The 42,466-nt window shown below is 70.8% G+C and carries 34 protein-coding genes, 3 rRNA genes and 1 pseudogene (1 of these 38 cut by a window edge); 18 read left to right on the plus strand and 20 right to left on the minus strand.

All coding sequences use genetic code 11. The features are described 5' to 3' along the window. Together BQ6202_RS07995 and BQ6202_RS08000 are read right to left on the minus strand one after the other, a co-directional pair. Nucleotides 1-355 carry the beginning of a UPF0182 family membrane protein gene (locus BQ6202_RS07995; protein WP_072313872.1) on the minus strand. The gene continues 2,621 nt to the left of window position 1, outside the view, so 355 of the gene's 2,976 nt are visible here — the first part of the coding sequence; it begins with the start codon at nt 353-355; its stop codon lies off the left edge, out of view. 53 nt (nt 356-408) lie between these two features. Next, nucleotides 409-1,545 carry a YlbL family protein gene (locus BQ6202_RS08000; protein ID WP_072313873.1) on the minus strand — a complete coding sequence of 379 codons (1,137 nt, stop codon included), beginning with the start codon at nt 1,543-1,545 and terminating at the stop codon, nt 409-411. 20 nt (nt 1,546-1,565) lie between these two features. On the opposite strand from BQ6202_RS08000, the gene BQ6202_RS08005 reads away from it, so the two are divergent. Together BQ6202_RS08005 and BQ6202_RS08010 are read left to right on the plus strand one after the other, a co-directional pair. Then, on the plus strand, nt 1,566-2,954 hold the full coding sequence (locus BQ6202_RS08005) for a zinc-dependent metalloprotease (RefSeq protein ID WP_072313874.1): 1,389 nt from the start codon (nt 1,566-1,568) through the stop codon (nt 2,952-2,954). A 73-nt stretch (nt 2,955-3,027) separates the two neighbouring features. Continuing rightward, on the plus strand, nt 3,028-3,759 hold the full coding sequence (locus tag BQ6202_RS08010; protein WP_072313875.1) for a hypothetical protein: 732 nt from the start codon (nt 3,028-3,030) through the stop codon (nt 3,757-3,759). Here the strand turns inward: BQ6202_RS08010 and BQ6202_RS08015 are convergent. Next, nucleotides 3,662-5,449 (minus strand): ATP-dependent helicase, encoded by a 1,788-nt coding sequence (locus BQ6202_RS08015; RefSeq protein ID WP_234946156.1) that lies wholly within the window; start codon nt 5,447-5,449, stop codon nt 3,662-3,664. The genes BQ6202_RS08010 and BQ6202_RS08015 overlap by 98 nt on opposite strands. Continuing rightward, complete coding sequence (gene nudC, locus BQ6202_RS08020; RefSeq protein WP_234946157.1) at nt 5,434-6,408, minus strand: NAD(+) diphosphatase; 975 nt, start codon at nt 6,406-6,408, stop codon at nt 5,434-5,436. Before nudC ends, BQ6202_RS08015 begins: the two co-directional genes overlap by 16 nt. Nucleotides 6,409-6,466: 58 nt before the next feature. Between nudC and BQ6202_RS08025 the strand changes: the two genes are divergently transcribed. Next, complete coding sequence (locus BQ6202_RS08025) at nt 6,467-7,582, plus strand: phosphotransferase (protein WP_072313876.1); 1,116 nt, start codon at nt 6,467-6,469, stop codon at nt 7,580-7,582. Nucleotides 7,583-7,586: 4 nt separating this feature from the next. Here the strand turns inward: BQ6202_RS08025 and BQ6202_RS08030 are convergent, their stop codons facing one another. Further along, nucleotides 7,587-10,730 (minus strand): ATP-dependent DNA helicase, encoded by a 3,144-nt coding sequence (locus tag BQ6202_RS08030; RefSeq protein WP_083587088.1) that lies wholly within the window; start codon nt 10,728-10,730, stop codon nt 7,587-7,589. Continuing rightward, on the minus strand, nt 10,727-13,783 hold the full coding sequence (locus tag BQ6202_RS08035; protein WP_072313877.1) for a UrvD/REP family ATP-dependent DNA helicase: 3,057 nt from the start codon (nt 13,781-13,783) through the stop codon (nt 10,727-10,729). Before BQ6202_RS08035 ends, BQ6202_RS08030 begins: the two co-directional genes overlap by 4 nt. A gap of 90 nt (nt 13,784-13,873) precedes the next feature. Between BQ6202_RS08035 and BQ6202_RS08040 the strand changes: the two genes are divergently transcribed. Next, nucleotides 13,874-14,092, plus strand: coding sequence for a DUF3107 domain-containing protein (locus BQ6202_RS08040; protein WP_072313878.1), 219 nt, complete (start codon nt 13,874-13,876; stop codon nt 14,090-14,092). Then, entirely contained in the window at nt 14,092-14,397 is a 306-nt protein-coding gene (locus tag BQ6202_RS08045) for a hypothetical protein (RefSeq protein ID WP_072313879.1), read from the plus strand. Before BQ6202_RS08040 ends, BQ6202_RS08045 begins: the two co-directional genes overlap by 1 nt. A 60-nt stretch (nt 14,398-14,457) precedes the next feature. Here BQ6202_RS08045 and BQ6202_RS08050 read toward each other — a convergent pair whose 3' ends face one another. Further along, nucleotides 14,458-15,183: a ferritin-like fold-containing protein gene (locus BQ6202_RS08050; RefSeq protein ID WP_072313880.1), complete on the minus strand. Its 726-nt coding sequence runs from the start codon at nt 15,181-15,183 to the stop codon at nt 14,458-14,460. A 119-nt stretch (nt 15,184-15,302) separates the two neighbouring features. Here BQ6202_RS08050 and BQ6202_RS08055 point away from each other — a divergent pair, with 119 nt between their 5' ends. Both BQ6202_RS08055 and BQ6202_RS15120 read left to right on the plus strand, forming a co-directional pair. Beyond that, nucleotides 15,303-16,799 carry a DEAD/DEAH box helicase gene (locus tag BQ6202_RS08055; RefSeq protein ID WP_234946158.1) on the plus strand — a complete coding sequence of 499 codons (1,497 nt, stop codon included), beginning with the start codon at nt 15,303-15,305 and terminating at the stop codon, nt 16,797-16,799. A 525-nt stretch (nt 16,800-17,324) separates the two neighbouring features. Beyond that, nucleotides 17,325-18,032 (plus strand): hypothetical protein, encoded by a 708-nt coding sequence (locus BQ6202_RS15120; protein ID WP_234946159.1) that lies wholly within the window; start codon nt 17,325-17,327, stop codon nt 18,030-18,032. Here BQ6202_RS15120 and BQ6202_RS15125 read toward each other — a convergent pair. Then, nucleotides 17,925-18,155, minus strand: a pseudogene (locus tag BQ6202_RS15125) (PHP domain-containing protein); the annotation flags it as partial. The gene BQ6202_RS15120 and the pseudogene BQ6202_RS15125 sit on opposite strands and share 108 nt — an antisense overlap. An 85-nt stretch (nt 18,156-18,240) precedes the next feature. On the opposite strand from BQ6202_RS15125, the gene BQ6202_RS08065 reads away from it, so the two are divergent. Beyond that, nucleotides 18,241-19,263, plus strand: coding sequence for an endonuclease/exonuclease/phosphatase family protein (locus BQ6202_RS08065; protein ID WP_072314019.1), 1,023 nt, complete (start codon nt 18,241-18,243; stop codon nt 19,261-19,263). A gap of 28 nt (nt 19,264-19,291) precedes the next feature. Here BQ6202_RS08065 and BQ6202_RS08070 read toward each other — a convergent pair whose 3' ends face one another. The 3 genes from BQ6202_RS08070 to BQ6202_RS08080 are packed head-to-tail and all read right to left on the minus strand — an operon-like array spanning nt 19,292 to nt 22,217. Next, the gene (locus BQ6202_RS08070; protein ID WP_072313882.1) at nt 19,292-20,038 is read right to left on the minus strand and encodes an esterase/lipase family protein; all 747 of its coding nucleotides are present in this window, start codon (nt 20,036-20,038) and stop codon (nt 19,292-19,294) included. Further along, nucleotides 20,035-20,829, minus strand: coding sequence for an alpha/beta fold hydrolase (locus tag BQ6202_RS08075; protein ID WP_083587091.1), 795 nt, complete (start codon nt 20,827-20,829; stop codon nt 20,035-20,037). Before BQ6202_RS08075 ends, BQ6202_RS08070 begins: the two co-directional genes overlap by 4 nt. A gap of 59 nt (nt 20,830-20,888) precedes the next feature. Continuing rightward, entirely contained in the window at nt 20,889-22,217 is a 1,329-nt protein-coding gene (locus BQ6202_RS08080) for an MFS transporter (RefSeq protein WP_072313883.1), read from the minus strand. Between the two features lie 52 nt (nt 22,218-22,269). Here BQ6202_RS08080 and BQ6202_RS08085 point away from each other — a divergent pair, with 52 nt between their 5' ends. Together BQ6202_RS08085 and BQ6202_RS08090 are read left to right on the plus strand one after the other, a co-directional pair. Then, complete coding sequence (locus tag BQ6202_RS08085; protein WP_072313884.1) at nt 22,270-22,818, plus strand: ArsR/SmtB family transcription factor; 549 nt, start codon at nt 22,270-22,272, stop codon at nt 22,816-22,818. Between the two features lie 34 nt (nt 22,819-22,852). Beyond that, nucleotides 22,853-24,319, plus strand: a complete 1,467-nt coding sequence (locus BQ6202_RS08090) for an aminopeptidase P family protein (protein ID WP_072313885.1) — start codon at nt 22,853-22,855, stop codon at nt 24,317-24,319. 31 nt (nt 24,320-24,350) lie between these two features. Here the strand turns inward: BQ6202_RS08090 and BQ6202_RS08095 are convergent, their stop codons facing one another. Further along, nucleotides 24,351-25,031: a LysE/ArgO family amino acid transporter gene (locus tag BQ6202_RS08095; protein WP_072313886.1), complete on the minus strand. Its 681-nt coding sequence runs from the start codon at nt 25,029-25,031 to the stop codon at nt 24,351-24,353. An 85-nt stretch (nt 25,032-25,116) separates the two neighbouring features. Between BQ6202_RS08095 and BQ6202_RS08100 the strand changes: the two genes are divergently transcribed. After that, complete coding sequence (locus BQ6202_RS08100) at nt 25,117-25,998, plus strand: LysR family transcriptional regulator ArgP (protein ID WP_072313887.1); 882 nt, start codon at nt 25,117-25,119, stop codon at nt 25,996-25,998. Here the strand turns inward: BQ6202_RS08100 and BQ6202_RS08105 are convergent. Further along, nucleotides 25,981-26,589, minus strand: coding sequence for a YflT domain-containing protein (locus BQ6202_RS08105; protein ID WP_072313888.1), 609 nt, complete (start codon nt 26,587-26,589; stop codon nt 25,981-25,983). The two genes, BQ6202_RS08100 and BQ6202_RS08105, sit on opposite strands and share 18 nt — an antisense overlap. Before the next feature lie 124 nt (nt 26,590-26,713). On the opposite strand from BQ6202_RS08105, the gene BQ6202_RS08110 reads away from it, so the two are divergent. The 3 genes from BQ6202_RS08110 to BQ6202_RS08120 are packed head-to-tail and all read left to right on the plus strand — an operon-like array spanning nt 26,714 to nt 29,541. Beyond that, nucleotides 26,714-27,943 (plus strand): magnesium transporter MgtE N-terminal domain-containing protein, encoded by a 1,230-nt coding sequence (locus BQ6202_RS08110; protein WP_072313889.1) that lies wholly within the window; start codon nt 26,714-26,716, stop codon nt 27,941-27,943. Beyond that, nucleotides 27,936-28,442 carry a DUF1003 domain-containing protein gene (locus tag BQ6202_RS08115; protein ID WP_072313890.1) on the plus strand — a complete coding sequence of 169 codons (507 nt, stop codon included), beginning with the start codon at nt 27,936-27,938 and terminating at the stop codon, nt 28,440-28,442. The genes BQ6202_RS08110 and BQ6202_RS08115 overlap by 8 nt, the downstream gene beginning before the upstream one ends. Before the next feature lie 7 nt (nt 28,443-28,449). Beyond that, nucleotides 28,450-29,541, plus strand: coding sequence for an Mrp/NBP35 family ATP-binding protein (locus BQ6202_RS08120; RefSeq protein WP_072313891.1), 1,092 nt, complete (start codon nt 28,450-28,452; stop codon nt 29,539-29,541). Between the two features lie 22 nt (nt 29,542-29,563). Here BQ6202_RS08120 and BQ6202_RS08125 read toward each other — a convergent pair whose 3' ends face one another. Then, nucleotides 29,564-29,941, minus strand: a complete 378-nt coding sequence (locus BQ6202_RS08125; RefSeq protein ID WP_442855764.1) for a twin-arginine translocase TatA/TatE family subunit — start codon at nt 29,939-29,941, stop codon at nt 29,564-29,566. Between the two features lie 80 nt (nt 29,942-30,021). Between BQ6202_RS08125 and BQ6202_RS08130 the strand changes: the two genes are divergently transcribed. Beyond that, the gene (locus BQ6202_RS08130) at nt 30,022-30,660 is read left to right on the plus strand and encodes an O-methyltransferase (RefSeq protein WP_072313892.1); all 639 of its coding nucleotides are present in this window, start codon (nt 30,022-30,024) and stop codon (nt 30,658-30,660) included. Between the two features lie 79 nt (nt 30,661-30,739). On the opposite strand, the gene BQ6202_RS08135 is transcribed toward BQ6202_RS08130, so the two are convergent. The 3 genes from BQ6202_RS08135 to dapE all read right to left on the minus strand — a co-directional run bounded on the left by BQ6202_RS08135 (nt 30,740) and on the right by dapE (nt 33,245). Continuing rightward, the gene (locus tag BQ6202_RS08135; protein WP_072313893.1) at nt 30,740-30,913 is read right to left on the minus strand and encodes a DUF3117 domain-containing protein; all 174 of its coding nucleotides are present in this window, start codon (nt 30,911-30,913) and stop codon (nt 30,740-30,742) included. An 83-nt stretch (nt 30,914-30,996) separates the two neighbouring features. Further along, on the minus strand, nt 30,997-32,181 hold the full coding sequence (locus tag BQ6202_RS08140) for a hypothetical protein (protein WP_072313894.1): 1,185 nt from the start codon (nt 32,179-32,181) through the stop codon (nt 30,997-30,999). After that, nucleotides 32,163-33,245, minus strand: coding sequence for a succinyl-diaminopimelate desuccinylase (dapE, locus tag BQ6202_RS08145; protein WP_072313895.1), 1,083 nt, complete (start codon nt 33,243-33,245; stop codon nt 32,163-32,165). Before dapE ends, BQ6202_RS08140 begins: the two co-directional genes overlap by 19 nt. A 23-nt stretch (nt 33,246-33,268) precedes the next feature. Between dapE and BQ6202_RS08150 the strand changes: the two genes are divergently transcribed. The 3 genes from BQ6202_RS08150 (at nt 33,269) to BQ6202_RS08160 (ending at nt 36,719) form a co-directional block, all read left to right on the plus strand. Next, nucleotides 33,269-34,189, plus strand: coding sequence for a tetrahydrodipicolinate N-succinyltransferase N-terminal domain-containing protein (locus BQ6202_RS08150; RefSeq protein ID WP_072313896.1), 921 nt, complete (start codon nt 33,269-33,271; stop codon nt 34,187-34,189). A 77-nt stretch (nt 34,190-34,266) separates the two neighbouring features. Further along, nucleotides 34,267-35,100: an ABC transporter ATP-binding protein gene (locus BQ6202_RS08155; protein ID WP_083587092.1), complete on the plus strand. Its 834-nt coding sequence runs from the start codon at nt 34,267-34,269 to the stop codon at nt 35,098-35,100. Then, nucleotides 35,082-36,719 (plus strand): hypothetical protein, encoded by a 1,638-nt coding sequence (locus BQ6202_RS08160; protein ID WP_072313897.1) that lies wholly within the window; start codon nt 35,082-35,084, stop codon nt 36,717-36,719. The genes BQ6202_RS08155 and BQ6202_RS08160 overlap by 19 nt, the downstream gene beginning before the upstream one ends. Before the next feature lie 212 nt (nt 36,720-36,931). On the opposite strand, the gene rrf is transcribed toward BQ6202_RS08160, so the two are convergent. The 3 genes from rrf to BQ6202_RS08175 form a co-directional block, all read right to left on the minus strand. Beyond that, nucleotides 36,932-37,048: ribosomal RNA gene (gene rrf / locus BQ6202_RS08165) — 5S ribosomal RNA — on the minus strand. Nucleotides 37,049-37,159: 111 nt separating this feature from the next. Further along, nucleotides 37,160-40,272: ribosomal RNA gene (locus BQ6202_RS08170) — 23S ribosomal RNA — on the minus strand. A 404-nt stretch (nt 40,273-40,676) separates the two neighbouring features. Beyond that, nucleotides 40,677-42,199 (minus strand): 16S ribosomal RNA (locus tag BQ6202_RS08175). The 16S, 23S and 5S rRNA genes sit together here, the layout of an rRNA operon. Between the last annotated feature and the right edge of the window lie 267 nt (nt 42,200-42,466).

Here is a 42,466-nt window from a genome sequence, read left to right on the forward strand (position 1 = left end):
GCGCAGCCCACATGACGAGCTTGCGCAGCGGCTCGACGAGCTCCTGGTAGCGGTCGAGCTGCGAGTTGAGCTGGGCGTAGACCGGGCGCGAGCGGAAGGCGATCTGCACCGCGAGCGCGAGCGGCACGGCCATCGCGACGAAGCCGATCGCGAACATCGTGGCGATCGACAGCCAGCGCGTCTGGAGCACCTGCACGAAGCCCAGCTGGTCGAACCAGAGGACATCGGCATAGAAGCCCGAGAACAGCACGAAGGCGCCGATGATGGCGGCCACGATCAGGACGGTGATCAGCAGCGGCGACGGCCGCTGCCTCCCGGTGGTCGCTGCGGTGGGTCGTTCGGCGTTGGCAGACACGTCGTAGGGCTCCAGAGCTCAGTGTGGCGGTCGGCCCATCGTATCTGCCGAGGCTATGAGTCTTCGCCGCTGCCGCAGGTGGGCAGACCGGAGGTGTCCTCGTTCATCGCCACCGTCTCGATCGCCGTGATCGCGTCGTCGAGCGTGTCGACCGCGAACACCGTCAGCCCCGCAGGGATGCGGCCGCTGACCTCGCCGCAGTTCTCCACCGGCGCGAGGAAGTGCGTCGCGCCGGCCTCGACCGCCCCGTGCAGCTTCTGCACGATGCCGCCGATGGGGCCGACGTCACCGAGCGCCGAGATCGTGCCGGTTCCGGCCCAGCTCGTGCCGGCGGTCATGGCTCCAGGGGTCAGCTCGTCGACGATGCCGAGCGCGAACATCATGCCGGCGCTGGGGCCGCCGACGTTCGGCAGCTGGATGTCGACCTCGAAGGGGAAGGTGAACTCGTTCGAGGGGTAGATGCCGACGAGGCGCTGGTCGCCCTCGACGAGCGGCGTCACCTCGACCGTCATCGGCTCGCCGTCGCGCTCGATGTCGAAGGTCGACGGCCCGTCGACCGAGGCGATGGCCTCCCGGATCGAGAAGACGTCGTAGGCGGCCTGCCCGTTGACGCGCAGGATGCGGTCGTCCTCCTCCAGGATGCCGACGGCGGGCGCATCGGGGATCACCCCGGCGACGCGCACGTCGCTCACGACCTCGTGGCCCTCGTGCAGCAGCGCTGCCGCGACGGCTGCCTGCTGCGAGTTCTGCATCTCGATGCGGCCCGCCTCGTTCGAGTCCTCGACAGAGACGTCGTCGGGGAACGCCGAGTCCATCGGGATGATCGCGTCGGCCGGGTCGAGGTAGGCCTGCGCGACGTCGATCCAGCGCAGCGGGCGCTGCGGGTTGCCGTACCAGGCGATCGTGAGCAGGTGGAGCTCGCCCTCCGTGGGGAAGGTCTCCGCGCCCTCGATCGAGATCAGCGGTCCCGCATCGGTCGTGCCGAGCGTGTCGTAGGTCGGCCCCGGCACCTCGACGACGTAGGGCGAGGGCACGAACGCGAGCGCGAGCGAGGCGAGCGCCGTGGCCGTGAGCGCGCCCCAGCCGGCACGGCGGAGTCGCCGCGGCCGGACATCCGGGAAGCGCCGGTGTGGCGGGTGTTCGCGGACGGCGGAGGGCGGGATGGACGGATTCCCGGCTGGTGAAGACATGCTGCGGATAGCGTAGTCGCATGCCTGAGGACTCCGAAGATCGGCGCCCCGAGGACGAGCTGCGCGAGATGCTGCAGCAGTTCCTCTCCGGTGATGGCCCCATCGACCCATCCCGCCTCGCGGGAGCCGCCGGGATGCCCTCCGACCCGGCCCAGCTGCAGGCCCTGATGGCGCAGCTGCAGGCCGCGCTCGCGCGCAGCGAGGACGGCATCGACTGGTCGGCCGCAGCGCGGCAGGCGGGTGCTGTCGTGCAGCGCGACCCCGGTTCGGTGACGACGGCCGAGCGCGATGCCGTCCAGCAGGCGGCTGACCTCGCCGCCATGTGGCTCAGCGAGACGACCGAGATCGGCGCGGCGACACCCATCACCATGATGTCGCGGCAGCAGTGGGTCGACGCGACCCTGCCCGTCTGGCAGGAGATGAGCGAGCCGGTCGCCAGCAGCATCGCGGACGCGCTCACCCGGGCCATGCAGGAGCACGCTCCTGAGGAGGCGCAGGCCATGCTCGCCGGCGCCGAGAAGATCCTCCGGAACGTCGGCGGCACGATGTTCGCGATGCAGCTCGGCAACGTCGTCGGTCAGCTGGCGGGCGAGACGGTCGCCGGCGGCGACTTCGGCTTCCCGCTGCTCGAGAGCACCGCGGCGCTGCTGCCGGTGAACCTGCGCTCTGTGGCGGAGGGGCTCGAGATCCCCGACGACCAGGTGCGCATCTGGATGGCTGCGCGCGAACTCGCCCACGCCCGGCTCTTCCACCACGCGCGCTGGCTGCGCCTGCACGTGCTCTCCGCGGTGCGCGAGTACGCCGAGGGCATCAGCATCGACGTCGAGCGCCTCGAGGAGCTCGCGGAGTCCTTCGACCCGACGAACCCCGACGAGCTGCGCGAGGCGCTCTCGAGCGGTGCGCTCATCCCGCCGAAGACGCAGGAGCAGCTCGAGGCGTTGGCCCGGCTCGAGACGACGATCGCCCTCATCGACGGGTGGGTCGACGCCGTCACGGAGGCGGCGACCGCCCGCCTGCCGAAGCGCGATGCGATCGCCGAGTCGGTGCGCCGCAAGCGCGCCACCGGCGGTCCGGCGGAGAAGGCCTTCGGCACGCTCGTCGGTCTCGAGATCCGGCCTCGACGCCTGCGCGAGGCGGCGGCGTTCTGGCGCACGGTCACGGATGCGGTGGGCGCCGAGGTGCGCGACTCTCTGTGGGACCAGCCCGACCTGATGCCGGGCTCGGACGACATCGACGACCCGTCGCGCGTCATCGCGCGGCTGCAGGGTGCGGGAGAGCTGGACGAGATGGACCTCGCCCTGCAGGAGCTGCTCGACGACGCCGAGCGCGAGTCGGGCGAGGGCGGCACCGCCGCGGGCGACGCAGAGGACCAAGGCTCCTCCGACGACGACGACCCGAAGCCCGTCTAGCGCCGACCCGAGGAAGGCCGCAGGCTGTGGAGAGCCGGCGACGCGCTCGGCGGGGATGGCGCACCATGCGCCCATGCTCCGACTCGATCCGCACCTCGCCGTCTTCCGCTCCTCCCCCGACCGCATCGCGATCGGCGCGCAGGAGCGCATCGCCGACCTCGACGCCGACGCTCCGAACCTGCGCGCGATCGCCGCGCTGACGCGCGGCGTGCTGCCGCGCGAGCTGGCGCAGCTGATCGGCGAGGAGCAGGCGCAGGCGCTGCTCGCGACGATCGACGCGGCCGTGGTCGACGAGCAGCCGCGCCTCCCCGTCGTGGTGCGCGGGCGCATCCGACTCGCCGAGCAGCTGCACCGCAGCGTGCGCGACGCCGGCCACCGCGCCGGCGAGGACGTCGTGCTGCCGGTGGCGCCCTGGCGACTGCCGGTCGGCGAGGTCGAGCGGCTGCTCGTGTCCGGGGCCGCGCACCTGCCGGTCGTCGTCGGCGACGCGTGGCTGCAGATCGGCCCCTACGTGCCTGCGGGCGGCGGATGCGCGCGCTGCGCGATCACGGGGGACGACACGCTGCTGCCTGCCCACCTCACCCCGGAGGCGAGCCCGGTCGCCGCTGCGCAGGCGGTGGCGACGGTGCTGGGCGCGCTGCGCCGCGCGAGCGAGGGTGCGCTGCCCGCGGGCTGGGGCGCGCGCATCCGGCAGCGCGACGGCGCGGTCAGCGCCCTCCGGCGGCGCCGGCCGTGCTCGCACCTCGGCGACCCCCGCCTGCCCGAGGCGGAGCGATCTCGGCCAGGAACCGCGATGGCTGCCTGAGCTGGTGGCCGGAGCCCTTGGCCCAGGAGAACGACAGCGTGCGCTGCGCTCGCGTGATCGCGACGTAGAGCAGTCGGCGCTCCTCGTCGATCTCGGCGAGCGTCGTGGCGTGCGAGATGGGCAGCAGCCCCTCGGCGAGCCCGCACACGTGCACGTGCCGCCACTCGAGGCCCTTCGCCGCGTGGATGGTGGCGATCGTCACTGCCGAGACGGAGGGCTCGTGCTCGGTCTGCGCGCGGCGCTGCAGGTCACGGGCGAACGCCGGCAGGTCGGTGCCGCCCACCTCCTCGGCGAGCGTGACGAGCGCGTGCAGCGCATCCCACTGCGCGCGCTCCTCGCCGTGTGTCTCTGGCGGCTGGGCGCGGTAGCCGAGCCCCATCACGATGTCGGTGACGGCCTGGAACACGGGGCGATCGTCTGCGGGCGCGCTGCGCAGCATCATCACTGCCCGCTTGACCACCGGGATCTCGAAGAACCGCTGCGAGCCTCGCACCGTCGACGACAGGCCGACGCTCGCGAGCGCCTGCTCGATGAGTCCCGACTGCGCGTGGAAGCGGATGAGCACGGCGATCTCGCCCGCGTCCGCACCGGCATCCACCTGGGCCCGGCACGCGGCGGCGATCGCGGCCGCCTCTGCGGAGTCGTTGGCATGCACACCGAGGCTCGGCTCGCGGCCCGCCTCGCCGGAGGCTGCGGAGAGCGTGAGGGCGTCGCGACCGCGCATGAGCCGGTTCGCGCAGCCGACCACCGCGGCGGTCGACCGGTAGGAGCGCTCGAGGCGCACGACCTCGGCATCGGGGTGGTCGTGGACGAAGCGGCTCAGGCTCGCCGCGTCGGCGCCCGCGAAGGAGTAGATCGTCTGGCTCGGGTCACCGACGACGCAGATGTCGCGGCGGTCGCCCAGCCAGGCGGCGAGCACGCGCTGCTGCATCGGCGAGACGTCCTGATACTCGTCGACCGTGAAGTGGCGATAGCGCGAGCGCACCTCGTCGGCGACCACGGGCTCGCGCTCGATCATGCCCGCCGTGGCGAGCAGCACGTCCTCGAAGTCGATCTGGCGACGCTCGTCCTTCACCCGCTCGTAGGCCATGTGCAGGTCGATCATGGCCTCCGGCGCGATGCCGGTGGGCAGTGGGCGGATGCGCGCCTGCACCGCGTAGTCCTCGATGGTCATCGCCTGCGACTTGCGCCACTCGACCTCGCCCGCGGCGTCGCGCAGCTGCGCGGTGGGCAGCCGCAGCCGCAGCTGCGCGGCGGCATCGGCCAGCGTCGAGGCCTTCTGCGGCAGCAGGGCCGGCATGCGCGAACCCGTGATGCGCGGCCAGAAGTGCGAGAGCTGCGCGAGCGCTGCAGCGTGGAAGGTGCGGGCCTGGACCCCGCCGGCGCCGAGGCGCGCGAGCCGCGTGCGCATCTCCCCCGCCGCCCGGGCGGTGAAGGTGAGCGCGAGCGAGGCGTGCTCCGCCTGCTCGCCGGTGGCGACCGCGTAGGCGATCCGGTGCGTGATCGCTCGCGTCTTTCCCGTTCCCGCGCCAGCGAGGATCGCCACCGGGCCGCCGAGCGTCGTCGCGGCCAGTCGCTGCTGCTCGTCCAAACCCGCGAGGATGCGGTCGGCGTCGGTGACCTCGCCGGCCGGGAGCTCCGCTGCCGGCGCGGCATCGGACGGCACGGCCTCGCTCACCGGTCGAGCCACGCCTCGATGATCCACGAGGCGATCGAGGTGCGACCCGGCAGCTGCACGGCACCGGAGCGCAGCTCGTCGCGCGTGAACCACCGCACGTCGAGGATCTCGACGCCGTCCGGCACGAACGTCTCGGGGTCGGGCGCAGTGCACTCGAAGCCGATCATGAGGCTGCGCGGGAAGGGCCACGGCTGCGAGCCGAGGTAGCGCGGCGCGACGACGCGCAGCCCCGTCTCCTCGTGCACCTCGCGAACGACGGCTGCCTCGAGCGACTCCCCCGGGTCGACGAAGCCCGCGATGAGCGAGTAGCGGCCCTCGGGCCACGCGGCGTTGTGCCCGAGCAGGATCCGCTCGTCGGCGGCATCGTGGATCGCGACGATGACCGCCGGGTCGGTGCGCGGGAAGTGCGGCGACCCGCTCGCCGAGCGGCGCACCCAGCCCGACTCCTCGAACGCCGTCGGCAGGCCGTCGACCGGGCTGTGCGCGCTCTCGCGCTGCCAGACGCCGAGCGCCACCGCCTGCACGAGCACGCCCGCGTCCGCATCATCGAGGTCGGCGCCGACCTCGCGCAGCGAGCGCCACTCGGCGCCCTCGACCTCGAAGGGCTCGGCGACGAGCTGGCTGAGGATCACCGCCCCTGGCTCCCCCTCGCCCGCGGGAGCGAGGCGGCCCAGCCAGCTCGGCGGGACGGGCGGCTGCACCGGCGCGGCATCCGGCGGCAGCTCACCGGGAGCGAAGCGCACGAGGCGGCCGTCGCGCACGGGCGCGCGATCGCCGGCGATGACGATGATGCGCGTCGACGCCGTGGCGAGCGCGCGGTCGACGGCGTCGGGCAGGATGCGCGAGACGTGGTCTCGGTCGAGCCCCGACCGTGCGAGCGGGGGCACGATGCCGGGCGCCCATGCGCCGACCGCCTCCGACTGCGTCGATCGAGCTGCGGGGCCCTCGGGGCCGCCTGTAGTGCTGGGCACGTCACCTCCGTCGCGTGGCGCGGCCCCACTGCGGCGAGTGCGGCCTAGCCTGGCATCCATGAGCTCGAACCCCTTCACTCTAGCCGCGCTCGCCACCACCGCCGTGCCCGGCCTCGACGTCGTCGGCGCGACGGAGGATGGCTCCGACGAGCACCGCTCTGTCGTCGCGGCACGGCTCGCGGACGGCTCGACCGTGCAGGTCATCCTGCCGCGATCGGTCACGGCGCTGCGCAGCGAGCAGGCCCACGAGCGCGCGCTCGCGGCACTCACCCTCGCCACCCGCTCGCGCCTGCCGTTCGAGGTGCCGACCGTGCTCGGCACGACGGATGCGGGGAAGTCGTCGCTCTCGGTCCTCACGCGCCTCGGCGGCACCGTCATGCGGCTCACTGACGTCTCCCCAGCGAAGCCCGGGCTCGCCGAGAGCGTCGGCCGTGCGATCGCCGCGCTCCACGAGCTGCCCACCTCCGTCGCCTCCGATGCCGGGCTCCCCCACGAGAGCGCGCAGGCACTGCGTGCGCGCCTGCTCGACACCTTCGACCGCGCGGCGGCGACCGGCTCGGTGCCGACCCCGCTGCTCGAGCGCTGGGAGGCGGCGCTGGGCGACGATCAGCTCTGGCAGTTCAAGCCCGCGCTCGTGCACGGCGACCTGCAGGCTCCCGCGTTCCGCATCGAGGACGCCGAGGTGGTCGGCATCGACGGCTGGCACGCGCTCGCCGTGGGCGACCCGGCGCGCGACCTCGCGTTCCTGCTCGGCTCGAGCGAGTTCGGCAGCGTCGACGCCGCCTTCGACGCGCACGCGGCCGCACGCGGCATCGGCGATCGCCAGGTGCGCCAGCGCGCGATGCTGCACGCGGAGCTGGACATCGCGCGCTGGCTGCTGCACGGCGCTGACCGCGGTGACGCCGCCATCGTCGAGGATGCGAAGGGGATGCTCGCGGGGCTGGTCGCACGCGTCGACAGCGACCCGGGTGCCGCGATCGCGCCGCAGCGACTCGAGACGATGGATCTGACCGGCGTGCAGGCCTACCTCGGGGACACCGCGGAGGCTCCTCGGTCGCAGCGGAGCACCGACGTCGTCGAGCACCACGACGTGGCGCCCGAGCGCGACACGGCAGACGCCGCCGCCGAGCAGCTGCAGGACCGGGACAGCGACGGGGCCGCACCGCAGCGCTGACGGCTCAGCGCATCGCCGAGGCCTCGGCCACCGCCTGCTGCGCTCGCAACCACCGCGCCTCGAGCTCGGCGAGCGACTCGATGCGCGTCGGCCTGATGATGCGATCGTGCTCGACGAAGTAGAGCTCTGCGTCGACCAGCTCGGGATCGAGCCCCGCGTGCGCGGCGTAGGCGGCGCGATACAGCGCGAGCTGCAGCTGGCGCGCCTCGAGGTCTGCGTCCCCGCTCGGCAACCGGCCGGTCTTCCAGTCGACCACGGTGGCTCGGTCCCCGTCACGGTAGACGGCATCGATCTTGCAGACCACGGTCGTGCCGGCGAGCGGCAGGTGGATCTCGATCTCCGTCTCCGCGGGCTCCCTGTCGCCGTACGGGGAGGCGAGGAACGTGCGCTTCAGCCGCTCGAGGCGCTCCGCGTCGATGCCGACGAGCTCCTCGTCCAGCGCTTCGTCGTCGACCGCGTCGCCGAGCCCGATGCCGCCGTCGCGGCGCTCGACCCAGCCGTGGAACAGCGTGCCCAGCCGCGTCGCAGCGAAGGGCTGCTGCGGCATCGGCCGCGCGATCTGCTGCGCCACGGCCACCGGATCCGCCGCCCAGTCCTTGAACCCGGATGCGGCGATGCGGCTCGGCAGCGCGAGGCCCGTGCCGATGCGGTCGGCCAGCAGCAGGTCGATCGCGTCGTCCCAGGGCGAAGCCGCCTCCGAGTCGGCTCCGGCCACGAGTGCCGCGGCGAGCTCGACGCGGTCGCGGCGAGCGCCGAGCGGATCGACGGGCCAGGTGACGGTCGCGGTGCGCGCGCCGAGCGGGTTCTCGGTGCCCTTCTCCGGCGGAGCGAGCAGCTCGACCTCGCGAGCGCGCGCCGCCTGCTCGAGCAGGCGCTTGGGCTTCGCCGCGCCCTTGGCGCTGCCGTACCACTGCGCCGCAGACAGCCACAGCGCCTCCTTGGCGCGCGTGACCGCCACGTAGGAGAGGCGGTCGCCCTCGGCCTCCTGGTGTGCCAGCAGCTCGCCGATGTACTGCTCGCGCGCCCTCGCGTACGAGGTCTTGGTGCGGTGGCCCTGCCACTCGAGCGAGGCGAGCAGCCCGGCGTCGCCGCGCAGCGGGTAGGGCAGTCGAGCCCAGTCGAGCCAGCCCAGCGGTGTGCTCTCCGCCTTGCCCTCCGCGAGCCGCGGCAACGCGACGAGATCCCACTCCAGGCCCTTCGCGGCGTGCATGGTCATGACCACCACCACGCCCGGCGCCTGCTGCGGCTGCGGGGCCTCGGGCCCGCGGCCGTCGTCGAGCACCTCGAGGTAGCTGAGGAAGGCCTCGAGCGTGCCGCGCTCATCTGCCGCGGCGAAGGCCTGCACCTCGCGCGCGAAGGCGTCGAGCGCATCGTGCGTGCCAGTCTGCTTCGCCGCGAGCTCGATGTCGAGGCGCAGCGCCTGCTCGACCGTGCGCACGAGCTCCGGCAGCGGCATGCCCGCCCGCCCGCGCAGCGCGCGCAGCATTGAGCCGGCCTCCTGCAGCCGCGCCAGCCCTGCCTCCGTGGCGCCGTCCAGTCGACGCTCATCGACGACCGCGTCGAGCGCATCGACGATCGACGCGCTCGCCTCGGCCGCGACCGCGCCGCGATCCGCCCTGCGCTGCTCGTCGCTCAGCCCGCGCCGCACGATGGCCTGCGCATGCCGCTGGAGCGCCGCGAGATCGGCGACGCCGACGCGCCAGCGGCTGCCCGCCAGCAGGCGCACGAGGCTCGAACCCTCCTCCGGCCTGCCGAGCACGCGCAGCGCCGCGATCAGGTCGACCACCTCCGGCTCGTCGAGCAGCCCGCCACCCCCTGAGCGCGTCACCGCGATGCCCTCGGCCTGCAGCGCCTGCGCGATCTCGACGCCCGCGGCGTGGGAGCGCACCAGCACCGCAGCGCTCTTCGTGCCGCGCCCCTCGCCGGTGCCGTGCGCTCGGAACCACGCGGCGAGCCCGCGGGCCTCGTCCTCGACGGTCTCGACGTGGCGCACCTCGACCTCGCCCGGCCCGGCGCCCTCGCGCGGCTGCAGCGGGTCGACCGGCACGCCCGGCTGCAGCGGGAGGCCGCGCGCGATCGCGTGCGCGACGTCGAGCACGGCGACGTCGTTGCGCCAGCTGGTCGACAGGGAGAGCGTCTGCCGCACCTCGAGGCCGTCGGCGAAGAGCTTCAGGGTGCCGGCGCTCGCGCCGCGGAAGCCGTAGATCGCCTGGTTCGGGTCGCCCACCGCCATGACGGGCGTGCCGTGGAAGAGCCGCTGCAGCAGCTGGAGCTGGAGCACCGAGGTGTCCTGGAACTCGTCGAGCAGCACGTGGCGGTGCCGCGCCCGCAGCTCGTCGACCGCGGCCGGGTGCGCCTCGATCGCGTCGAGCGCGAGCCGCACCTGGTCGCTGAACTGCACGGTGCCGAGCCGGCGCTTCTCGCGGTCGAAGGCGTCCACGAGGTCGAGCAGCGGGTCGAGCGCGCCGACGCGCTCCACGTCGCTGAGCAGCGCCTTGCGGAGCTCGGCGGAGAGCTTCTCCCCCTCGTCGGCGTTGCGGAGCGCCCCGAGCGCGCCGAAGCCGTCGGCGTACTGCCTCCGACGCACGTCGTCGGTCGACACGTGGTGGTCGCCGAGCTCGCCGGCGAGCTGCATCACGCGTCGCGCGATCGTGTCGGCCGCCCCCAGCCTCGCGAGCCTGAGGTCGTCGGATGCGCGCGCCATGCGCATGGCGAGCAGGAACGCTGCAGCATCGGTGAGCACCTCGGACTCGGGATCGCGCCCGATCAGCAGCGCCCACTCGCGGAACAGCGCGCTGGCGAAGGAGTTGTAGGTCTGCACGAGCGGCAGCCGATGCTCGGCGCCCTCGGGCACGAGCCCGGCCCGGTGCAGGTGCTCGAGCTGCTTCCGGAGCCGGTCGCTCAGCTCGCGCGCCGCCTTGCGGGTGAAGGTCAGCCCGAGGATCTCGTCGGGCAGGGCCTTGCCGTTGGCGACGAGCCACAGCACGCGCTGCGCCATCGTGTGCGTCTTGCCGCTGCCGGCTCCGGCGACGACGAGCACCGGCTCGTCGGCCGCCTCGATCACCGCGATCTGCTCGGGCGTCGGCGGCAGGGGAACACCGCCGCGCGCCTCGGCGAGGGCCGTCTCGATCTCGATCGCGGTGGTCACTCGGTCACCTCCGGGATGACGTGGATGCGGCAGCTGCCGTAGGAGAAGCGGTTGGTGCAGTGCACGGCGGGCTGCGCGGAGAAGCTCGCGCCACCCATCGTGTCGACGGCCGTGCGCAGGTGCTCGCGGAACGCATCCGCGACCTCGTCGTAGGGGTCGGAGTCGACCCGCTTGTCCTTCCGCGAGAGCTTCGGCATGAGCAGCCGCGCCTGCGTTGGCGCGCCCTCGGCGATGCCCTCGATCGCGCCCAGCGCCACCGCGAGCTGATAGGCGCGCAGCTGCAGGTTGCCGAGCTCGGGGACGACCTTCGGCATCGACTTGCCGGTCTTGAGGTCGACGATGCGCACCCGGCCGTCGGGGTGGCGCTCGAGCCAGTCGATCGAGCCCGAGAGGGTCGCGCCGTCGAGGTCGACCGAGAAGCGCGCCTCGCGGTCACCCTGCTCGATCACCCACCCCTCGCCGCGCAGCACCTGGAAGTAGTCGGCCAGTGCCGCGGTCATCGGCGCCACCTCCTCCCGCTGCCGCGCAGCCTCCCAGCTCGACTCGTGCGCGAGCTCGGGGAAGCGAGCGTCGATGGCGGACTCGAGCGCGGCAGGATCGGTCGAATCGGCGCGCTCGACGGCGTCGTGCACGATCGTGCCGAACGCCGCCGCCCTGCTGCCCGTGCCGCCGGCGAGGCGGCCGATGATCCACGACACCTCGCAGTCCGAGAGGGTCTGCAGCGCTGACGGGCTGACGCGCACCGGTTCGTGCGCGTCGAGCCGCTCGACGCTCGTCAGTGGGGCGAGGCCCGCCCACTCCTCCGGCGCCGCCCCCGGCACGCCCCGCTCGGCGAGCCGGCGCAGCGCGGCCGCGGCGGCTGCTGCCGCCGTGGGCTCCTGCGCGGTCACGACGCGACGGCGCAGGTGGCCCACGAGCGACCGCAGCGAGTGCCAGCCATCGGTGAAGGGGGGCACCGGCTCGAGCCCGGCGACGAACGGGGAGCGCTGCTCGTCCTCGTTCTCGACGGCCGTCAGCACCACCGAGCGCCGCGCGGTCGCGACCGCCTTGACGAACATCCGCAGCTCGTCGTGCAGCACGGCGGTGCGAGCGTCGTCGGTCTCGTCGCCCGTCAAGCGGTTCGCGCCCAGCAGGGAGCCGCGCAGGCGCAGGTTCGGCCACACGCCGTCCTGCAGCCCGGCGACGATGACGGTGTCGAGCTCGCGCCCGACGAACTGCCCCGGGGTGCCGATCGCGACCCGCGCGCCCTCGGCCCTCGCGGCGAGCGAGTCGTCGTCGACGCTCGAGGCGAGCCAGGCGTCGACGAAGCCGCCCGTGTCGACGTCGGGGCGGCGCTCGATGAGCCGCGCCACCTGGTCGAACAGCGCCACGACGGCATCGAGCCTGCGGTTCGCCAGCGCGCGCTCCGCCCCCGCGCCGCCGAGCGCGGCCGATCGCCAGGACTCGGCGACACCGGCGGCATCCCACACTGCCCACAGCACCTGGTCGACGGATGCCGGGGTCTCGCCGCCCGCGAGCTGCCTCGCGCGCTCGATCATGCGCGCGAGGCGCCGCGCGGCGGCCACGGCGGCGCGCGCACCGGCGAGCCCCTCGAACCGCTGCGGCTGCTCGAGCGCCTCGCGCACCAGCTCGGCACCGGGCACGTGGACCTCGCCGCCTCCCGCGATGACGCTGTGCCGCAGCGCGCGCTTCAGTCGGCGCACCGCGAGCGCGTCCTGCCCCAGCAGATCGCTGCGCAGCAGCTGCTCGGCGAGGGCAGCGGTGAGCGGCACCCGATCGGCCGCCACGGCGAGCACCTGCACGAGCGCGTCGACCACGCCGACCTCGCGCAGCCGGGTAGGACCGCCAGCCGCGACGGGCACGTCGAGCGACGCCAGCAGCGACGCGAGCTCGGAGGCGGCGCGACCGGTGCGGGCGATGATCGCCATCTCGTCGTGGCGCACGCCGCGCGCGCGGCGCTCGTGGATCACCCGGGCGATCTGGCGCGCCTGCTCGTCGACGGAAGGGGCGATCCGCAGCTCGACGGCGTCGCCCGCGGGGCCCGCCGGCGCCGCCCCGCGCTGGTCGCCGGCACGCGCGGTGCCGATGCGCTCGGCGGAGGACTCGGCGAGCGCGCGGATCGCCGTGCCGTGCCGGTGGTCGCGCGTGAGGCGGAGGCGATGCCCGGGCTGCGCGGCGAAGCCCAGTCGTTGCGGCAGCGCCCCGAGCAGCGCCGGATCGGCCCCGCGGAACCCGCCGGTGGTCGTGTCGGGATCGCCGAACGCCACGACGCTCGCGCCCCGCGCGCGCAGCGCCTCGAGGACCACGACCGCGCCCTCCGTGAGCTCCTGCGCGTCGTCGACGAGCACGAGCGTCGGCAGCTGCACGGTCGTCACCGCGATCTCGGCGGCCGCGCGGCGCAGCAGCGAGGCCGCCGTCACCGCCTCTGCACCGCGCCGCTCGAGCCGCTGCAGCCGGTCGAACTCGGCTATGAAGGTGCCGGCTGCGACCCACTCCTGCACGCCGCGGCTCTCGCCCTCTCGCGCCAGCGCCTCCGCCCCCATGCCGCGCTCGGCGGCAGCGGCCATCAGCTCGCGCAGCTCTGCCCGGAAGCCGGCCTGCTCGCGCACCTCGAGCCCCAGGTGCTCGGGCCAGGCCGGGCCGCTCGACTCCCCCGCCTCGGCGTCGTCGGCGTGCCCGGCGAGCATCGCGGCGATGATGCGATCCTGCTCGGCGCCCGAGAGCAGCTGCGGCGCCGACCGGCCCTCGGCGAGCGCTGCGGCGGTGAGGACCGCGTGCGCGAAGGACGGCATCGAGCGGGCGAGCGGACCGGGGGTGACGATCGCCGTGCGGTGCGCCAGGCGGTCGCGCAGCGCTGTCGCCGCCTGGCGCGAGCCCGCCACGACGAGCAGCGCTGCCGGTGGCAGCCCAGCGCCGAGGCGCGCCGCCGCGAGCTCGACGAGCGTCGCCGTCTTGCCGGTGCCCGCCGCCCCGATGACGATGGCGGAGGCGGTCTCCGGCAGGGCGAGCACGGCGCGCTGCGAGGCGTCGAGGGTCACGGTCTGATCGGTCACAGCGCCACGGTATCGACGGCCGCCGACATCCGCGTTCGCCGGGCGCGCAACGGCGCGTCAGCCCGCATCCGTGTCGCTATCCTCAGGAGCATGGACATCCGCATCGGCATCAAGGACTCTGCGCGCGAGATCGCGTTCGACTCGGCACAGGCTGCCAAGGAGATCGAGGACACCGTGATCGCTGCCCTCGATTCCGGGCACCTCGTGCTCGACGACGCCAAGGGCCGTCGCTACATCGTGCCGAGCACGGGCATCGCCTACGTCGAGATCGGCAGCGAGTCGACGCGCAAGATCGGCTTCGTGGCCTGATGCTCCCCATCCTCGTGCTGGTGCCCATGGTGATGGGCGCGGCGATCGGGCTGCTGGCCCGCTACCTGCTGCCGGGGCGCCAGTGGGTGGGTCTCTTCCTCAACCCGCTCGCAGCCGCTGCGGCCGCGGGCGTGGTGTGGACGATCGGCGCCGCCATGGGCGCAGGTGCGGACAACGGCTGGCTGTGGCTCGCCAGCCTCGTCGCGGCGCTCGCCGTGAGCGTCGTGCTGCCGCGGGTGCTGCCTGCACGCCGGGAGCGGGCAGACGCCGAGTACCTCGCGCAGCTGCGCGCCACCAAGGCCTGAGTCCTCGCCGGACCGAGGTCCGCGCAGCGGCCCGCCGGCCGACGCTCAGGCGGCGGTCGCTCAGGCGGTCAGCCCCAGCTCGTCCATGCGGCGCGTGTGCGAGGCGACGATGTCGTTGAACGCCGGTTCCAGCCGCTTCTGGCTCGGCACCGCGCGACCGGTCTCGTCGAGCCCGTTGACCGCGAGGTACATCTGCAAGAGGGTGTCGCCGACCAGCCGGCGCCCCCACACGGCCATGCGGTCGGAGAGCCGCGGCGTCGCATCGATGGCCTCGCGCAGCAGGCGCACGAGGTGCGGATGCGCGCTCTCCCCGCGCAGCGCCCGCAGCATCGCGTCCTGATCCTGCTCCGGCAGACCCGGCACGATCGCGACGAAGAAGTCCTCGAGCAGGCCGGAGGCGACGTGGATCGCCAGCAGCTGCTCGTACCAGTCGGCGCCCTCGATCGCGCTGGAGAACTGGTGGATCGACTCGACGAAGGGGCGGATCGCCTCCTCGGGGTCGACGCCCTCTCCCTCGAGGATGCGCGCGAAGGCGCTCGCGCGGCTCGCGTGCATCCGCACGACCTCGGCGAGCTCGGTGCGCGCGGCGAGCGTCGGCGCCTGGTCGAGCACGCGGCCCGACTTCACGACCAGCTCGAGCTCGAGCCCGAGGGCCTGGCCGACGAAGGGCACGAGCGCAGGGCGCACGTCCGAGAGCAGCACGCGGTCGCCGACGACCGGCACCCGGTGCTGCCGGAGGAGCTGGCGCGTCACGTCGCGCGGCGTCCGATCGAACCACTTCACCACGGGAAGGAGTCTAGGGGCGGTTCGGAACCCGCCGACGCATGCCGCCGCTAGGATTGCCGGAGCATACGAACAGGTGGAACACTCCCTTGACTTTCCAAGATCTCAGCATCGACGCCGACATGGTCCAGGCACTCGCCGACCGCGGCATCCTCGAGCCCTTCCCCATCCAGCAGCAGACGATCCCGCTCGCGCTGTCCGGACAGGACATCATCGGCCAGGCGAAGACCGGCACCGGCAAGACCTTCGCCTTCGGCCTCCCCCTCTCGCAGCGGCTGGGCGAGACGCCCGCGCCGGGCGTGCAGGCGCTCATCGTCGTGCCGACGCGCGAGCTCGCCGTGCAGGTGACCGAGGACATGGAGATCATCACCTCCAACCGTCCGACCACGGTCGTCTCCATCTACGGCGGCAAGGCCTACGAGGGCCAGATCGACCAGCTGAAGGCTGGCGCCCAGATCGTGGTCGGCACGCCCGGCCGCCTCCTGGACCTCGTGCAGCAGCGCATCCTCGACCTCTCGAACGTCAAGGAGATGGTGCTCGACGAGGCAGACCGCATGCTCGACCTGGGCTTCCTGCCCGACGTCGAGAAGCTGTTCTCGAAGGTGCCGGCCGTGCGCCACACGATGCTGTTCTCGGCCACGATGCCCGACGCCATCGTCGGCCTCGCCCGCCGCTTCATGTCGCGCCCGCTCCACATCCGTGCCGCCGGCGTCGACGAGACGATCGCGCAGGCCAACATCGAGCACATCGTCTACCGGGCCCACGCACTCGACAAGGACGAGGTCGTCTCGCGCATCCTGCAGGCGGAGGGCCGCGGCAAGACCGTCGTCTTCACGCGCACGAAGCGCGCCGCCTCACGCCTCACCGAGGAGCTCATCGACCGCGGCTTCCAGGCCGCTGCCGTGCACGGCGACATGAGCCAGGAGGCTCGCGAGCGCGCCATGGCGCAGTTCAAGGCCGGCAAGAAGGATGTGCTCGTCGCCACGGACGTCGCCGCGCGCGGCATCGACGTCGACGACGTGTCGCACGTCATCAACCACACGATCCCAGAGGACGAGAAGGCCTACCTGCACCGCGTCGGCCGCACCGGCCGCGCCGGCCGCACGGGCATCGCCGTGACCTTCGTCGACTGGGACGACCTGCACAAGTGGGCGCTCATCGATCGCGCGCTGGAGTTCAACAAGCCCGAGCCGGTCGAGACCTACTCGTCGAGCCCGCACCTCTACTCCGACCTCAACATCCCGCAGGGGGTGAAGGGCCGGCTCACGACGACGCCGCCCCACAAGGAGGCCAAGCGCGAGGGCGTCGCACCTCGCTCCCGGGGTGGCGAGCGCGGCGGTCGCGGCAGCGAGCGCGCCGGTGAGCGCGCCGGTGAGCGCGGCAGCGAGCGCACTGATGAGCGCAGCACCGAGGGCGCCGAGGGCCAGCGGCGTCGGCGCCGCGGTGGCCGCGGGCGCTCCGGCGGCGACAGCGGGGCGGATGCTTCGCAGCAGCCCGAGGGCCGCGGCACGCACGACGGTGGTGGGGTCGAGCACCACGACGGCAACGCAGCTCCGCAGCGGCGGCGTCGGCGTCGTCGCACCGGTGGCGGCGGGGCCGCGCAGGCCCCCCAGAACTGACGCGCTCCGTCCCCGGCAGTGCTCGGTGAACGGCCGCTCCGCATGCGCGGGGCGGCCGTTCGCCTTGGCGGCCTCGCGGAGCGCGCGACGCGCTCCGCGCCCGAGCGGCGCCCCGCGTTCGCGTGGCGCCTCCCGTGCTCGAGCGGCGCCTCCCGCGCTCGAGCGGCGCCTTGCGTGCTCGAGTGGCGCCTTGCGTGCTTGAGTGGCGCCTCCCGCATGTGAGTGGCGCATTGCATCGCTGAGTGGCGCCTCGCGCATGTGAGTGGCGCCTTGCGTGCTTGAGTGGCGCCTCCCGCATGTGAGTGGCGCCTTGCGTGCTTGAGTGGCGCCTCCCGCATGTGAGTGGCGCCTCCTACCCTGGACGCCGGAGGGGGAGCGCGCGGCGCCCGGCGCGCCCGTCGGGCGGCCGCACACCGCGGACGCGCTGGTCTCGCCCGGCATGGCCGCCGACCGACGGGCCGCGAGGCCGGGCACCGCGACACCGTCGGTGGTGTGCTCCCCCAGCACGTTCGGCTTGCCGAGCCCGTGGTAGTCGCTCGAGCCGGTGACGAGGAGTCCCAGCCGCTCGGCGTCGCGGAGCAGCTGCGCCCGGTCAGCGTCGTCGTTGTCGCGGTGCCAGACCTCGACCCCGCCGAGGCCGGCGGCCGCGAGGTCGCCGAGCGCGGCCAGGTGCATGACGGGCCGCCCGCGCGCACCCGGGTGCGCGAGCACCGAGACGCCGCCGGCGTCGTGGATGATCCTGATCGCCTCCTCGGGCGCCGGCGCCCGGTGCGGCTGGTAGTAGCCGCCCTGCCAGTGCAGGATGCCGTCGAACGCGGCCGATCGGTCGGCGACGATGCCGAGCGAGACGAGCGCGTCTGCGATGTGCGGCCGCCCGATGGTCGCGCCGGGCGCCGAGTGCTCCTCGACGTGCTGCCAGGTGAGCGGGTAGTCGCGACCGATGGCGTGCACCATGCGCTCGGCCCGCGTCACCCGCTCGGTGCGGATGCGCTCGCGCTCACCCATGAACGCCGCCGACTCTGGGTCGAGCAGGTAGCCCAGCACGTGCACGCTGGCCGGCCCGATCTGCGAGGAGAACTCGACACCGGGCAGCAGCGCGATGCCGACCTCGCGCGCCGCGTCGCTCGCCTCAGCCCAGCCCGAGACGGTGTCGTGGTCGGTGAGCGCGACGACGCCCAGCCCGGCCGCGGCCGCCGCGCGCACGACGTCGGCCGGCGCATCCGTGCCGTCTGACTCGCGCGAGTGCGCATGCAGATCGGCGGCGCCCGCGGCCGACCAGTCGAACGCCGCCGCAGCAGCCCACGCCGCCGCCGAACCGGGCGCCGCTGCTGCCTCAGGCACCCGATCTCGTTCCATAGCGCCAGCCTACGCGCGGCGACCGACGGCCGCCGCGCGCCGGTGCGCAGAGCCCGCGCATGGCAGCATCGCCTACGCTCGCATCGTGCTCGCGATCCTCGGCTGGCTGCTCGCCATCGTCATCGCCGCGTGCCTGGCGCTCGCGGCGTGGCCGCAGGCGCTCGGCCTCGAGCAGGCGCCCGTGATCGCGCAGGTCGTCTCGATGCGCATCGGCGTCGTCGGCATCGCGCTCGTGCTCCTGCTGCTGTTCCTGTGCTTCGTCGGCTGGCGACGGGTGCGCCCCTTCGTGCTGGGCGTGGTCTCGCTGCTGATCGTCTTCGCGCTCGTCTCCACGGGCATCCACGTCTCGCGCGGGCTGGACGCGTCGCAGTCGGTCGACGGCTCGGGCGACGACCTCGTCGTGCTCACGTGGAACACCCTCGGCGACGAGCCGGGCGTCGACGAGATCGCCCGCATCATCGACGAGACGGGGGCGGATGCGGTGATGCTGCCCGAGACGACCCTCACGACGGGCGTCGCGGTCGCCGAGCTGCTGCGAGCGGCGGACAAGCGCTTCTGGGTGCTCACCAACGGCTACTCCCCCGCCTACGGCGCGCTCAACACCACGCTGCTCGTCTCCGCCGAGCTCGGCCGCTACACCGCCGACCAGGAGGTGGGCGGCACCCGCACCCTGCCGACGGTGGTCGCCCGCCCGCAGGACGGTGACGGACCGGTGTTCGTCTCGACGCATCCCGTCGCGCCGGTGCCGCAGCAGATGCGCAACTGGCGCGCCGACCTCGAGTTCGTCGCTGGGCTCTGCGACGGCTCCGACTCCGTGATCATGGGCGGCGACTTCAACTCGACCGTCGATCACTGGTGGGCGCACCGCGCAGCGCTCGCGGACGGCACCATGGGCGACCTCGGCGTGTGCCGGGACGCGGCATCGGCGGTCGGCGCGGGCGCGGTCGGCACGTGGCCGACCTGGGCGCCGCCGTGGCTGGGGGCCAACATCGACCACGTCGTCGCGACCTCCGACTGGACGCCCGTCTCCGCCCGCGTGCTGACGGGCCTCGACGACTCGGGCACCGATCACCGCCCGGTCGTCGTGCAGCTGCGCCGCACCGGCTGAGCCCGCCACGAGCATCAGCGCCCGGGCGTCAGGGGCGAGGGGCGGCGAGGTCGTCGCGGTCGGAGGGCGCGGGCACCAGCTCGTCGATCGCGGCCAGCACGGCGCGCGCGGCCTCCCGCGTCGCGAGCGGGCGGAAGTGACCGTTCGCGCGCAGCCGCACACCGGTGACGCCCTCGGGGATCTGGTTCTCGGGGATGTGCGGGTCGATGCCCGGCAGGATCACGCGGATGCGCAGGTCGGCGCCGCGCTCCGCCGCGAGCGCGAGCAGCCGCTCGTCGGTCGGGTCGAACTCGCGGATGGCCGGCACCCGCAGCAGCAGCCTCGCCCGGCTCGAGCCCGCGAAGGGCGTCGCGAGCGCGATCAGCCCGGCAGGCTGCGGCGTGGTCGGCTCCACCGCGCGGTCGATGAGCAGCCGCTTGCCGGAGAGCCCGCCCTTGGAGTGCCCGACGAGCACGACCTGCGCGTGCGGATGCGCGGCGGCGACCCGGTCGAGCGCGGCACCCACGATCACCGCCGCCTCGCGCACGGGCACCGTGTGCCGGTCGAGCTCCGGCAGGAAGTGCACGGCGTGACCGGCCGCCACCAGGTGCCGAGCGAGCGGCTCCATGAACGGCCAGCGCTCGATGACGCCGGGGATGAGCACGACGTGGACCCGAGCGCCCGGCATGCCCCGCAGGCGCGGCGGGCGCGGGTCGAGCGTCGACCGCACGTGCATGCGCGCGGCGAAGGCGTAGTCGCGCGCCCAGACGGCGACCTCCCGCGGCGTGATGCTCATCCGACGAACTCCTCGAGGATGGCGGCCAGGCGGTCGGCGCCCGTGACGATCGATTCGTGCCCACAGTCCTCGATGGTGCGCAGCGCCCCGTCGGGCAGCGCATCCACCACCTCGTGCGCCCAGTCCGGTGGGCAGACGCGATCCTGATCGCCGCGGATCACGAGCGCCGGCTGCACGATGTGCGGCAGCGGGGTCCGGAGGTCGTGCTCGAGCATCGTGCGCAGCTTGCGGAGGTACCAGCGCGGGCCTGCCCGCAGGTAGAGCCGCGCTCCCACGGCGATGACGATCGGGGGGTCGTTCCTGAGGTCCTGCACCATGCGCAGCCCCTGCTGCCACGCAGAGCGCTCGGCCGGGTTCACGGTCGGGGACACGAACGCGACGCGCTCGACGAGCGCGGGATGCCGCGCAGCGACCTCGGCGACGATCTGCGCGCCCATCGAGTGGCCGACGAGGATCGCCGGCGTCTGCACGAGGGATGCGAGCGCCGCGGCCACGAGGTCGGCGAGCTCCACCATCGGCAGCGAGGTGGCCGGTTCGGGTGACTGCCCGAAGCCGGGCAGGTCGAGCGCGACGACGTCGAACGATCGCGACAGCTGCGCCCGCAGCATGCCGAAGGACTGCTGCCCCATACCGAGCCCGTGCACGAGCACCACCGTCGGCGCTCCCGCCCTGGCCCAGCGGTGGAGCAGCACGACGTGATCGCCCTCGACGTGTGCCGCGACGCTCGCCCCCGACGCTGCATCGGTCGCGGCGCGCCACTCGGCGAAGGTCGGCCGCGGCGCTGTTCTCATCCCTCCAGGGTAGGACGGCGTGCCTGCGAACCCGCTCCCCCGGCCCTCATCCGCAGGGCTCACGGCGCCGGGTGCGCGTCCGCATCGGGCAGCTCCCGCATGGCCCAGAACGGCCCGATCACAACGCAGAGCGCCGACAGCAGCTGCCCGACCGCGGCGATCCACATCGTCGGCACGACGCCGAGCCAGGTGCCGAGCACGCCCGCGAGCAGCGCCGCGATCGGCATGACGCCCCAGACGCAGAACCGCACGGATGCGTTCATGCGGCCGAGGAGGCGCGGCGGCGTGATGCGCTGCCGGAAGGTGACCTGGGTGATGTTGTAGAGGAGCACGGTGAAGCTGCCGATGAAGCCCTGCACGACGAGCAGCGGGAAGGCGACGGCCGGAAAGGTCGCGGCGAGCGGCAGCATGCAGGCCACCGCGCTGAACGCGATGGCGCTCGCCGGGATCGCGCGCGCCTCACCGATCCAGCGCACGATGTGGGGCGTCGCGACCGCGCCGGCCAGGCCTCCGATCGAGCCGAGCGCGAAGATCACGCCCATCGCCGCCGGCGTGAGGCCGAGCTCGCGCAGCAGGAAGATCGGGAGCATCGTGAACGAGATGGTGCTGAAGAAGTTCGAGATGCCGGTCGTGCCGACGATGCGCAGCAGCAGCGGATTGCCGAACACCCAGCGCAGTCCCTCCGCGATCTCGGTGAGGATCGGGCCGCGGTCCTCGGCGGCGCGCGGCTCCTCGTGGTCGCGCGTCAGCAGCAGCGCGACGAACGAGGCGATGTAGGTCACGACGGTCGTCAGGATCGCGAAGGGTGCGCTGACGATGCCGATCAGCCAGCCGCCCAGCGCCGGCCCGCCGATGTTCGCGAGCTCGCGGGTGGCCTCGAGCTTGCCGTTCGCCTCGGCGATCTGCCCCGGCCGCACGAGCGAGGGGATGATGCTCTGGTACGAGACGTCGAAGAAGACGGTGGCGACCCCGACCACGAGCGCGACGACGTAGAGGTGCCACATCTGCAGCGAGCCCGCCCACCAGAGCAGCGGGAGCGCCAGCAGCGCGGCCGCCCGCACCGCATCCGCCCAGATCATCACGCGGCGCTTGCGCATCCGGTCGATCCAGGCCCCGGCCGGCAGGCCGACGACGAGGAAGGCGGCGACGCCGGCGGCGTTCAGCAGGCCGACCTCGAGCTCGCTCGCCTGGAGGAGGAGCACGGCGAGCACGGGGATCGCGAGCTCGGTCACCTGCGAGCCGACCTGGGCGAGCGCCTGCCCAGACCACATCGTCAGGAAGTTGCCGTCGCGCCACAGCGAGCCGCTGGTCGCGCCCGGCACCGCCGTCGGCTGGTGCGGCTCGATCGGCTCGCTGGCGGCTGCGCTCGGCACCTCTGATTGGGACATGCCAATCAGTATGCGCCATCGATCGAAGAACCTCAATCACTATGCTCGATGCATGGCTGGCGAGCGAGAGCACCCCGGGGTCGAGAGCGGCGAGGACGACTCGGACGCCACGCTGCAGGCGAGGGCTCGCGCGCTCAGCTCTCCTCTGCGCCTGCGCGTGCTGCGCCTGTGCGCCTTCGAGGCGCGCACCAACAAGGAGCTCGCGGAGCTGCTCGAGATGAATCCCGGCACGATGCTGCACCACGTGCGCACCCTCGTGCAGACCGGCTTCCTCGCCGCCGAGCAGGAGCGCAGCGGCACCGGCGGCGCGCGCGAGGTGCCCTACCGCGCGACCGGCCGCTCCTGGAGCACGCCGGTGCCCAACATCTCCCCCATCCTCATCGAGACCTTCCTGCAGCAGATCGAGGGCCTCGGCCCCGACGAGATCGACGTGGCGTGGATGGGCATGAAGCTCAACGCCGAGCACCGGGAGGAGTTCCAGCGGCGGCTCGCCGAGCTGATGACCGAGTTCAAGGATCGCGGCCCCGACGCCGACGGCGAGACGCTGGGCGCCTTCACCGCCGTCTACTCGGACTTCAACCCGGCGGCGCCAGGCGACTGACGCATCCGCGCCGCACCGGTGCGAGACTGGTGGCATGAGCAGCGACTCCACGACGACGCAGGCCGCCGCAGCGGCCACCACCAACCGCTCGACGACACCGACGTCGTCCGCCTTCACGGAGCACATCCAGACGGGGTGGGCCGAGCGCGCCGAGGCGAGGCCCGCACCGCGCGCGGCCGCCGCGTTCGCAGCAGAGCGCCGCGAACGCATCTCGGCGCTGCACCCTGGCGTGCGGCTCGTGATCCCTGCCGGCGGGCTCAAGGTGCGCTCGAACGACACCGACTATCCCTTCCGCGCGCATCCCGACTTCACGTACCTCACCGGGTGGGGGTCGGATGCGGAGGCCGACTCGGTGCTCGTGCTCGAGCCCGTCGAGGGCGCCGAGGCGCACCGGGCGACGCTGTACTTCCGAGGCCCGGCAGGTCGCGGCACCACCGAGTTCTACGCCAACCCGGCGATCGGCGAGTTCTGGGTGGGGCCGCGGCCCTCGCTCGAGCACGTCGCCGCCGACCTCGGGCTCGAGGTCGCCGACCTCGACGAGCTCGAGTCCGCGCTCGCCACCGAGGGAGAGGTGCTCGTCGTGACGGGCGCCGACCCCGCGATCGAGGCGCAGCTCGCGACGGTGAATCCCGACGGGGACGTGCTGGCCCGCGACCTGAGCGAGCTGCGGCTCGTCAAGGACGAGCACGAGGTCGCCGAGATCCAGGCGGCAGTCGACGCGACCGCGCGCGGCTTCGACGACGTGATCGCCGACCTGCCCGTCGCCACCCGTCACGACCGTGGCGAGCGCGTCGTGGAGGGTGCCTTCCACCGCCGAGCACGGCTCGACGGCAACGCGGTCGGCTACGACACCATCGCGGCATCGGGACACCACGCGTGCTACCTGCACTGGACCCGCAACGACGGAGCCGTGCGCGAGGGCGACCTCATGCTGCTCGATGCGGGAGTCGAGGTCGACAGCCTCTACACCGCCGACATCACGCGCACCCTGCCGATCTCGGGCGAGTTCAGCGAGGTGCAGCGACGCATCTACGACGCCGTGCTCGAGGCGGCCGACGCGGCGTTCGCCATCGTGCGACCCGGCATCGTCTTCAAGGAGGTGCACGCCGCGGCGATGGAGGTCATCGCGCGTCGCACCGCCGAGTGGGGCCTCCTGCCGGTCTCCGCCGAGGTCTCGCTCGAGCCCGACCAGCAGCTGCACCGCCGCTGGATGGTGCACGGCACGAGCCACCACCTCGGGCTCGACGTGCACGACTGCGCCCAGGCGCGGCGCGACTTCTACCACGAGGGCATCGTGCGCGAGGGCATGGTCTTCACGATCGAGCCCGGCCTCTACTTCCAGGCCGACGACCTCACCGTGCCGGCGGAGCTCCGCGGCATCGGCATCCGCATCGAGGACGACATCCTCGTGACCGCCGACGGCGCGATCAACCTCTCCGGCGCCATCCCCCGCACCGCCGGCGAGGTCGAGTCCTGGATCCGCGAGGTGCGCGCGCGCTGACCCCCGCATCCGCTCGCAGCAGCGGAGCCTGTCAGCCGAGCACGAGCGTGACGGCGATGACGAGCATGATCACGGCGATGCCGCCGTCGAGGATGCGCCAGGCGCGCTCGGTGCGCAGCAGCGGCGCGAGGAACCGGGCTCCGTAGCCGAAGGCCACGAACCAGATCGTGCTGGCCGCGATGCCGCCCGCGAGGAACCACCAGCGGTCGTCGCCGTGCGTCGCCGCGACGGAGCCCAGCACGACCGTCGTCTCGACGATCGCGTGCGGGTTGAGCCAGGTGACGGCGAGGATCGTGAGGAGCGTCGCCATCCGACCGCTGCGCGCGCGGCGGCGGGTCGCGACGGCACCCTCGCCCGTAGTGCCGCCGGGTGCCGGCTCGCCCTCCTCCGCCTCGTCGGGCGCTGCCTCGAGCGTGCCGCCGCCTCGGATCGCTCGCCGCGCGCTCAGCACGGCGAAGCCGACGATGAACGCCGCGCCCGCCCACCGCGCGAGCGTCTCGAGCCAGGGCTGCGCGGTGACGAGCGTGGCGACGCCCGCGACGCCCACGAACTGCAGGATCGCGTCGCTCACGACGCAGACCGCCACCACGATGCCGACGTGCTCGCGGCGCAGGCCCTGGCGCAGCACGACGGCGTTCTGGGCGCCGATCGACAGGATCAACCCCAAGCAGAGCGCGAAGCCCGACAGCAACACGACGATTCCCTGGTCCATGCGCTCAACGCTAGGCGTGCGCTCAGATGCAGTCCAGCGAAGGTTCCTGCAGCATCATCAGCGATGCTTCATCTAGGCTCTCGCCATGGACCTGCCCCTCGACCACCTGCGCACCCTCGCCGCCGTCGTGGACGCGGGCACGCTGGAGCGCGCCGCGGCCGCCCTCGGCGTGACCCCCTCAGCCGTCAGCCAGCGCATCCGCGCCATCGAGCAGCGCGTCGGGCGCATCGTGCTGCAGCGCACCAAGCCGGTGCGCGCCACCGAGGCGGGCGAGGCCCTCGTGCGACTCGCACGCCAGCTCGCGGTGCTCGAGCACGACGCGCGCACCGCGCTCGGCGATGCCGCGCCCGCCCCGCGCATCCCGCTCGCCGTCAACGCCGATTCGCTCATCACCTGGTTCATGCCCGCGCTCATCGCCGTCACCGAGCGCCTGCCCGCGACCTTCGAGCTGCATCGCGAGGACCAGGAGCGCACGGCCCAGCTGCTGCAGGACGGCACGGTCATGGCCGCGGTCACGGCGCAGCGCGAGCCCGTCGCGGGCTGCCTCTCGACGCCGCTGGGGCGCATGCGCTACGTGCCGATCGCGCAGCGCGAGTTCGCGGCCCGGTGGTTCCCGGATGGGTTGACGCGGGCAGCGCTGGAGGGCGCGCCGATCGTCGACTTCGACGCGAACGACTCGCTGCAGTCCCGGTTCGCGCGGCGCCATGGCGCACGCGCGGCGGCCCCGCGCCACATCATCTCTGCCTCGGCGGAGTTCGCGCAGGCGGTGCAGATGGGGCTCGGGTGGGGCATGCTGCTGCCCGGGCAGTTCGAGCGCGGCGTCGCCGACGGCTCGCTCGTGGTGCTCGCGGAGGACACCGTGGAGGTGCCGCTGTGGTGGCAGCGGTGGAACCTCGCCTCGCCCCTGCTCGACCTCGTCAGCGACGCGGTCGCGGATGCGGCGCGGACGTCAGGCGCGATCGCCTGACGCGGGGGCGCCGGGCTGGTGCGCCTCCGGCTGCTGCGGGGCGTCCGTGCCCTGCGGCGGGGCGAGCGGGTCGCCGTGCGGCGGCGGCGCCGTGTGCAGCTGGGCGGCCGTCGGCTGCTGCGCAGCCTCGCGCTGCCCGATGATCTGCATCGCGCGGCCCGAGATCTCCTGGGGTGCGACGACGTCGTAGCGGGTCGCGAGCACCTGCTGCGTCGACGCGAAGTCGCGCTTGCGGCGCACGATGGAGTGCTGCACGACGCCCAGCAGGATGCCGAAGGCGAGGCCGAGCAGCGGGAAGACGAGCACCGAGCCGATCGCCTCCGGCACGAAGACGAGGAACATCAGGCCCAGGAAGGCGCCGAAGCCGAGACCGCGCAGCGCGCCGCGCATGGCGACCTTGCCCCACGTGAGGCGGCCGACGATCCGCTCGACCAGCTTGAGGTCGTTGCCGATGATGGCGAGACCGGCGAGCTCGGTGTCAGAGCTCGAGACCTTCGCGACGGCCGCCTGGGCCTGGTCGTAGGTCTCGAACGAGGCGACCACGACGCCCTTCGGCAGCTGCTGGTCTCCGAGGGCGGATCGCTGGAACATGCTCACCCATCCAGTCTTCCACGCGAGCCTCCGTCGCCACCGCCCGGTTCGCTCTGGGCGTCAGGCCCGATCGGCGCCGCCCCCCAGGCGCCGCGCTCGGGCCTCGCGCGGTACCTTGGAGCCCATGAGCGCCCCCACCGTCTTCGTCGCCCGCCTCGCGGGCGCGGGTGTGTTCGATCCTGCGGGCGAGCGCATCGGCAAGGTCCGCGACGTGGTGTCCGTGCCTCGGCAGGAGGCGTCGCCGCGCGTCGTCGGGCTCGTCGTCGAGGACCGCGGGCGGCAGCGCGTCTTCCTCTCGATCGGTCGCGTCCTCTCCATCGGCAGCGGCCAGCTGATCGCCTCGGCCATCAGCGACCGCCGCTTCAGCCAGCGGGGCAGCGAGCGGCTGCTGCTGGCGGACATCCTCGGCCGCACCGTGACGCTCCGCGACGGCTCGAACGCCACGCTCGAGGACCTCTCGATCGCGGAGCAGGGCCCGGGCGAGTGGGAGGTCGACGAGCTCTTCCTGCGCAAGCCCAAGGTCGGCCCGTTCGGCAAGGGCCCGACGATGCTCGCTCGTTGGCACGAGGTGCGGCACGAGCTCGACGCCGAGCACGACACCGAGCACCTCTTGGCCTCGCTCGACGAGCTGCCGGCCGCTGACGCCGCCTCGGCGATGCTCGACCTGCCGCAGCAGCGCATGATCGAGGTCGCGGAAGACCTCTCCGACGATCGCCTCGCCGACATCCTCGAGGAGATGCACGAGGATCGCCAGGTCGAGATCCTCGCCGCCCTGGAGGACTCCCGCGTCGCCGACGTGCTCGACCAGATGGAGCCCGACGACGCGGCAGACCTCATCGGTCACATGTCGACCGAGCGCGGCGAGACGCTGCTCGACCTCATGGATCCCGACGAGGCAGAGGACGTCAGGATGCTGCTGTCCTTCGGCGCTGACACCGCCGGCGGGCTCATGACGACCGAGCCGATCATCCTCGCCTCCGACGCGACGGTCGCCGAGGCGCTCGCGCTCATGCGCCGCCACGAGATCGCGCCGGCGCTCGCCGCTGCGGTCTGCGTCACGCTGCCGCCCTACGAGGCACCCACGGGTCGCCTGCTCGGCATGGTGCACTTCCAGCGGCTGCTGCGCTACCCGCCCAACGAGCGCGTCGGCACGCTGCTCGACGAGCAGATCGAGCCCGTCCTCGTCAGCGACTCGGCGGCCGAGGTCACGCGCCAGCTCGCCGCCTACAACCTCGTCTCGGTCCCGGTGGTGGATGCGGCAGGTCGGCTCGTCGGCGTGGTCACGATCGACGACGTGCTCGACCACATCCTGCCCGAGGACTGGCGTGCGCAGGAGGAGACGCCGCATGGCTGAGCGCGACGACGAGTTCTCCCGCCCCAAGGCGCGCCGACGCATCCGCTTGCCCGAGTCGAAGGATCGATTCGGGCGCTTCACCGAGGCCTTCGCCCGCGGCATGGGCACCCCCGCGTTCCTGATCGGCATGACGATCTTCTGCGGGTTCTGGCTCACGTACAACTCGATCGTGCCGGCAGAGGCGCAGTTCGACCCGCAGTCGCAGGGCTTCCCGCTGCTGACGCTCGTGCTGAGCCTGCAGGCCTCGTACGCCGCTCCCCTGCTGCTGCTCGCGCAGAACCGCCAGGACGACCGCGACCGCGTGCAGATCGAGCAGGACCGCATGCGCGCCGAGCGCAACCTCAACGACACCGAGTACCTCGCGCGCGAGGTGGTGGCGCTGCGCATGGCGATGCGCGACATGGCGACGCGCGAGTTCATCCGCGCAGAGCTCAAGTCCTTCGTCGACGACCTCGACGAGCGCCGCGAGCAGGGTCCGCGCAGCGATCGCGACTCGTGAGCCGTCGGTGAGCGACCGCATCGATCCCGCGCTGCAGCACGCCCTGGCGCAGGTCATCGACCCTGAGATCCGCCGGCCGCTCGTCGAGCTCGACATGATCCCCTCTGCCACGCTGGAGGGGGGCGTCGCGAGCATCGCGCTCGAGCTCACGGTCGCTGCATGCCCCGCCGCCGACAGGATCCAGGCGGATGTCCGCAGCGCGGCCGCGTCGGTCCCGGGCGTCGAGCGCGTGGAGCTGTCGGTGGGCGTCATGTCGCCGGCCACCCGGCAGGCGCTCGTCGAGCGGCTGCGCGGCTCGCGGCCGCAGCAGTTCGGCCCCGAGACCCTCACCCGCATCATCGCGGTCGCGAGCGGCAAGGGCGGCGTGGGCAAGTCGACGGTGACGGCCAACCTCGCGGTCGCGCTCGCGCAGCGCGGCCTCGCTGTCGGCGTGATCGACGCCGACGTGCACGGCTACTCCATCCCGGCGCTCCTCGGCACCGAGGCGCGGCCCACGCGCGTGGGCGACATGATGATGCCTCCCCAGGCGCACGGCGTGCGACTCGTGTCGATCGGCATGTTCGTGGAGGGCAACCGCTCCGTCTCCTGGCGCGGGCCGATGCTGCATCGCACGCTTGCGCAGTTCGTCACCGACGTCTGGTGGGGCGACCTCGACGTGCTGCTCATCGACATGCCCCCCGGCACCGGCGACGTCGCGATCTCGCTCGGCCAGCTGCTGCCGCACGCCGAGGTGCTCGTGGTGACGACCCCGCAGAAGGCGGCAGCCGATGTCGCCGAGCGGGCCGCCGAGGTCGCGCGGCAGACCGGGCAGCGGGTGCTCGGCGTCGTCGAGAACATGGCGGGGCTGCCGCAGCCCGACGGCTCGCTGCTCGAGCTCTTCGGCGCGGGCGGGGGCGACGAGGCCGCGGCGCGGCTCGACGTGCCGCTGCTGGCGCGCATCCCGCTGTCGATCGCGCTGCGCGAGGGCGGGGACGCGGGTGCACCGATCGTCGCCAGCGATCCGGCTGACCCCGCGGCGGCCGCGATCGTGGCGCTCGCCGCCTCGCTGCGCGGCACCCGACCGATCGCCGGCAGGAGCCTGCCGCTCGCGACCGGCTGAGCAGCGCCGCTCGCGCAGTGGCCTAGGTGGCCTCGTCGTCGAACCGCATCGGTCCGGATGCGCGGCTCGGCAGCCCCGCCACGGTCGCGACCGCAGCCTGCGATGCGGCCGCCTCGAAGGCTCCCGGTGGCGCAGGTGCCGGATCGTCCTTGAGCGCATCCATCACGATGCGCCGCGGGTCGTACTGCCTCGGGTCGAGCTTCTTCCAGTCGACCTCGTCGAACTCCGGACCCATCTCCTCGCGCATGCGCTCCCGCGCGCCGCCGGCCAGGTCGCGCAGGCCACGCACGAGCCCGCCGAGCTTCTCGGCGAGCAGGGGCAAGCGCTCGGGGCCGATGAGGACGGCCGCGAGGATCGCGATGATCAGGAGCTTGTCGAGCGTGATGCCTGCCAGGGACACCCCACTAGGGTAGCGAGGACTGCGGCGAGCCCTCGACGGGCGGATGCGCCGCGGTCGCTACGCTCGACGTCGGAGGAACCGTGCAGACATCACCGCTCATCGCCAAGTACCTCGACGACCTCGCCGCAGAGGACGAGGTGGTCACCGCAGCGCGCGACGCCTCTGTCGAGCTGGGCATCACGCCCATCGCGCCCGCGGTCGGGGCACAGCTCGCCGCGATCGCCGCTGCCACGCAGGCGGGCGCTATCCTCGAGGTCGGCACCGGCGCGGGCGTGAGCGGCCTGTGGCTGCTGCGCGGAGCGCCGGGCGCGACGCTCACGTCGATCGACACCGAGCTCGACCACCAGCAGCACGCGCGCGCAGCCTTCGGCAGGGCGGGCATCCCCGTCACCCGCGCGCGCCTCATCACCGGCAAGGCCCGCGACGTGCTGCCCCGCATGAACGAGGCGAGCTACGACATCGTCCTCATCGACGCAGACCCCGCCAGCATGCTCGAGTACGTCGAGCACGCGCTCGCGCTCGTGCGCGTCGGCGGCTCGGTGCTCGTGGCGCACGCCCTCATGGGCGGCCGCGTGGCAGACCCGGCGCAGCGCAGCGACGAGGTCGCCGACCTCCGCGGGCTGCTCAAGGAGCTCTCGACCTCGGACGCGGTCCGGGCGGCGGTGTCGCCCGTCGGCGACGGGCTGCTGCAGATCGTGCGGCTGCCAGAGCCGGTCTAGCGATGCAACGAGGGCCCGATCCGCGGATCGGGCCCTCGTTCGTCGGCCATCATCGGACGACGCGCTCAGATCGCGATGATCAAGCGGTGACGACGACCCCGCCGAGCGCCTGGTGCAGCGCTGCGGCTTCCTCGTCGTTCACGGAGACGACGAGACGTCCCCCACCCTCGAGCGGGACGCGCACGACGATCAGCCTGCCCTCCTTGACGGCCTCGAGCGGTCCATCGCCGGTGCGTGGTTTCATGGCGGCCATGCGGCTCCCCCTTCAGTTCCTGTGACGGCATTATCTCACGTCCAGGAGACGCGAAGACCTCGTTCGACACAGGGCCGGTTGTGCTAGGGGACGGTCCAGTCGCGGCCCACCACGTGCCAGCAGCACCAGATCCACAGCGGCTGCAGCGCGATGCAGGCACCGAGGATGACGGCCCTGGCCCACGCGGGCTTCACGGCGGCGACGATCAGCGCAGCCGGGAACAGCGGCATCAGCAGCCGCCACGTCGACGACTGCGGGAACCAGACTGCTGCGAGGTATGCCAAGTAGGCGATGGACCACAGCCTGCCCTCGATCGCGACGGCCTTCGCCCACGGCCCCGCGAGCAGCGCCACGGCCACCGCGACGATGGCGGCGAGCCAGAGCGGCCACCAAGCCCCGAACCACCACTCGAGCCCGATCGGCCAGGTCGTGAACGGCACGAGCTCCTGCCTGCCGACGTACGCCGAGCGCCAGCTGAGCTCCGTCTCGAGGTAGGCGCTCGTGCTGCCCGTCGCGATCGTGCAGGCGATGAGCCAGCCGAATCCCCACATCGCGCTCCACGCCCCGAGCCCCACGAGCATCCATCGCTCTCGCACGGCGAAGCGCTCGCGATCGCGGAACCACCGCACCAGGAACCAGAGCCCGAGGGCGAAGGCGAAGGCGAGGCCGCCTGGCCGCGTCAGCGCCATGATCGGGATCAGCACCCACAGCCACTCCCACTCGCGCAGCCGCCACGCGAGCAGGCAGCTCGCGAGCAGCAGCAGGAAGAGCGCCTCCGCGTAGCCGAGCTGCAGCACGGGAGCGACGGGCGAGAGCAGCACGAGCGCGAGCGCGAAGCGCTCCCTGCCCGGAGCCAGCTCGCCGAACAGGCGGTAGGCGACGAGCGCGAAGGCCGCCGACGCGGCCACCGACAGCAGCACCGCAGCGCCCTCCCACGGCAGCCCGACGAGCATCAGCGCCCGCGCGAGCAGCGGGTACACCGGCATGAACGCCCAGGCGTTCTCGCCCACGTGGCCGGAGTCGTCGAGCGGCAGCTCGGTCGGATACCCGGACATCGCGATGATGAAGTACCAGTGGGCATCCCACATGGTGGAGTAGTCGAGCAGGTCAGGCGCCGCCGGCGTCCACGAGCTCTCCTCCTGCCTGCCCGCGAACGCGCCGAGGAACGCCGTGCTGACGAGCCTCGACACGAGCCAGAGCGCGAGCGGCCACAGCCACCAGCGCTCCCGCGACGTCGCGCGCGCCTGGGTCAGGCTCGCGTGAGCCACGTGCGCAGGCTCTCCTCGGTCGCGACGATCTGCGCGACGGGCACCGACTCGTCATCCGCGTGCGCCTTCGACGGGTCGCCGGGCCCGAAGTTGACGGCGGGGATGCCGAGCGCCGAGAAGCGGGCGACGTCGGTCCAGCCGTACTTGGCCTGCGGCTCCGCGCCGACGGCGTCGATGAACTCCTTCGCGAGCGGCGCGTCGAGCCCGGGTCGGGCGCCGGGCGCGGCGTCGACGACGCGCACGTCGAAGCCGTCGAACAGGTCGACGACGTGCGCGGTGGCCTCCTCGACGGAGCGCGACGGCGCGAAGCGGTAGTTCACCTGCACGACGCACTCGTCCGGGATGACGTTCGTCGCGACGCCGCCAGAGATCATGACGGCATTCAGCCCCTCGCGGAAGCGCAGCCCCTCGACCTCGATCTCCCGCGGCCGGTAGTCCTGCAGGACCTGCAGCACCTCGGCGGCGTCGTGGATGGCGTTGTGCCCGACCCACGAGCGCGCCGAGTGGGCGCGGACGCCGCGCGTGCGGATCTCGGCGCGCATCGTGCCGTTGCACCCGCCCTCGATCGCGCCGTTCGAGGGCTCGCCCAGGATCGCGAAGTCGGCGTGCATGAGCTCGGGGTGCGTAGCGGCGAGCCGGCGCAGCCCGTTGTGCTCCTCGCCGACCTCCTCATGGTCGTACCAGATCCACGTCACATCGACGTTCGGCTCCACGAGCTCGACCGCGAGCTTGAGCTGGACCGCGACCCCGGCCTTCATGTCGACGGTGCCCCGCCCCCAGATGTGCTCCTCGCCATCGACGACGAGCGGATGCGTCGGCACGTTGCCGTTGATCGGCACGGTGTCGATGTGGCCGGCGAGCACCACCCGTCGCGGGCGCCCCAGCTGGGTGCGCGCGACCACCGTGTCGCCCACCCGGGTCACCTCGAGGTGCGCAGCCGCCCGGGCGACCGCCTCGATCGCATCGGCGAGCGGCCCCTCGTTGTCGGAGACCGAATCGATGTCGCAGAGCTGGCGCGTGAGATCGACGGAGGATGCGGTGGGGTCGAGCACGAGGGCGGTCATGCGGTCAAGCCTAGACTTGAGGCATGGCTCGCCCCGCACACGGACATGCGCTCGTCACCGTCTTCGAGGGGCGGGTGCTGGATGCCTGGTTCCCCTCCCCCGCGCTCGGCTCCGCGTCGGGTGACGCGCAGTGGATCGGCGCCGGTGGGCTCGAGGACCTCGGCGGCCCGGTACCGACCCGCGGCGTCGTGCTCGAGCCGCGTCACGTCGAGGTGGACCTGGATGCGGCGCCCGCGTCGACCGAGGACGCGTACCTGCGCCTGCACCTGCTCAGCCACCGCCTGGTGCGCCCGAACTCCATCAACCTCGACGGCATCTTCGGCGCGCTGCCGGTCGTCGCATGGACCAACGGCGGCGCCGTCGCACCGGAGTGGGCTCGCGACCACCGCGTCGAGCTGCAGCGGGCGGGCCTGCAGGTGCAGCTCGTCGACCGCTTCCCGCGCATGACCGACTTCGTGGTGCCCGACGGCGTCCGCATCGGGGATGCGAGCCGCGTGCGCCTGGGCGCGCACCTCGCGCCGGGCACGGTCGTGATGCACGAGGGCTTCGTGAACTTCAACGCCGGCACGCTCGGCGCCTCCATGGTCGAGGGCCGCATCTCGCAGGGCGTCGTGGTGGGCGACGGCACCGACATCGGCGGCGGCGCGTCGATCATGGGCACGCTCTCCGGCGGCGGCAAGGAGCGCGTCGCGCTCGGCGAGCGCGTGCTCCTCGGCGCCAACGCCGGTGTCGGCATCTCGATCGGCGACGACTCGGTCGTCGAGGCGGGTCTCTACGTCACGGCCGGCACGAAGCTGACGCTGGTGCCGAGCGGCGAGCAGGTGAAGGCCGTCGAGCTCTCCGGCCGCCCCGGTCTGCTCTTCCGCCGCAACTCGACCTCCGGGGCTGTCGAGGTGCTCGCGCGAGACGGCCGCGGCGTCGAGCTCAACGCCGTCCTGCACTGAGCCGCCTGCACTGAGCCGCCGCGCCCTCGCGTGGCGGCATGGACCCGGCGCGCAGGCCGAGGCGAGATGATCGTGCCATGCCCGATCAGCCGCCTCCCGCATCCGCCCCATCAGATCGACAGCACCCGGTGCCGCCGCAGGCGCAGCCGGCGACGCCGCCGGTGCTCGCCCTGCGCGAGCTGACGAAGCGCTTCGGGCAGCGCACGGCCGTCGACCGATTGTCCCTCGACGTACCGGCGGGCACCATGTTCGGCCTGCTCGGCCCCAACGGCGCCGGCAAGACCACCACCTTGTCGATGACGACGGGACTCCTGCGCCCCGATGCGGGCACCGCGTTCATCGAGGGCGTCGACGTCTGGCGCGACCCTGCGGCGGCGAAGGCGCGCATGGGCGTGCTGCCCGACGGCGTGCGCCTGTTCGATCGCCTGACCGGCGCAGAGCTGCTGCGCTACCACGGGCTGCTGCGCGGCCTGCCGGAGGCCGACGTCACCGCCCGAGCCGGCGAGCTCCTCGCCGCCCTCGGCCTGACGGAGGCAGGCTCGACGCTCGTGATCGACTACTCGGCGGGCATGCGCAAGAAGATCGGGCTGGCGTGCGCGCTGATCCACGCGCCCCGGCTGCTGCTGCTCGACGAGCCCTTCGAGGCGGTCGACCCGGTCTCCGGCGAGGCGATCCGCGAGATCCTGCGCGGCTTCGTCGCCTCCGGCGGCACGGTCGTGCTCTCGAGCCACGTCATGGAGCTCGTCGAGTCGCTCTGCGACCGCGTCGCGATCGTGGCACAGGGGCGGATGCTCGTGTCCGGCACGCTGGACGAGGTGCGGCAGGGCGCGTCGCTCCAGCAGCGGTTCCTCGACCTGGTCGGCACGCAGGCACTCGACGCGGAGAGCCTGTCGTGGCTGCGCTCCTCGTAGGCCTGCGGCTCCGGCAGCTCGGCCGCGCCCTCGGCCGGAGCCCGTGGGCGATCGTGACCCTCGTGCTCTCGGTGCTCGCCGCCCTCGGCGGGCTCGGCCTGCTCGCGCTGCTGCTGGTGACGCTGCGCACCTTCGCCCCGGCCTCGGCGACGGATGCGGTGGTGATCCTCGGCAGCGCGCTCGTGGTCGCGTGGATGGTGGCCAGCGTACTCGTCTCCGTCGATGATGCCCTCGCACCCGAGCGGTTCTCGCTGCTCCCCGTGCCAGCCAGGCGGCTGCTGCCGGGAGTGCTGCTCGCGGGAGCGATCGGCGTCGGCGGCATCGCGACCGCGGTCGCGCTCCTCCTGACGCTCATCGGCTGGAGCGTCGACCTCCTCGCCCTCATCGCAGGGGCAGCGCTGCTGCCGCTCCAGCTGCTCACCTGCCTGCTCGCCGGCCGTGCGCTGGCGGCAGCGCTCGCGCGTCGGCTCGCGACGCGCAGCGGTCGAGACCTCACGCTCGTGCTCGGCAGCGTGCTGATCATCTCGGCGGGCATCGTGGTCGCCATCCTGCTCGAGGGGTTGCGATCGCTCGGGGCCTTCGACGCGGTCCTCGGCACGATCGCGCAGGTGCTCGGCTGGACACCGCTCGGCTCCGCCTGGGCGGTGCCGCAGGCGCTCGCTGCTGGCAGCTGGCTCGAGGCCGTCGGCAAGCTCGTGATCGCGATCGCCACGGTGGCCCTGCTCTGGCTCGTGTGGACGCGCGACTTCCGCAGCCGGCTGACGGCGCCGATCGCATCCAGCGGCGGCGGCCGCGTGCGAGGGGGCGCCTGGATCGACCGCCTCCTGCCAGCATCGCCCGCCGGCGCGATCGCTGCACGTGGACTGCGCTACCGCTTCCGCGACCCTCGCCACCTCATCAACGTCATCGGTGTCGCGATCGTGCCGCTCCTCGTGCTCGCGATGAACCTCGTGGTCGGCAACGGCGTGGACATCGACATCGACCTGGCCGCCGATCCCCGGGAGCAGGCCGCTCTCGACACGTTCGCCCAGCTCGGCCCGATGCTGCTGCCACTGCTCGGCGCGATCGTGCTCATGTCGGTGGCGCAGCTCGACGCGGCATACGACAGCTCCGCCCTGTCGACGCACGTGCTGACGGGCGTCACGGGGACGCAGGACCGCGCAGGACGGGCGCTCGGCATGGTGGTGCTCTACGCCCCCATGCTGGTGGCGATGAGCGTGCTGTCCACCGCGGTCTCCGGCAGCTGGCACCTGCTGCCGGCGTCGCTCGGCGCAGCGCTCGGCACTGCCGGGCTCGTGATCGGCGTGGGTTCGGCCATCAGCCCCTGGATGCCGGGACAGACACCGGCTCCCGAGGCGAGCCCGTTCGGCAAGGGCTCCTCCGGCGGTGGCCAGGCGCTGCTCGGCGCGCTCATCATGATGCTCGCGGTCGTCATCATCGGGGCGCCCGCCATCGGCACTGCGATCGCAGCTGCGTGGATCCCATGGCTGACGTGGGTGAGCCTCGGCGTGGGACTCGTCGTCGGATCGCTCTCGACATGGCTGGGTGTCAGGCTCGGTGGACGCGCACTGGATCGGCGGTGGCCGGAGGTGCTCGCAGCCGTCTCGCGCGAGGGCTGAGGCACGAGCCCTCGCGGCCTGATCGCACGCGCTGCGATCGCTGCATCGACGACCGGACCGCGACCGCCACGACCACGGGGGCTACGACACCTCGAGCGCGAGGGCGACGTCGCTGCATGAGCGGCGTGAGCCGAACGCGGCGCATCATCGCGCTTCGTGGCACAAACGGAAAAAGGGGCCCCAGACGAATCTGGGGCCCCTTTCCAAAAGAAGTCCGGCGGTGTCCTACTCTCCCACAGGGTCCCCCCTGCAGTACCATCGGCGCTGAGAGCCTTAGCTTCCGGGTTCGGAATGTGACCGGGCGTTTCCCTCTCGCTATGGCCGCCGAAACACTGTTGATGTTTCAGTCTGCACAGCTCTCCACACGGGGTGGAGGGCTGCGGTTCTCGACCGTACATCGAGAACCACAAAGTGGACGCGAGCAGCAAGCTCATATATATGTTATCAAGTCATCGGCTTATTAGTACCGGTCAGCTTCATGGGTCGTTAGTCCCCACTTCCACATCCGGCCTATCAACCCAGTAGTCTGGCTGGGAGCCTCTCGCCCGAAGGCATGGAAGTCTCATCTTGAGGCCGGCTTCCCGCTTAGATGCTTTCAGCGGTTATCCATCCCGAACGTAGCTAATCAGCGGTGCTCCTGGCGGAACAACTGACACACCAGAGGTTCGTCCAACCCGGTCCTCTCGTACTAGGGTCAGATCCTCTCAAACTTCCAACGCGCGCAGCGGATAGGGACCGAACTGTCTCACGACGTTCTAAACCCAGCTCGCGTGCCGCTTTAATGGGCGAACAGCCCAACCCTTGGGACCTACTCCAGCCCCAGGATGCGACGAGCCGACATCGAGGTGCCAAACCATGCCGTCGATATGGACTCTTGGGCAAGATCAGCCTGTTATCCCCGAGGTACCTTTTATCCGTTGAGCGACAGCGCTTCCACAAGCCACTGCCGGATCACTAGTCCCGACTTTCGTCCCTGCTCCAGTTGTCACTGTCACAGTCAAGCTCCCTTGTGCACTTACACTCGACACCTGATTGCCAACCAGGTTGAGGGAACCTTTGGGCGCCTCCGTTACTTTTTGGGAGGCAACCGCCCCAGTTAAACTACCCACCAGGCACTGTCCCTGAACCGGATTACGGTTCGAAGTTAGATATCCAGAGTGACCAGAGTGGTATTTCAACATTGACTCCACCCGAACTAGCGTCCGAGCTTCACAGTCTCCCACCTATCCTACACAAGCCACACCGAACACCAATACCAAGCTGTAGTAAAGGTCACGGGGTCTTTCCGTCCTGCTGCGCGTAACGAGCATCTTTACTCGTAGTGCAATTTCGCCGAGTTCGCGGTTGAGACAGCTGGGAAGTCGTTACGCCATTCGTGCAGGTCGGAACTTACCCGACAAGGAATTTCGCTACCTTAGGATGGTTATAGTTACCACCGCCGTTTACTGGGGCTTAAATTCTGAGCTTCGCTTGCGCTAACCCTTCCTCTTAACCTTCCAGCACCGGGCAGGCGTCAGTCCGTATACATCGACTTGCGTCTTCGCACGGACCTGTGTTTTTAGTAAACAGTCGCTTCCCACTGGTCTCTGCGGCCTTCAAACGCTTCCGGCAGCAAGTGCCGTCACGCCTCAGGCCCCCCTTCTCCCGAAGTTACGGGGGCATTTTGCCGAGTTCCTTAACCACGATTCTCTCGATCTCCTTAGTATTCTCTACCTGACCACCTGAGTTGGTTTGGGGTACGGGTGACTTGAACCTCGCGTCGATGCTTTTCTTGGCAGCATAGGATCACAGACTTCCCTCTAGGGTTCGGCAAAGCTCTCAGGCTATGTGTGGGACGGATTTGCCTATCCCACGCCCTACGGCTTACCCGGACTCAACCATCGGCCCGGTTCTGCTACCTTCCTGCGTCACACCTGTTAATACGCTAGCCGCCCCAGCATAGGGTCGAGTGCTAGGCCAAGGACGTCACCCCGAAGGGATCGGTCCAAGGATTCGGACTCTTAGCATTACTGGTTTGGCTTGGGCGGTTCTTCGTCAGCTCAGGAGTATCAACCTGATGTCCATCGACTACGCCTGTCGGCCTCGCCTTAGGTCCCGGCTTACCCAGGGAAGATTAGCTTGACCCTGGAACCCTTGGTCTTTCGGAGGACATGTTTCTCACATGTCTTTCGCTACTCATGCCTGCATTCTCACTCGTGTGGCGTCCACGGCTGGATTCCTCCGCCGCTTCACTCGCCACACGACGCTCTCCTACCAATCCGTACGCCTGGACAGCCGAAGCTGCCGAGCTGTTGTACGAATTCCACGACTTCGGTGGCGTGCTTGAGCCCCGTTACATTGTCGGCGCAAAATCACTTGACCAGTGAGCTATTACGCACTCTTTCAAGGGTGGCTGCTTCTAAGCCAACCTCCTGGTTGTCTAAGCAACTTCACATCCTTTTCCACTTAGCACGCGCTTAGGGACCTTAGTCGGTGGTCTGGGTTGTTTCCCTCTCGACGATGAAGCTTATCCCCCACCGTCTCACTGCTGCGCTCTCACTTACCGGCATTCGGAGTTTGGCTGACGTCAGTAACCTTTTGGGGCCCATCGGCCATCCAGTAGCTCTACCTCCGGCAAGAAACACGCAACGCTGCACCTAAATGCATTTCGGAGAGAACCAGCTATCACGAAGTTTGATTGGCCTTTCACCCCTATCCACAGCTCATCCCCTCAGTTTTCAACCTAAGTGGGTTCGGTCCTCCACGAGGTCTTACCCTCGCTTCAACCTGGCCATGGATAGATCACTTCGCTTCGGGTCTAGGACATGCGACTGAATCGCCCTATTCAGACTCGCTTTCGCTACGGCTACCCCACACGGGTTAACCTCGCCACATATCGCTAACTCGCAGGCTCATTCTTCAAAAGGCACGCTGTCACAGCTACTAGGGCTGCTCCAACGGTTTGTAAGCAAACGGTTTCAGGTACTATTTCACTCCCCTCCCGGGGTACTTTTCACCTTTCCCTCACGGTACTTGTCCGCTATCGGTCATCTGGGAGTATTTAGGCTTACCAGGTGGTCCTGGCTGATTCACACGGGATTTCTCGGGCCCCGTGCTACTTGGGATGAACCTCGCGCCATCGCACGGTTTCGGCTACGGGATTGTCACCCTCTGTGATGGACCTTTCCAAGTCCTTCGCCTACCGCGGTCTGTCACGCTTGCTGATCGGCAGATCAGCTGAGATGTCCCACAACCCCGATCGTGCAACGCCTGCCGGCTATCACACACGATCGGTTTAGCCTCTTCCGCGTTCGCTCGCCACTACTTACGGAATCACTGTTGTTTTCTCTTCCTGTGGGTACTGAGATGTTTCACTTCCCCACGTTCCCTCTACCCGCCCTATATATTCAGGCGGGAGTCACCGGGTCAGCACGCTGCCCAGCGGGGTTTCCCCATTCGGAGATCCTCGGATCAAAGCTCGTTTATCAGCTCCCCGAGGCTTATCGCAGATTACTACGTCCTTCATCGGCTCCAGATGCCAAGGCATCCACCGTTTGCTCTTAGAAACTTGACCACATACATGAGTATTTTGGTTAGGACACCACCGTCGAAACGATGGCGACCAATGATCTATATAGATCATCAAGACTCGAGCCGAAGCCCGAATCTAAGATGCTCGCGTCCACTGTGTAGTTCTCAACTTACGGTCGGTACCGACGATCGAAACGCATACGCGCAACAACCGGCCGGTCCGAGGGTCATCCAACGCCAAAAGGCGCCGTCCGGTCCCTCAGGACCCAACAGCGTGCATGCACCCGAGAACCCCGAACCCCACCGTTCCAGACCGCCGAAGCAGCCGTACTGAGCAGAGCTCGATCCCTCGAGCACCAATGTCAATGTTCCACCCATGAGCTGACCACCGATCGACATGGCGACCGAAGTGGCTCTGCGCCGGCGAACCGACGAGATGCTCCTTAGAAAGGAGGTGATCCAGCCGCACCTTCCGGTACGGCTACCTTGTTACGACTTAGTCCTAATCACCGATCCCACCTTCGACGGCTCCCTCCAAAAGGTTAGGCCACCGGCTTCGGGTGTTACCGACTTTCATGACTTGACGGGCGGTGTGTACAAGGCCCGGGAACGTATTCACCGTAGCGTTGCTGATCTACGATTACTAGCGACTCCGACTTCATGAGGTCGAGTTGCAGACCTCAATCCGAACTGAGACCGGCTTTTTGGGATTCGCTCCACCTTACGGTATCGCAGCCCATTGTACCGGCCATTGTAGCATGCGTGAAGCCCAAGACATAAGGGGCATGATGATTTGACCTCATCCCCACCTTCCTCCGAGTTGACCCCGGCAGTATCCCATGAGTTCCCACCATAACGTGCTGGCAACATAGGACGAGGGTTGCGCTCGTTGCGGGACTTAACCCAACATCTCACGACACGAGCTGACGACAACCATGCACCACCTGTATACGAGTGTCCAAAGAGTTCACTGTCTCCAGTGCGTTCTCGCATATGTCAAGCCTTGGTAAGGTTCTTCGCGTTGCATCGAATTAATCCGCATGCTCCGCCGCTTGTGCGGGCCCCCGTCAATTCCTTTGAGTTTTAGCCTTGCGGCCGTACTCCCCAGGCGGGGAACTTAATGCGTTAGCTACGACACGGAGACCGTGGAATGGTCCCCACATCTAGTTCCCAACGTTTACGGCATGGACTACCAGGGTATCTAAGCCTGTTTGCTCCCCATGCTTTCGCTCCTCAGCGTCAGTTACGGCCCAGAGATCTGCCTTCGCCATCGGTGTTCCTCCTGATATCTGCGCATTCCACCGCTACACCAGGAATTCCAATCTCCCCTACCGCACTCTAGTCTGCCCGTACCCACTGCAAGCCCGAGGTTGAGCCTCGGGATTTCACAGCAGACGTGACAAACCGCCTACGAGCTCTTTACGCCCAATAATTCCGGACAACGCTTGCACCCTACGTATTACCGCGGCTGCTGGCACGTAGTTAGCCGGTGCTTTTTCTGCAGGTACCGTCACTCTCGCTTCTTCCCTGCTAAAAGAGGTTTACAACCCGAAGGCCGTCGTCCCTCACGCGGCGTTGCTGCATCAGGCTTGCGCCCATTGTGCAATATTCCCCACTGCTGCCTCCCGTAGGAGTCTGGGCCGTGTCTCAGTCCCAGTGTGGCCGGTCACCCTCTCAGGCCGGCTACCCGTCGTCGTCTTGGTGAGCCATTACCTCACCAACTAACTGATAGGCCGTGAGCTGATCCTTGACCGAAATTCTTTCCACCCCCAGGAGATGCCTCCGAAGGTCGTATCCGGTATTAGACGCCGTTTCCAGCGCTTATTCCAGAGTCAAGGGCACATTGCTCACGTGTTACTCACCCGTTCGCCACTAATCCAGAGGAGCAAGCTCCTCCTTCATCGTTCGACTTGCATGTGTTAAGCACGCCGCCAGCGTTCGTCCTGAGCCAGGATCAAACTCTCCGTAAAGAAAAGATGCATACCACCCAGAAAAACCAGGCGGCAGCGAGTTTGAAACTGACAAAAAAGACTGTCTACTGACAATCTGTCTCATCCAAAGGAATCGTTCTGCCCGAAGGCAGGACGAGTAAATAATTTGGCATATGACATTGTGCACGCTGTTGAGTTCTCAAGGATCGGACGCTCCCGTGCTTCCCCCCATCAGGGATCAGCGCCGAGGCAACTTCTCAATCATAACCACTTCTCGGACCATGTCAATTCGACACGCCGTGCGGA

It is taken from the genome of Agrococcus sp. Marseille-P2731 (assembly GCF_900117395.1).
Classification (GTDB): domain Bacteria; phylum Actinomycetota; class Actinomycetes; order Actinomycetales; family Microbacteriaceae; genus Agrococcus.

Bases quoted from the DNA above. Each gene is read 5' to 3' on its own strand.
- BQ6202_RS08000 (WP_072313873.1), bottom strand. From the start codon at position 1,545: ATGTCTTCACCAGCCGGGAATCCGTCCATCCCGCCCTCCGCCGTCCGC.
- BQ6202_RS08040 (WP_072313878.1), top strand. From the start codon at position 13,874: ATGGACATCCGCATCGGCATCAAGGACTCTGCGCGCGAGATCGCGTTC.
- BQ6202_RS08070 (WP_072313882.1), bottom strand. From the start codon at position 20,038: ATGAGCATCACGCCGCGGGAGGTCGCCGTCTGGGCGCGCGACTACGCC.
- BQ6202_RS08045 (WP_072313879.1), top strand. From the start codon at position 14,092: ATGCTCCCCATCCTCGTGCTGGTGCCCATGGTGATGGGCGCGGCGATC.
- BQ6202_RS08110 (WP_072313889.1), top strand. From the start codon at position 26,714: ATGAGCGCCCCCACCGTCTTCGTCGCCCGCCTCGCGGGCGCGGGTGTG.
- BQ6202_RS08055 (WP_234946158.1), top strand. From the start codon at position 15,303: ATGGTCCAGGCACTCGCCGACCGCGGCATCCTCGAGCCCTTCCCCATC.
- BQ6202_RS08115 (WP_072313890.1), top strand. From the start codon at position 27,936: ATGGCTGAGCGCGACGACGAGTTCTCCCGCCCCAAGGCGCGCCGACGC.
- BQ6202_RS08095 (WP_072313886.1), bottom strand. From the start codon at position 25,031: ATGGACCAGGGAATCGTCGTGTTGCTGTCGGGCTTCGCGCTCTGCTTG.
- BQ6202_RS08100 (WP_072313887.1), top strand. From the start codon at position 25,117: ATGGACCTGCCCCTCGACCACCTGCGCACCCTCGCCGCCGTCGTGGAC.
- BQ6202_RS08025 (WP_072313876.1), top strand. From the start codon at position 6,467: ATGAGCTCGAACCCCTTCACTCTAGCCGCGCTCGCCACCACCGCCGTG.
- BQ6202_RS08085 (WP_072313884.1), top strand. From the start codon at position 22,270: ATGGCTGGCGAGCGAGAGCACCCCGGGGTCGAGAGCGGCGAGGACGAC.
- BQ6202_RS08010 (WP_072313875.1), top strand. From the start codon at position 3,028: ATGCTCCGACTCGATCCGCACCTCGCCGTCTTCCGCTCCTCCCCCGAC.
- BQ6202_RS08090 (WP_072313885.1), top strand. From the start codon at position 22,853: ATGAGCAGCGACTCCACGACGACGCAGGCCGCCGCAGCGGCCACCACC.
- BQ6202_RS08075 (WP_083587091.1), bottom strand. From the start codon at position 20,829: ATGAGAACAGCGCCGCGGCCGACCTTCGCCGAGTGGCGCGCCGCGACC.
- BQ6202_RS08155 (WP_083587092.1), top strand. From the start codon at position 34,267: ATGCCCGATCAGCCGCCTCCCGCATCCGCCCCATCAGATCGACAGCAC.
- BQ6202_RS08005 (WP_072313874.1), top strand. From the start codon at position 1,566: ATGCCTGAGGACTCCGAAGATCGGCGCCCCGAGGACGAGCTGCGCGAG.
- BQ6202_RS08135 (WP_072313893.1), bottom strand. From the start codon at position 30,913: ATGGCCGCCATGAAACCACGCACCGGCGATGGACCGCTCGAGGCCGTC.
- dapE (WP_072313895.1), bottom strand. From the start codon at position 33,245: ATGACCGCCCTCGTGCTCGACCCCACCGCATCCTCCGTCGATCTCACG.
- BQ6202_RS08150 (WP_072313896.1), top strand. From the start codon at position 33,269: ATGGCTCGCCCCGCACACGGACATGCGCTCGTCACCGTCTTCGAGGGG.
- BQ6202_RS08080 (WP_072313883.1), bottom strand. From the start codon at position 22,217: ATGTCCCAATCAGAGGTGCCGAGCGCAGCCGCCAGCGAGCCGATCGAG.
- BQ6202_RS08105 (WP_072313888.1), bottom strand. From the start codon at position 26,589: ATGTTCCAGCGATCCGCCCTCGGAGACCAGCAGCTGCCGAAGGGCGTC.